This is a genomic window from Amycolatopsis sp. NPDC114504, assembly GCF_055633595.1.
The window spans coordinates 1632987-1686019 of record NZ_JBVKDU010000001.1 but is presented as its reverse complement, the minus strand read 5'-3'; the positions used below and the strand labels follow the sequence as shown (position 1 = coordinate 1686019).

Here is a 53033-nt window from a genome sequence, read left to right as displayed (position 1 = left end):
GGGGGTTTTTTGGGGGGAAGGGTTTTTGTTCTTGGGGGGTTCGCTCCCAGAACCTTCTCCCACCCCCCTGTGCCGGGTGGGGGGGGGAAAAGGGGGGGAAACCCTTTTTCCCCCCCCACGACCCGCGCTCCATCGCGAGGGGGAGGCGCGCGCCGGGGCCGCCTGCGAAGATCGACCGGTGCGCGTACTTCGCCCGTTGATGAGCAAGGCGACCTACCGCCGCTGGGTGTACCTCGTGCTCGGCGGGGCCATCAGCGTGCCCTACCTGCTCTTCTCCGCCGTCGCCGTGCCGTCGCTGCTGCCGTTCGTCACCACCGTCGAGCGCGCGACCCTCGTCGGCGGCCTGCTCACCCTGCTCGTGCTCGCCGCGACCGCCTTCCTGCCCGCCGTGCACGTTCTCGAGTCCACCGCCGTCCGTGAACTGCTCGACGACCCCGTGCCCGACGCCCCCGCGAAACCCCGGACCCGGCCCGGCCGGCGGCGGGCCGCGGGGATGTTCGTGCTGCACGTCGTCGCCGGGTTCGTCGTCAGCTTCTTCAGCCTCGCCGCGCCCGTCGCCATCGGTGTCTCGATCAGCGCCGTGTTCACCGGGCACCTCGTCCAGACCGCCGGGGGCGACGAGGTCACCGTGCCGACGGGCTGGCCTTCGGTGTGGCTGCCGGTCGTGTTCACCGTGGGCGTGGTCGTGCTGATCTACGCCGTCTGGGCGACCGGTGCCGTGCTGCGCCGGGTCGCGGGGCGGCTGCTCGGGATGACCGCCGCCGACCGGATCGCCCAGCTGGAGCGGCGGACCGGGCAGCTCGCCGAACGCAACCGCCTGGCCCGGGAGCTGCACGACTCGGTCGGCCACGCGCTGAGCGTCGTCACCATCCAGGCCGGTGCCGCCCGGCGGACCCTGCGCACCGACCCGGACTTCACCGAACGCGCGCTCGGCGCGATCGAGGAGTCCGCCCGCACGGCCCTCGACGACCTCGACCACGTCCTCGGGCTGCTGCGCGACGAAGCGGCCGGCCGGACGCCGCAGCCGGCGCTCACCGAGCTGGCGACCCTGCTCGAAACGACGCGGCTGGCCGGCACCGAGGTCGTCGCCGAGATCGGTGGTGACCTGGCCGCGGTGCCCGCGGTGGTGTCGCGCGAGGTGTACCGGATCCTGCAGGAATGCCTGACCAACGCGGTGCGCCACGCCGGTAGGGTCCCGGTGACGGTGGTCGTCGACGTCGCCGCGCACGGCCTGGTCGCCCGGGTCGCCAACCCGCTGGGGACGGGCTCCGGCACCGGCGGTGGCCGCGGCCTGCGCGGGATGACCGAGCGGGTCGGGGTGCTCGGCGGCGCACTGTCGGCCGGGCGGGTGGACGAGCGGTGGGAGGTCGTGGTGCGGGTGCCGTGGGGGAGCGGGCGATGAGCGCGGGGGTGCTGCTGGTCGACGACGAGCCACTGATCCGCGCCGGGCTGCGGGCGATCATCGACAGCGAGCCCGACCTGACCGTGCTCGGCGAGGCCGCGGACGGCGCCGAGGTGCCCGGGCTGGTGGCCCGGCTGCGCCCGGACGTCGTGCTGATGGACGTCCGGATGCCCGCGGTGGATGGGATCCGGGCCACCACGCACCTGATGTCCACGATGGACAGTCCGCCGAAGGTGATCGTGGTGACGACGTTCGAGAACGACGACTACGTGTACGACGCGCTGCTCGCGGGCGCCAGCGGCTTCCTGCTCAAGCGGGCGCGGCCGGAGGAGATCGTGGCGGCGATCCGGACGGTGGTGACGGGCGAGTCCCTGCTGTTCCCGGCGGCGATCCGCCGTCTCGCGGCCCACCACGCGCCGACCGGCGACGGCCTGGCGAGCGCGAGCCTGACCGAGCGGGAGCGCGAGGTCCTGCGGCTGATGGCGGGCGGACTGTCCAATGTGGAGATAGCGGGCGAGCTGTACCTGGGGATCCAGACCGTGAAGACGCACGTGGGCAACGTGCTGGCGAAGCTCGGGGCGCGGGACCGGACCCAGGCGGTGATCCGGGCGTACGACTCGGGCTTCGTCACCCCGGCCGGCTGAGCTACTGCTGACGCGGCTGGTACCCCGGCGGCGGCGGTTGCGGAAATCCCTGCGGCGGGGAAAAGCCCCGCGGCGGCTGGAATCCTGGCTGCTGCTGAAAGCCTTGCGGCGGGGGAAAGCCCTGCGGTTGCTGAACGCCCGGCGGCGGCGGAAAGCCCTGCTGCTGCTGGAATCCCGGCTGCTGCTGAAACCCTTGCTGCGGGAATCCCTGCTGCGGCGCGAAGCCGACCTGCTGCCCGGGGACGGACCCAGCCGGGACGGGCCCAGCCGGGCCGGATCCCTGGCCGGCGCGCCGCCGGATCGCGATGACCAGTCGCCAGCCGCATGCGCCCGCGATGGCCGTGCCGATCCCGAACGTGACCCAGCGGCCGCCGTTCTTGAAGGTGGCCGCGTCGTCGATCGATTCCTGGCGCTTCTCTTCGTAGGTCTCGCTGGTCGTCTGGCCGTACTGGGTCCGGTCGCAGGTCTGCCCCGGTCGCATCTCTTCGCTGCCGCACAGCACCTTGCCGCTCGGCTCCCCGGAACCGAACAGGCCGAGCGCCACCAACCCCAGTCCGCACAGCAGGCCGACGGACCACCAGACCACGCTTCTCACGGAATCCCCCTCTACGCCAAACGGGCTAACGGGGGTATCAGACCACAAAACGATCTGTGACGCACACGCTTCCGGCGTAACTCCGTGGCCAAAAAGGGCGCGCTCTAAGTGACGTTGTCCAGGAGCGCCTGGATGGCCGCCGCCATCGCCGCCGGGTCGCCGTCTCCGGGGCGCAGCACCAGGTCCGGCGACGACGGGCGCTCGTACGGCGCGTCGATCCCCGTGAACCCCCGGATCTCACCCGCCCGCGCCTTCGCGTACATCCCCTTCGGATCGCGGGCCTCGCACACCTCCAGCGGCGTGTCGACGAAGACCTCCACGAACGGCAGATCCCCGGAAATCTCCCGGGCCGAAGCGCGATCCGACGCGTACGGGCTGATCAGCGACGCGATCGCCACCACGCCCGCGTCCGCGAACAGGCGGGCCACCTCCGCCACCCGCCGCACGTTCTCGGCGCGGTCCGAAGGGCTGAAGCCGAGACCCTTGTTCAGCCCGTGGCGCAGGTTGTCGCCGTCCAGGAGGTAGGCCGGACGACCCGCCGCCACCAGACGGCGCTCCAGCTCCACCGCCACCGACGACTTGCCCGACGCCGACAGCCCGGTCAGCCACACCGTCGCGCCGCGGGTCGGGCGGTCCTCGCGGCGGACCGCCGCCGTGTGCCAGACGACCGGGGACAGCGGAGCGCCGGTGATCATGCCCGCCGCGACTGTGTCGCCCGTGTGCTCGTCCACCAGCAGGAACCCGCCCGTGGCGCGGTTGCGGCGGTACGGGTCGAACAGCAGCGGCGCGCGCGTGCGCAGCCGGATGCGGCCGATGTCGTTCAGGGACAACGACTCCGCGGCGTCCCGGTGCAGCGTCGTCACGTCGAGGCGGTACTCCAGCTTCTCCACCGAGCCGCGCGTCTCGGTCGTCGTGTGCCGGACGACGAACGAGCTGCCCGGCGTTAAGGACGACCGGGGGGAGAACCAGCACACCAGCGCGTCGACCTCGCGGGCCGACTCGGCCCGGTTGCCCGGGCGGCACAGCATCGCGCCGCGGCCCAGGTCGAGGTCGTCGGCCAGCTCGACGGTGACCGCCTGGCCGGTGAAGGCTTCCGAAAGCGGTTTCCCGCCGGGGTCCCACACCGCGCGCACCCGGGAGGTGAACCCCGACGGCAGCGCCACGACCTCGTCGCCCGGCTTGAACACGCCGCCGGCGATGGTGCCCGCGTAGCCGCGGAAGTCCGGCCGGCGGATCACGTACTGCACCGGGAACCGCGCGTCGATCAGGTTGCGGTCGGACGCGACGTGCACCTCCTCCAGCTGGTGCAGCAGCGAAGTGCCCTCGTACCAAGGCATGCTGGCACTGCGGTGGACGACGTTGTCGCCGTGCAATGCCGAGACCGGCACGAACGTCAGGTCGGCGACGTCCAGCTTCATCGCGAACCGCCGGAACTCCTCGCGGATCTCCTCGAACCGCTCCTGCGACCACCCGACGAGGTCCATCTTGTTGACGCACACCACGAGGTGCCCGATCCCGAGCAGCGACGCGAGGAACGCGTGCCGCCGCGACTGTTCGAGGACGCCCTTGCGCGCGTCGACGAGGACCAGCGCCAGGTCGGCCGTCGACGCGCCGGTCACCATGTTCCGCGTGTACTGCAGGTGCCCCGGCGTGTCCGCGATGATGAACTTCCGCTTGGGCGTGGCGAAGTAGCGGTGCGCGACGTCGATGGTGATGCCCTGCTCGCGCTCGGCGCGCAGGCCGTCGGTGAGCAGCGCGAGGTCCGGGTAGTCCTCGCCGCGCTCCCGGCTGGCGCGCTCGACGGCGGCGAGCTGGTCGGTGAAGATCGCCTTCGAGTCGAACAGCAGCCGCCCGATCAGCGTGGACTTGCCGTCGTCCACGCTGCCCGCCGTGGCGATCCGCAGCAGCTGCATCAGAAGTAGCCTTCCCTCTTGCGGTCTTCCATGCCTGCCTCGGAAATCCGGTCGTCGGCGCGCGTCGCCCCGCGTTCGGTGACGCGGGTGGCGGCCACCTCGGTGACCACTTCGGACGGTGTCGCCGCCGACGATTCGACGCAGCCGGTGCACGTCGCGTCGCCGACGGTCCGGAAGCGCACGGTCGTTTCGTACGGCGTCTCGCCGTCCACAAGGGACAGGAACCGGGTCGCCGCCAGCAGCATGCCGTCGCGCTGGACGACTTCGCGGCGATGCGCGTAGTACAGCGGCGGCAGCGCGATCCGCTCGTCGCGGATGTACTGCCAGATGTCGAGCTCGGTCCAGTTCGACAGCGGGAAGACGCGGATGTGCTCGCCGCGCCGGTGCCGCCCGTTGTAGAGGTTCCACAGCTCCGGGCGCTGCGCCCGCGGGTCCCACTGGCCGTGCTCGTCGCGGAAGCTGAACACGCGCTCCTTCGCGCGGGCCTTCTCCTCGTCGCGGCGGGCGCCGCCGAACACGGCGTCGAAGCCGCCTTCGCGGATCGCCCGCAGCAGCGTCACCGTCTGCAGCCGGTTGCGGCTGGCTCCCGGGCCGGTCTCCTCGACGACCCGGCCGGCGTCGAGGTCGTCCTGCACGCTCGCGACCTCCAGCCGGAGGTTCAAGGCGGCGACGGTCTCATCGCGGAACCGCAGCACCTCGTCGAAGTTGTGGCCCGTGTCGACGTGCAGCACGGGGAAGGGCAGCGGCGCCGGCCAGAACGCCTTCGCGGCGGCGTGGAGCATCACCACCGAGTCCTTGCCGCCGGAGAAGAGCAGGACGGGACGCTCGAACGTCGCCGCGACCTCGCGGAAGACGTGCACGGCCTCCGCTTCGAGCGCGGCCAGGTGCGAGAGCTCGTACGAGGTCACGGACACCGGAAAAAAGTAGAACATGTTCTTGTCATCGGTCAAGCGGTGCGCGATCCTGGGACGATGGACCTGGTCGTACTCGAAGAGATCCGCCGGCTGAAGTACCGCTACCTCCGCGCGGTCGACCTGAAGCAGTGGGACGAGGTGGCCGACACCTTCACCGCCGACGCCACGGCCGACTACGGGACCCGCGCGACCGGTGAGGACGGCAAGCATTTCGACGGCCGTGACGCCATCGTCGCGTTCCTCACCGAGAGCCTCGGAAACGGCATCATCACCGTCCATCACGCAGGTCAGCCGGAGATCGAGATCGACGGCGACACCGCGACCGGGCGGTGGTCGTTCACCGACAAGGTCATCGTGCCCGAGCACAAGGTGATCATCGAGGGTGCCGCGTTCTACGAGGACACCTACCGCCGCGAGGCCGACGGCGCCTGGCGGATGACGCGCATCGGGTACGTCAGGACGTACGAGTCGATGCTCTCCTGGGCGGACAACCCGGGCTTCCGGCTGCTCGCGAACCGCTGGGCCGTGCCGGCATGATCGAGAACGAGTTCTCGTTGACCGGGTCGTTCGCCGACGCGATCGCCGAAGCCGAGAAGCTGATCGCCGGAGCCCCGCCCGCGCAGACCGAGCAGGGTCTCCTGGAGGGCTACGACTACCTCGCCGGGAGTATCCGCGCGTCGCTGCAGATGGCCTGGGCCTACCAGCGCGACTTCCCGTACTTCACCGCGTCCACCGGGCCGTACACGAAGATGGGCCTCGACAACCCGGACACGCTGTACTTCAACGCGAACATCCGCGCCGACCGCGAATACGTCGTCACCGGCGTCCGCGGGACCACCGCCGACCTGAGCTTCCAGATCCTCAACGGCGACTACTCGCCGGTCGTGGTGCCCGACAGCCTCGCCGCGTTCGACGACCGCGCGATCGAAATCGGCGAAGACGGCCGGTTCGAGCTGCGCTTCGGCCCGGCTCGCGAAGACCAGGGGCCGAACTACTTCGTCCTCGGCGAGGGCTCGTCGATGCTCGTGGTGCGTGAGGTCCACAGCGACTGGGCGACCGAGAAGCGCGGCGAAATCCGCATCCGGTGCGTCGACACGGCGGGCCAGGCGCCGCCGGTGCCGGACCGCTCGGCGATGGCCAAGCGCTACGGCGTCGTCGGCAAGATGCTGCTGAGCCGGCTCAAGACGTTCCTCGCGTTCCCGAAGTGGTTCTACGACAACCTGCCGGTGAACACGATGACCGAGCCACGCTCGACGCCGGGCGGCCTGACCACGCAGTTCTCCTCGGCCGGGCACTACGAGCTGGGCGACGAAGAGGCGATGATCGTCACCGTGCCGCGCTGCGCGGACGCGCCGTACCAGGGCATCCAGCTGGGGAGCCTCTGGTACGTCTCGCTCGACTACATCAACCACCAGACGAGCCTCACCGCCGACCAGGCGCGCGTCGACCCGGACGGCAAGATCCGGTTCGTCATCAGCGAGCGCGACCCCGGCGTCGCGAACTGGCTGGAGCGCACCGGGCACGAGCGCGGCTACGTCCAGATCCGCTGGCAGCGGCTCGCGCGGGACCTCGGCCCGGACGACGGCCCGGTCGTCGAGGTCGTCAAGGTGGACGAGCTGCCGGACCGGCTGCCCCACTACGAAGAAGCGCGCGTGACGCCGGCCGAGTGGTCGGCGCGGATCGCGGCCCGGCAGGACGCCGTCGCCGCCAGGATGCTGGGGTGAGCGTGTCGGATCTGTTGCGGGGCAAGGTGGTCGTCGTCTCCGGCATCGGGCCGGGGCTCGGCCGGTCGATCGCCGTCCGGAGCGCGGAGGCGGGCGCCGACGTCGTGCTCGCCGCACGCACCGAGTCGCGCCTCACCGAGGTCGCCAAGGAGGTCACCGACCTCGGCCGGCGCGCCGTCGCGGTCCGCACCGACATCGACGACGAGGACTCCGCCGCGAACCTCGTGCGCGAAGCGGTCGAGGCGTTCGGCCGGGTGGACGCGGTGGTGCACAACGCCTTCGCCGTCCCGCCGCTCACCGATCTGGCCACTGTGGACCTCGACGCCGTCCGGGCCGGGTTCGAAACGGCCGGCATCTCGGTGCTGCGGCTGACGCGGCTGTTCCTGCCCGCGCTCAAGGAGAGCAAGGGCTCGCTGGTGATGATCAACTCCGCGGTGCTGCGGCACTCGCGGCGCACGTTCGGCGCGTACAAGATGGCGAAGTCGGCGCTGCTGTCGCTCTCGCAGAGCCTCGCCAGCGAACTCGGACCGGACGGGATCCGCGTCAACACCGTCGCACCGGGGTACATCTGGGCGCCGAACCTCAAGTGGTACTTCAACTACCTGGCCAAGGAACGCGGCATCACGCCGGAAGAGGTCTACGCCGAAACAGCGTCCACAATAGACCTGCGGAAGCTGCCGGAACCCGACGAGATCGCCGACGCCGTGGTGTTCCTCGCCTCGCCGATGGCGCGCGCGATCACCGGGCAGTGCCTCGACGTCAACGGCGGCGAGTACCACCACTAGGAGGATCCATGCTCCCCGGCCGCGAAGACGTCGGCACCGTCGAGGACCTGCACGCGTCGGCCACCAAGCTCACCGGGCTCGACGACTTCGGCGGCGACGAGTACGTCGACGGCCTGCGCGTGCTGCTGGAGTCGTACGAGGCCGACGAGGACCTCACGCCGTTCGGCAACAAGGTGCACCGGGCGATGCTGCGCGGCGCGCTCGTCGCCCGGTTGCTCAGCGAAGCGGGCTGGAAGCAGCACCCGGAGTCGGCTTCCGTGGCGATCGAGCGGCCGATCTTCGTGACCGGCCTGCCCCGCACCGGCACCACCGCGCTGCACCGGCTGCTCGCCGAGGACCCGGGGCACCAGGGTCTCGAAGTCTGGCTCGCCGAGGTCCCGCAGCCGCGGCCGCCGCGGGACACGTGGGCGGACAACCCGGTGTACCAAGGGATCCAGGCGGGCTACGAGCGGCACCACGTCGAGCACCCGGAGTTCATGGGCGTGCACCACATGTCCGCGGACCAGGTGGAGGAGTGCTGGCAGCTGCTGCGCCAGTCGATGCGCTCGCTGTCGTTCGAGTGCCTCGCGCACGTGCCGCGCTACTCGCGGTGGCTCGAGAAGCAGGATTGGACCGACGCGTATGCCCGCCACCGGCGGAATCTGCAGCTGATCGGGCTGCCGGACGCGGGCAAGCGGTGGGTCCTCAAGAACCCGAGCCACCTCTTCGCCCTGGACGCGCTGATGGCGGCGTACCCCGACGCGCTGGTGATCCAGACCCACCGCGCGCCGCGTACGATCATGGGCTCGATGTGCAGCCTCGCCGAGAAGGCCGCGGACGGCTGGTCGACGAAGTTCCGCGGCGAGGTGATCGGCAAGTCCCAGCTGGACCTGTGGGCGCGCGGCGCCGACGAGTTCCGCACGGCCCGGACCCGCTACGACCCGGCGCAGTTCTGCGACGTGCGGTACGAGGACTTCGTCGCCGACCCGATCGGCACGGTGTCCACTGTGTACGACCACTTCGGACTGACGCTCACCCCGGACGCGCGGGCGGCGATGACGGCCGTGCACGAGGAAAGTCGCACGGGGTCGGCGAAGCCGGTGCACAAGTACAGCTTGGCGGACTTCGGCCTGACGCCCGAGGAGGTCGACGAGCGCTTCGCGGGCTACGGCTCCTGAGTGCCGGGCATCGGCTCGGCCAGCTCCGCCCGCGAGGGTGCCGCCGGGAACGGGTCGGCGAAGTACTGCGTCTCGTGCGTCACGAGCCCGCCGGCGAACTCCATGATGCTCACGGTGCGGGTCGGCGCGCCGTCGTAGGTGATCACGCACTCGCTGGCCCAGAGGGCACCGCTGCCCTGGATGCGGCCGATCGTGAAGTGCCGTTCGGCCGGGTGCCCGCCGCGCTGAGCCTGGATCTTCGCGCGGCCGCGGAAGCGCTCTCCGGACTGTGGGTAGTCGAGGATCGCGTCGTCGGCGTAGATCGCGTGCTCGCGCTCGACGTCGCCTTGTTCCGAAGCGGTCCAGTGCTCGACGATCGCGGCGCGGATCTCGGCGTCCATGCCGGAACCCTACGCCGTGATCAGCTTGACGACGTCGTCCATCGAAGGGCCGGCGGCCATCTCGGCGGCCAGTTCCTTCGCGCGGTCGCGGTAGCGCGGCTGGTCCAGGACGGCGCGGACGTCCCGCCGGATGGTCCGCGGCGACGCCGAGGCGCGGGCGCGGCCGATCCCGGCGCCGGACCACCGGACGCGGGCGGCCACCTCGCGCTTGTCCTCGCTGGCCCCGACCACGACCAGCGGGACGCCGTGGCGGAGGGCGTGGTTGACGCCGCCGTACCCGCCGTTGCCGACCATCGCGGCGCAGCGGGGGAGCAGGTCGTCGTAGGGCAGGAAGTCGGCGACGCGGACGTTGGCCGGCAGGGGACCCGGACTCAGCTTGCCGCCGCACGTCGTCGCGACGACCAGCACGTCCTCGTCGGCGAGGGCGGCGATCGTGGGTTCGACGAGCCGGCCGAGGTCGTCGTTGGCGACGGTCCCCTGGGTGACGTGGACGATCGGGCGCGAGCCGTCGAGGTCGGCCCACCACGGCGGCAGCGGGTGTTCGCTCGCCGCGCTGACGGTCGTCGGCCCGATGAAGTGCAGCGGGGCGTTGGGGCGCGGGTATTCGAAGCCGGGGCAGGTCATCTGCAGGACGCCGTCGCTGTGCAGTGGCCAGTCCGTGAACAGCATGCCGGGGTCTTCGCCGAGTGCGGTGCGGGCTTGGTTCTGCGCCGGCCGGAGGACCCAGGGGGCGAGGATCTTCAGGATCGCGCTGTTCGGGCCGCTCGGCACCGGGGGCAGGAACGGCAGGAAGCCCAGCACGAGCACGCGCGGCCGGTGCTCGCGGCGTACCAGGGCAAGGCCTGCCATGAAGAGCGGATCGCACAGGACGACGTCGACGTCGAGGTCCAGGACGCTCAGCTGGGCCGGCATCGCGCGGACGAAGTTCGTCAGCTCGAAGCGGGCGAGCTTGAGTCCCTTCAGGCCGGCGCGGCCCGGGATGGAGCCGTCGAGGTCGGTCTCGTCGAAGTCGGCCTCCGGCGGGAGGACTTTTGTTGTGGTGCCGAGCTTTTCGAAGGTTTCCCGGTAGCGCGCGCCGGTGACGACGGTGACCTCGTGCCCGGCCGCGAGCAGGGCTTCGACGATCGGCTTGGTCGGGCCGACGTGGCCGCGAGCGGGGTGCACGCAGACGAGCACGCGGGTCATGGGTCCCCCTTGATTGACCGATACGCTGTACTATCCAATTGATGACGATACCGGAACCCGAGGGCGCGCGGCGCCGCTACGAGTCACCGGTGCGCGAGGCCCGCGCCCGTCGCACCCGGCAGCACGTGGTGAAGACGGCCGGGCGGCTGTTCGCCGAGCGCGGCTACGCGGGCACGAGCGTGCGGCAGATCGCCGCCGCGGCGGGCGTGAGCCTGGAGACCGTGACGCAGGCCGGGCGCAAGGCGGACCTGCTGCTCGCGGCGTTTCGTGACGGCTTCGCGGGCAACCCGGACGCGGTGAACCTGGACGCGCTGGTTGGCCCGGCTGGCCCGGTGGACCTAACGGACGCGGCGGACGCGCTGGCGGGCCCGGCGGACGCGCTGGCGGGCCTGGCGGACGCGCTGGCGGGCCCGGCTGACCTGCCGGACGCGGCGAACCCGGACGCGCTGGCCGGTCCGGCCGGCCAGGTGGACCTGCCGGATGCGGCGGACATGGCCGCGCTGGCCGGTCCGGCGGGCTCGGCTGACGCGCCGGACGCGGCGGACTTGGACGCGCCGGCGGGCCCGCCCGACCCGGCCGGCCTGCCCGACCCAGCCGACCCGGCCGGCTTGCCCGACCCAGCCGAGCCAGCTGGCCTGCCCGATCCAGCCGACCTGGCCGGCCCAGCCGGCCTGCCTGACTCGGCCGGCCTGCCCGATCCAGCCGGCCTGCCCGCCCCAGGCGACCCAGGCGACCTGGCTGGCCCGCTCGACCCCGCCGACCCAGTCGGGCCGGGCGGCCCAGCGGACCTGCCGGCGGTGGTCGCGCGGGTCGCCGCCGGCGTGCGCGGATCCCTGCCGATCTGGCGCGCCTTCACGACGGCGGCGATGGCCGACCCGGCGGTGGCCGCGGTTCGCGCGGAGCTGGCGGTGGCCCGCCGCGAAGAGATCACCGCTCGGCTGGCGGCGGCGGGAATGCCGGCTTCCGGCCGGCTGGCGGACGCGATCGGCCTGCTCACGTCCCACGAGGCGTACGACCACCTGACGACCGTGTGCGGCTGGCCGCACGACGACTACGTCGCATGGGCCGCGGCGTCGATCCAGGCTCAGCTGGTCGTGAGTGGGAACAGGGTCGGAACTAACCCGCGGCCGCCTGCAGACCGCGCGTGCCGATGCCGCGCAGCACTTCGATCCGGTCCGAACCCGGGCGGCTGAGCACCCAGCTCGACCCGGGCACCGCCTTCGCGCGCTTCTTCAACGGCGCCAGCAACCGGGAAACCTCCTGGTACGACCGGATCGAGCCGCTCGCGCAGACCAGCGTCGCCAGCGAAACCGTCACCGGCATGCCGTCGGCCGTCCAATGGCGGTCCAGCAGGGCGCCCGCCACCGTCGCGATCTCGTCGACGTCGCAAACCACCAGGAAGTCGTCGCCGCCGACGTGGCTGACCCGCATCCGGCGCAGCTGCCCGGTCAGCCCGGTGAGCGCGCCGCCCAGCTCGCGGATCAGGTCGTCGCCCGCGGCGAACCCGGCCGTGTCGTTGACCGCCTTGAACGCGTCGATGTCCAGCCACGCGGCCACGAACGGCTCGCCGATCGTGATCCGGCGGGCGACGTCGCGGGCCACCGTGTCGCTGCCCGGCAGCCGCGTCAGCGGGTTCAGCGCCGCCGCGGCCTCGACCTTCGCCTCGGCCACTCCGCGCACCACCTCGGTCACGAGCACCACGCCGAGGCAGCGGCCGACGTCGTCGACCACGACGACGTCGTCGCCGGTGCGGCCCCAGTCGGCGTCGGTGACCAGCTCGAGGAACTCCATCGCGCCCGCGCGGGCCTCGATCGTGTGCGGCGTGTCCGCGAGCCGGGCCGCCGGGCGCTTCGCGTGCAGCGCGTGCCCGTACGGGCCGGTGACCGCGACCAGGAACCGCGTCCGGTCGACCGACCAGCGCGGCCGGTTCAGCTCGTCGATCCCGATGACGCCGCTCGGCGCGTCCGCCGCCGCCAGCACTTCGCGGACCTCGTCGCAGGTCGCGGTTTCCGGCAGCGTCGTGGCCGGGCGGAGGAAGTCGCCGACGCACTGCGCCGGGCCTGCCGCGCGCGTCGTCCGGTCCCGCGTCAGCAGCGCCGGGGCGGGGCCCGCGGCGGTGGGCGGGGCCAGCAGGTTGCCCTGCGCGATCCGGACGCCGAGGCCGCGGACGGCGTCGAGCTGGGCGTCGGTCTCCACGCCGGTCGCGACGAGCCGGGTGTCGGTCCGGTTGGTGTAGTGCAGCAGCGCCTCGACGATGGCGGCCGACGCCGGGTCGTCCGGCAGCCCGCGCAGCACCGTGCGGTCGAGCTTGACCAGGTCGACCGGGGCCTCGACGAGCAGGCCGAGCGGCAGGTCGCCGCGGCCGAGGCCGTCGAGCGCGAGCCGGAAGCCGAGCTCGGTGAGCGTCCGCATCCCGGCGAGCGCGCGGTCGGCGGGCAGCGGCGCGAACGGCGGGCCGATCTCGAGGACGACGTCGCGGGTGCGGCGGCCCGCGTCGACGAGCTCCTTGAGGAGGTCGTCGTACATGGCCAGCGGCGCGGCGAGGGTGCGGGCGGAGAGGTTGAGGTGCAGGGGGAGGGACGACTCGTCCTGCCGGACGGCGGCGATCGCGAGCCCGAGGTCGACCTCGGCGAGGCGGCCGTCGCGGCGCGCCTGGGTGAGCAGTTCGGGGACGGTGCCCTGGCCCGGCCTGGCCAGCGCTTCGTGAGCCACGACGCCTCCGGTGTGGAGGCTGTACAGCGGCTGGAAAGCGAAGCGGACCGCGCGTGGCGACTTCACGCCCCGATCGTCGCCGGTCGGGCCGCGAAACGAAACCGATGTCGACTGATGTTCACCACCGATACCCGAATCGGAGTAACGCAGGGTGACATCTGCCACTAGTTCAGAGTTGACTTATATAAGTCGCTACTTGTAGTTTGGCCGGGTGCACGCGTTCGACGTCCTGGGTGATCCGGTCCGCCGCCGGATCCTCGAGCTGCTGGCCGACGGCGAGCGGGCGGCCGGCGCGGTGACCGAGGTGATCCGGACCGAGTTCGGCATCTCGCAGCCCGCGGTGTCCCAGCACCTGAAAGTGCTGCGCGAGAACGGTTTCGCCGTCGTCCGCCAGGACGGGACGCGGCGGCTGTACGCGGTCGGTCACGCACCGCTGCGGGACATCGATGACTGGCTCGACCGGTTCCGCCGGTACTGGACCCCGCCGCTGGACGCACTGGCCACCGAAATCGCCCGCGGCAAGCGCGCGCGGCGCCTCACCGAAGGAGAAGGTTCGTGATCGACGTCAGCCACCAGATCAGCGCCGTCCGCAGGACGCTCGGCGACCGGGTGCTCGAAGGCAAGGAAGCCCGCGTCCTGACCATCGGCCAGGTCTACGACACCGACGTCGACGACCTGTGGGACGCCTGCACGAACCCCGAGCGCATCCCGCGCTGGTTCCTGCCGATCAGCGGCGAGCTGAAGCTCGGCGGGAAGTACCAGTTCGAGGGCAACGCGGGCGGCACGGTCGAGCGCTGCGACCCGCCGAAGAGCTTCGCGGCGACGTGGGAGTACGGCGGCAACGTCAGCTGGGTCGAGGTCCGCCTCACGCCGGAGGGCGACGGCACCCGCTTCGAGCTGGAGCACGTCGCCCACGTCGACGACCGCTGGGACGAGTTCGGCCCGGGCGCGGTCGGCATCGGCTGGGACGGCGCCCTGGTCGGCCTGGTCCTGCACCTGGCCTCGGGCGAGGCGGTCGACCCGGAGGCGGCGATGGCCTGGATGATGTCGCCCGAGGGCATCCAGTTCATGACGGCGTCGAACGAAGCCTGGTACGAGGCGGACGTCGCCGCGGGCGCGGACCCGGCGACGGCGCGGGCGGCGGCGGACCGCACGCTGAAGGCGTACACGACCCCGCCGGAGGCCTGACCCGGGTCAGCGGTCGGTTTTCTTGACCGCCGTCAGGGTGATCACCGCGTCGGCCGGGACTTCGGTGCCGGGGGCCGGGTCCTGGCCCGTCTGGACCCAGTTGCGGTCGAGGACCAGCATGCGGCCCTGGCCCGTGCCGTCGACCTCGCGCAGGTTGTAGAGGCCGGCTTTCTGCATCGCGTCCTGGGCGTCCTGGTGGTTCATGCCCGAGACGTCCGGGACCTTGATCAGCGCGGCGGCGGTCGTGGCGGACGGCGCGGCGGTCGTTCCGGCGGCGGTCGTGGCCGAGGTGCCGGTCGACGCGGGGCTGCCGGCCGGCCCGGCGCCACAGGCGGCGAGCCCGGCACCGAGCACCAGGGCGGCGGCGAGGCGAATCGGGCGGTTCATGGCGGCTCCTCCGTTGATGGATACCCCCTCAATCGATCCGTGAACTCGCGATGTTGCCCATCGATCGGGTGAACCGGAATCCGCCGGATAGGGTCGGGCGCATGGATCAGGGCAGCGAGCAGACCGACCCGCGGGCGGTGCGGCGGGATCCCGCCGCGAGCGCCGGCGGGTTCACCGACCTGGCGACCAGCCCGTTCCGGATCGACCGCGACCGCATCGCCGCCTCGCCGTTCTTCGCCCGCCTCGGCGGGGTCACGCAGGTGGTCAGCGCCGGTGGGGCCGGGCTGCTGCACAACCGGCTCACCCACAGCCTGAAGGTCGCGCAGGTCGCCCGGGCCATCGCCGAGCGGATCACCGCCGGGGACGACGCCGGTCTCGTCGACAAGCTCGGCGGCTGCGACCTCGACGTCGCCGAGGCCGCCGCGCTCGCCCACGATCTCGGGCACCCGCCGTTCGGGCACCTCGGCGAGCAGACCCTCGACCGCATCGCCCGGCACCGCTTCGGCCTGGCCGACGGTTTCGAGGGCAACGCGCAGACCTTCCGCATCATCACCACGACCGACGTGCGCGGGCCGTCGGCGATCGGGCTCGACCTGACCACCGCGGTGCGCGCGGCCGTCCTGAAGTACCCGTGGCTGCGGCTGCACCACCCGGCGCCGCACCCGTCCGCGATGGCCGTGCCGCCGCGCGGGGCCGGCGAGCCCGACCAGTCGCCCGGCACCGGCGCGGCCAAGTTCTCCGCCTACGCCACCGAACTCGACGACTTCGAGCAGGCGCGCGCGGCGTTCGCGGGGCGCGTCGAAGGGTGGCAGCAGACCGTCGAAGCGTCCGTGATGGACACCGCCGACGACATCGCCTACGCCATCCACGACCTGCAGGACTTCCACCGCATCGGCGTCCTGCAGCACGCGCCGGTCGCGGCGGAGCTGGGGGAGTGGCTCGAGCACGCGGCGGAACTGGCCGCGCTGGACGACGAGACGCTGCACGCCGAGCTGCGCCGGCCGGGCCGGTCGCTCGAGCGCGTCCGCCGCCGGATGCACGTCAAGGACGCGTGGATCGTCGACGACGACGCGTTCGCCGCGGCGGTCGCCCGGGTCCGCGCCGAGCTGGTCGACGGCCTGCTGGCCGCGGAGTTCGACGGCTCGATCGAGGCGGAGCAGGCCACGGCGGCGTTTTCGGCGAACTGGACGGCGCGGCTGGTCGACGGCGTCTTCGTGCTGGCGTCCCCGTCCACCCGCACCGGCCACGTCTCGCTGCGCCCCGCCCAGTGGCACGAGGTCCAGGTGCTGAAGTTCGTGCACCGCCGGTTCGTGCTGCTGCGCCCCGACTTGGCGCTGCACCAGCGCGGGCAGGCCGGGGTGGTGTCGAGCCTGGTCGACGCGCTCGACGCGTGGCTGCTCGACCGCGACGAGGTTTCCCGGCTGCCGCGGCGGTTGCACGACCTGGTGGAGCTGGCGCACGCGGAGTACACGGGCCTGGCGCGCTCGGCGCCGGAGCTGCTCGTCGGCGCGACGGGGGAGCCGGTGTCCGGGCCGGACGCGGTGCGCGGGCTGGCGCGCGGCCGGGCGGTGGTGGACTTCGTGGCGTCGCTGACCGACAAGCAGGCGGTGACCCTCTTGGACGCCCTGTCCGGGCGGGCCGCCCAGCCGTGGTCGGACTCCTTCGTCCTCTGATCGAGGAGTTGTCCGGTTCTTGTCCGATCCGGCGATCCCGTGCAGTGGTACCGCTTGACGCGCTGGTCCGTTTCGTTCGTCCTGTAACGGTTGTGCGGTTCCGCTGAACGGCCTACGACTTACGGTCCATTCAGGAAATTCTCCATCCGATGTCACTCGAACGGCCGCTGCTCACAGGGAACTCACAGTACTTAGCTTGATCCTGCCGGTGATCACCGGCGATCGGTCAGCGTGAGTCGGGGCACGCGCCTGGAGATAATCGGAGGGCGCACGTGCGTCGTACCCGTTCCACGAGATCGAGATCCACTGTGCTCACAGCCGGGGCCGCGGCGCTGCTCGCCGCCCTCGGCCTCGTGTCGCCGCCCGCCGCGGGCGCCGCCACCGCATCCACACCGGACACCTTCAGCGAAGTCGCACAGCAGCAGATCGCCGCCCTGCAGGCGGTCAAGGCGGGCCGCACCGCCACCGAGTCCAAAGTGGACAGCAATCTGCTCGCCGCCGAGAAGGGCGTCACCAAGCAGCTCAACGCGCTGCAGTCGGGGGCTCAGGTTTCTTCGACCGGGACCGTCCTGGTCGACATCCGCGCGAGCAAGGTCTCCCCGGACCTCATCTCCTCGCTGACCAAGGCCGGCGCGGGCATCCGCGCGGTGTCCGACCGGTACGGCAGCGTCCGCGCCGAGGTCCCGCTGGCCAAGGTCGGCGAGATCGCCGCCCGCGGCGACGTCAAGCGCGTCGAGCAGGCCGACCAGGCCATGACCGCCCGCGAACTGGCCACCCCGGCGACGACGCCGGTCAAGACCGAGACCAAGCAGCAGAAGGCCGACCGGATCGCCGGCGAGCTGCAGAAGGCCGTCTCCGCCAAGTCCCAGCGCAGCGCCGCCGCGGCCGCCACGCTGACCAGTGAAGGCGACCGCGCCCACAACGCCGACATCGCGCGCCAGCAGTTCGGCGTCACCGGCGTCGGAGTCAAGGCGTGCGCGCTGTCGGACGGCGTCGACTCCCTGGCCGCCTCGCAGGCCAAGGGCGAGCTCCCGCCGAACGTCGACGTCATCGCCGGGCAGGAGGGCGACGGCGACGAGGGCACCGCGATGCTCGAGATCATCCACGACCTCGCGCCCAACGCCGCGCTCGGCTTCGCCTCGGCGTTCAACTCCGACGCCAGCTTCGCGGACAACATCCGCAAGCTGCGCTTCGAGTCGCACTGCGACGTCATCGTCGACGACGTCATCTACTTCAAGGAATCCCCGTTCCAGGACTGGATCATCGCCCAGGCCGTGAACGACGTGACCGCGGACGGCGCGCTGTACTTCTCGTCGGCGGGCAACGAGGGCAACGTCGCCGACGGCACCGCCGGGCACTGGGAAGGCGACTTCGTCGACTCCGGCAAGTCGGTCGGCAAGTTCGCCGGCGTCGCGCACAACTTCGCCGGCGCCGCGGGCAACCAGATCTACGAGCCCATTTCGGACGCCTCGTCGGCTCAGGTCCCGGTGACGCTGCACTGGTCCGACCCGCTCGGCGCGTCGGCGAACGACTACGACCTCTACCTGCTCAACTCCGCGGGGGCCGTGGTCAGCTTCAGCCAGAACGTCCAGGACGGCACCCAGGACCCGTTCGAGATCCTGCAGACGCCGATCTTCGGCGGCACCGGGCTGCGTCTGGCCGTCGTGAAGTTCTCGGGGCAGAACCGCTACCTGTCGCTGTCCGCGCTGCGCGGCCGGTTCAAGGACTCGGCGGACGGCCTGAAGGCCTACAACACCCCGGGTGTGACGGTCGGCCACTCGGCCGCGCGGGACGCCTTCAGCGTCGCGGCGACCCCGGCGGCCGCCGCGTTCGGCCGTCCCCTCGAGCCGGGCGACCCGGCCAACCCGACCGGCCCGTTCCCGGGCGCGTTCAGCGGCACGTCCAAGGCGGAGCGGTTCACCTCGGACGGCCCGCGGCGCATGTTCTACGAAGCCGACGGCACCCCGATCACCCCGGGCAACGTGTCTTCGACCGGTGGTGAGGTCCGGAACAAGCCGGAGATCACCGCGGCCGACGGCGTGAAGACCAGCGTCACCGGCTTCAGCCCGTTCTTCGGCACCTCGGCCGCCGCCCCGCACGCCGGAGCCATCGCGGCGCTGGTCCTTTCGGGCAACCCCGGCCTGCCGCCGTCGGACGTCCGCGAGGCACTGATCAACACCGCGATCGACATCGAAAAGCCGGGCAACGACAACTTCACCGGTGCCGGCGTCATCCTCGCGGACAAGGTGCTCGCCTACACCGGCGCCAGCCCGCAGCCCCTCGCGGTGGCGAAGCAGCCGACGGTCACCCCGGCCGACGGCGGCTCCGCGCTCGACCCGGGCGACACGGCCAAGGTGACGCTGCCGGTGACCAACGACGGTGACGGCACCGCCGTGTCCACCAGCGTCGTGCTCACCAGCCCGACCCCGGGTGTCACGGTGGCGCCGCGGTCCAAGTCCTACGGCACCATCAGCCCGGGACAGACCGGCGTCAACGACTTCACCATCACCGTCCCGGCGACGCAGCAGCTCGGCGCGCCGGTCGTCCTGAACGCCCGCGTCAGCTTCGCCGGTGCGCACTCGCCGACGACGCAGACGTTCTCGCTCCCGGTCGGCACCCCGTCGCCGGTCGCGCAGGACTTCGCCTACACCGGCGCGCCGGTGGCGATCCCGGACAACAGCCCGGTCGGCGCGTCGGTGACCATCCCGGTCACCGGGGTCGGCCGCGCGTCCAAGGTGGGCTTCTCGATCGACGGCAGCACCTGCAACACCGACACCGCCTCGACCACCGTCGGACTGGACCACACCTACGTCGGTGACCTGGTCGGCACGCTGACCGCGCCCTCCGGGGCGAAGGCGACGGTGTTCCAGCGCAACGGCGGCTCCGGCAAGAACCTGTGCAAGGTCGTCTTCGCCGACACCGCCGCGACCGCGTTCAGCACGGTGACTTCGGCCAACGCGCCGTTCACCGGCACGTGGCGGCCGACGCAGTCGCTGACCGGCGGCCTGACCGCCGCGGCGGTCGACGGCACGTGGACGTTCGCCGTGGTCGACGCGGCGGGCGGCGACGTCGGCTCGATCCGCTCGGTCGCCCTGCACATCAACGGGTTCGTGCAGCCCCCGGCGGCCGGCGCGCCGTCGAACGTGCGGGGATACACGAACAACGGGCCGGTGCACCCGCTGTGACGAAGCGCGTGAACTGAACAACCCGAACGGGGCCGTCGCGGCGACGCGGCGGCCCCGTACCGTTTCCCCCATGGCCAAGCCACGGCAGGTCGCCGGGGGCGGCCGCGCGGTCGAGGTGCCGCCCGATCGTCTCGCCGGCTGGTTCGACCGCTTCTCCGCCCGCCACGAAGGGACCGTGACGACGGAGGTCGCGGCGCGCGCGGTGCGGGTGCTGGCCGCCGACGGCGCGACGGCGACCGCGACCGTCCCTTTCGGACCGCTGCCGGCGCCGTCCGGGACGTTCGACGGCCTGGTCGTCGACGCGCTCCTGGCCCACGCGCTGGTGCCGCGCCGGATCGCGCTGGTGCTGGTGCGGCTGGGCGGCCACAGCGTCGGCATCGCGCGCGCGGGCCGGGTCGAGGTGTCGCGCACCGGCCGGAACCTCGTGCAGGGCCGCTCGGCCGCGGGCGGCTGGTCGCAGCAGCGCTTCGCCCGGCGTCGCGCGGGGCAGGCGCACCACGCGCTCCAGGACGCGGCCAAGGACGTCTTCGAGGTGCTCGTCCCGCGGCTGTCCGAAGTGGACGCCGTGGTGCTCGGCGGCGACCGCCGGGCGCTCGACGCGTTGCGCGAGGACCGCCGGCTGGCCCGGCTGTTCGCCCGTGCGGAGCCGCGCGTGCTGGAGGTCGGCGAGCCGAGCCGGGCCGTCCTCGAGGAAGCCGCCGTGCGCGCGCTGTCCGTGCAGGTCACGCTGCGCGACGGGTGAGACCGCACACGTCCGGAAAATCCGGTGGACCGCGGCCCGTACACTGGGTTCCGTGGATATCCAGCTGGAGTGACGCCGCGGCCCCCGGGCCGCTCGACGCTGTCCTCCGTTCACCCCCCTTCCACGGGAGTTTCCCTTGATCACGGCCACCGGCCTTGAGCTGCGCGCGGGTTCGCGCATCCTGCTCAACGGCGTCACCGTCCGCATCCAGTCCGGCGACCGCATCGGCCTCGTCGGCCGCAACGGCGCGGGCAAGACCACCTCGCTGAAGGTCCTCGCCGGCGAAGGCGAGCCGCACGCGGGCGAGGTCCGCCGCACCGGCGAGCTCGGCTACCTGCCGCAGGACCCGCGCGAAGGTGATCTTTCGGTCACCGCGAAGGACCGCGTGCTCTCCGCGCGCGGCCTCGACAAGCTGATGCGCGACATGGAGAAGGCGCAGGCCTCGATGGCCGAGCTCGTCGACGACGCCGCGCGCGACAAGGCCATCAACCGCTACGCCCGGCTCGAAGAGCGGTTCTCCTCGCTCGGCGGGTACGCCGCGGAGAGCGAAGCCGCGCGCATCTGCTCGAACCTCGGCCTGGCCGACCGGGTCCTGGCGCAGACGCTGCAGACGCTGTCCGGTGGGCAGCGCCGCCGCGTCGAGCTGGCGCGGATCCTGTTCGCCGCGGCCGAAGCGGGCGCGGGCGGCAAGTCCGAGACGATCCTGCTGCTCGACGAGCCGACCAACCACCTCGACGCCGACTCCATCAACTGGCTGCGCGGGTTCCTCAAGCAGCACGACGGCGGCCTGGTCGTGATCAGCCACGACGTCGAGCTGCTGGCCGACGTGGTCAACAAGGTGTGGTTCCTCGACGCCACCCGCGGCGAGCTCGACCTGTACAACATGGGCTGGCAGCGCTACCTCGACGCGCGCGCGACCGACGAGAAGCGCCGCCGCCGTGAGCGCGCCAACGCCGAGAAGAAGGCGTCGGCACTGCAGCAGCAGGCCGCGAAGCTCGGCGCGAAGGCGACGAAGGCCGTGGCGGCCAAGAACATGGCGCGCCGCGCCGAGCAGATGCTGTCCGCACTCGACGAGACCCGGGTGGCCGACAAGGTCGCCCGGATCAAGTTCCCCGAGCCCGCCCCGTGCGGCCGGACGCCGCTCACCGCCGAAGGCCTCTCGAAGTCGTACGGCTCACTGGAAATCTTCACCGGCGTCGATCTCGCGATCGACCGCGGTTCGAAGGTGGTCGTACTCGGGCTGAACGGTGCGGGAAAGACTACTTTGCTCCGGCTCCTCGGCGGAATGGAAACTCCGGACACCGGTGAGATCGTGCCGGGTCACGGAATGCGTTTGGGCTATTACGCACAGGAACACGAAACTCTTGATCATGATGCGTCGGTGTGGGAAAACATCCGACATCTCTCACCGGACACCGGTGCTCAGGAGTTGCGGAACCTGCTCGGCTCGTTCCTCTTCACCGGCGAACAACTCGACCAGCCCGCCGGCACGCTTTCCGGTGGCGAGAAGACCCGGCTCGCCCTCGCGAGCCTGGTCTCCAGTGCTGCCAACGTCTTGCTCCTCGACGAGCCGACGAACAACCTGGACCCGGCCAGCCGTGCCCAGGTCCTGGACGCATTGCGCAGCTTCGCCGGCGCCGTCGTCCTGGTCACGCACGACCCCGGCGCGGTCGAGGCGCTGGAGCCCGAGCGGGTCATCCTGCTGCCCGACGGCACCGAGGATCACTGGTCGGCCGACTATCTGGAACTCGTCCAGCTTGCGTGACTCTATGCGTCCATTCGGGTGCAAGATCGTTACGGCCAGGCACTGGAATGGCCCAATGTGATCGCAGTTTCGGCTGTTTTACGTCTGTCGTCTGGCATTCCGGCGCTCAGTGTTCGATCATTGCCCCGGCAGGGGTCGATATGTGGCCCAGAACACTCTCGGCGGGAAGGCGATCGACGTGGCTGATCTCAAGAAAGGCGCGCGGATCACCGGCAACACGCGCGACAAGCTGGCCGCTGACCTCAAGAAGAAATACGAGAAGGGCTCGAGCATCCGGGCGCTCGCGGAGTCGACGGGGCGTTCCTACGGGTTCGTCCACCGGGTCCTGTCGGAGTCCGGGGTCCAGCTGCGGGGGCGCGGCGGGGCCACGCGGGTCAAGAAGAAGTAGTCAGGAACTGCTGCGCGGGGGGCGCGCAGTGGAAGCTTCGGCCGCACGGAACGTCAGGTATGCCCCGAGCAGGACCAGCGGGTACACCAGATAACCGTACCGGGTGGCCGGGGTGAGCAGGATCAACGCGCCGAGTCCGACGGCGATGCGCAGGACTGCGCCGGAGCCGTTCGCGGGGGGCCGGCGCACCAGCCAGAGCACCATGGCCACGGCCGCGGCGCCGACGAGCGCGAACGCCGCCACCTGGCCCACCGGACCGGTTTCGGCGATGAGGTGGCCCGGCAACGGGCTCGCCGCGGGCGACCGCACAGCGCCCATTCCCAGGGGGAAGCGGAAGACGTGCTCCACGAACGCCGCCGGGTCCACGAGGTACACGGGCAGGTGCAGCGCCGCCGTGGCGGCCACCAGCGCTGACGCGAACCGCCCCACGGCGGGCCAGTCGAGCCCCTTCCCCCGGCGTACCAGCACGAACACCACCAGGACCGCGGCCGCGGGCGCGACGATGAGCTTCGCGCTGACGACCAACGCGAGCACCAGGCCCGACCAGGCGGCCCGCCCGGTGGCGGCCAGTGCGCACGCGAGCACCAGCAGCCCGACGATCGCCAGGTCCGGCCCGGCGACGGCCCAGGTGAGCGCGGTGAGCGGGCAGGCCAGCGCGAGCTGGGCGGCGCCGACCGGGACCTTCGGCCACTTCAGCAGTTTCAGCGTGCCCAGCACACACGCGCAGGCGGCCAGCGCGAACATCCAGCGGGCGTCGGTGAGCGCGTCGCCCAGCGGGGTGCCGCCGAACACCGCGCGCGGCAGGCCGAAGATCGCCATCACCGGGCCGTACGGCGTGTAGTCGTTGACCACCGGCGCCCGGCCGAGCGCGGTGACGTCGACGTACGGGGTTCCGTGGTGCAGCAGCAGATCCGCGGACCGCTCGATCACCCAGACCTCGGGCTGCGCGGCCCAGGAGAACGGCGTGATCAGCCAGTCCACACCGGTCAGTCGCCGGATCACCAGAAGCAGCAACGGAAGGATCATTGCCAACAGGGCGACCGCGGCGATCCCGCACCAGCGCGAGCCGAGCACGCCGCGTGGCGTCCGCCCGGTGCGCGCGGACAGCAGCAGCCAGCCGCTGTGCAGCGCGCCGAGGGCGTAGGCGACCGTCGCGAAGTTGCCCCAGACGCGGTAGCCGTAGAACTCGGACTTGAGCGCGGTGGGTAGGGCGAAGGCCAGGCAGGCGAGGTAAAAGCCGAGGTCCCAGCGCAGCGGGGCGCGCTCGAGCGTGGCCGCGGGGGCCGTGAAGAGCCGTGCCGCGCGCCGCCATGCGGGCGCCCGGCCCACCTCCGTTCCCACCCGGCCAGGCTACCGAGGGTTCAGTCGAGCTCTCGCAGGTGGGGGAGCAGGGCGGCGGCGGCTTCGGTGGCTTTGACAACGTCGTCGTGACCGGTCGGCATCAGGACCAGCTCGGTGAAGCCGGCCTCGACGTAGCTCCGCGCGAGCCGAAGGGCACTGTCCGCATCGGACGGCAGCCGGAACTGCGCGGCGCGGCGGACCGTCGCCGGGTCGCGGCCGACCGCCTCGCAGTGCTCGTCCAGCACGCGCGAAAGCCGTTGCAGCTCGGTGATTTCCGTGCCCGGTAGCGCCGCGTTCAGCCAGACGTCGGCGTGCTCGGCGACGACCCGCAGGCCGAGCTTCTCGCCGCTGCTGCCCAGCCACAGCGGCGGTTTCGGCTGACGGGGCTTCGGGTCGCTGCGCGCGGCGGTCAAGGTGTAGTGGCGGCCGCGGTAATCGGTTTCTTCCCGAGTCCACAGCAGACCGAGGATTTCGCAGGTCTCGGCGAGTCTTTCGACGCGTTCGACCGGTGACGGCGTCGGCGTACCCATCATCGCGTCGGTGAAGGCGTCGCCGCCCGCGCCGAGGCCGACGTCGAGCCGGCCGCCGGAGAGGTGGTCGACGGTCGCGGCGATCTTCGCGAACGTGCCCGGGTGGCGGTTCGTGTTGCCGGACACCAGACATCCGATGCGCACCCGCTGCGTCGCCTCGGCCATCGCTGCGAGGAGTGACCAGCCGTCGAAGACGTCGCCGGTGCGGTCCGGGCCCATCGGGGCGAGGTGGTCGAAGACCCAGCAGCCGTCGAAGCCGGCGTCGTCGGCGATGGCCCAGATCTCGCGGAGCGCGGTGATGCCGATGTGCTGCTGGGGTGGCTTGATCCCGACGGTCGTCATGGTGCTCTCCTGATTATCAGTGTGACAAATCATCAGTAAAACTGACGATCAGCGTAAGGGTAGAGTTCTCGCATGTCCAGCGATCTCGCCGTCCACCGCCGGCTCGGCTACTTGCTCAAGCACGCCCAGCTGCGGCTCGCCGAGCTGGCCGAGCCGCGGTACGCGCCGCTCGGGATCACCGGCCGTCAGCTCGCCTTGCTCACGCTGTTCGGCGACGGGCAGGCGCTGTCGCAGCAGGAGGGTGCGGCGCGCCTCGGCATCGACCGGACGACGATGGTCGCCCTGGTCGACGAGCTGGAGGACAAGGAGCTGGTCCGGCGCGAGGTCGCGCCGGGTGATCGCCGGAAGCGCCTGGTTACGCTGACCGCCGAGGGCGAGCGCGTTCGGGTGGCGGGCGAGGAAGTCACCCGGCAGGCGGAGGCCGCGCTGCTGGCGCCGCTCGGCGAAGGAGATGCGGAACGGCTGCGCGCCGCACTGCACCGCGTTGTTCGCGCGGAGTGAACGGCGGCGGGAAGCAAATGGACGACGGTGGCGTTGTCCAGGTCATATCCGGAGAAAACCTCAGCTATAGTAGAGGTTTTGACGCACTGGGGGTTCCTCATGGACAACACCTGGGCGCTGCTGAGCTCGGCGATGCGCGCCAACGACGTACCGAAGGGGCTGACCCGCGGCACGCTGAAACGCGTCGCGCGATTCGCCCGGCCGCACTGGCGGCGGCTGCTGGCCTTCCTCGTGCTGACCGTGATCTCGGCGGTCCTCGCGGTGTCGACGCCGGTCCTGGCGGGCAAGGTGGTCGACGCGATCGTCGGCGGTCGTGACCTGCCGCTGGTGGTCTGGCTCGCGGTCGTCATCGCGCTGCTCGCCGTCGCCGACGCCGGGTTCGGCCTCATCGAGCGCTGGCAGTCCGCGCGCATCGGCGAAGGCATCATCTACGACCTGCGCCGCGCGGTGTTCGAGCACGTGCAGCGGATGCCGATCGCGTTCTTCACGCGCACCCGCACCGGTGCGCTGGTCTCGCGGCTGAACAACGACGTCATCGGCGCGCAGCGGACGTTCACCGCGACGCTGTCCGGCCTGGTCACCAACACGATCCAGCTGGCGCTTTCGCTGGCCGTCATGCTGACGCTGTCGTGGCAGGTCACGCTGCTCGCGCTGGTGCTGCTGCCGATCTTCGTGCTGCCCGCGCGCCGGCTCGGCCGCCGGATGGCCGGGCTGCAGCGGGAAGCCGCGAACCTCAACGCCGGCATGACCACGCAGATGACCGAGCGGTTCTCCGCGCCGGGCGCCACTCTGGTGAAGCTCTTCGGCCGGCCGGTGCAGGAGGCGGACGACTTCGGCGTGCGCGCGGGGCGCGTGCGCGACATCGGCGTGCGGACCGCGATGCTGACCCGCTGGTTCATGACGAGCCTGACCCTGGTTTCGGCGCTGGCGCAGGCGCTCGTCTACGGCCTCGGCGGGTACCTCGCGCTGACCGGCAAGCTCGCGCCGGGCACCGTCGTCGCGCTGGCGCTGCTGCTGACCCGGCTCTACGCGCCGCTGACCGCGCTGGCCAACGTCCGCGTCGACGTCATGACGGCGCTGGTGTCGTTCGAGCGGGTCTTCGAGGTCCTCGACCTCAAGCCGATGATCGAAGAGAAGCCGGCGGCGCGGACGTTGCCCGCTTCTTCCGGGGTCGCCGTCGAGTTCTCCGATGTCCGCTTCGGTTACCCCGCCGCCGATCGGTACTCGCTGGCGTCGCTGGAGGACGTCGCGACGCTCGACCACCGTGGCGGGGACGAAGTCCTGCACGGGATCTCGTTCCGCGCCGAGCCGGGGCAGATGGTCGCGCTGGTCGGGTCGTCGGGGGCGGGGAAGTCGACGATCGCGTCGCTGCTGCCGCGGCTCTACGACGTCGACTCCGGCTCGGTGCGACTGTCCGATGTGGACGTCCGGGACCTGACTTTCGCTTCGCTGCGGGAGACCGTCGGCGTCGTGACGCAGGACGGGCACCTGTTCCACGAGACGATCCGCGCGAACCTGGCGTACGCGCGTCCGGGCGTCACCGACGACGAGATCTGGGCGGCGCTGGAGCGGGCCCGGCTCGGCGAGCTGGTGCACTCCCTGCCGGACGGCCTCGACACGACGGTGGGGGAGCGCGGCTACCGCCTCTCCGGCGGCGAGCGTCAGCGGCTGACGATCGCGCGGCTGCTGCTGGCGCAGCCCAAGGTCGTCATCCTGGACGAGGCGACCGCGCACCTGGACTCCGAGTCCGAGGCGGCGGTCGGCGAGGCACTGACCCACGCACTGGCCGGCCGCACGGCCCTGGTCATCGCCCACCGCCTCTCGACAGTCCGCGCCGCCGACCAGATCCTGGTCCTGGAACACGGCGAAATCGTCGAGCGCGGAACGCACGAAGAGCTCCTGGCCGCCAACGGCCGCTACGCAACCCTCCACGCAACCCAGTTCGCAGAAGAAGAACCCGCCGTCGCGTGATCAGCCGGGCATCACGTGTGACTGGAGGGGCATCACGCGTGATTGAGCGGGCATCACGCGTGATGCCTCTCTGATCACGCTTGATGCCCCTCCACGCACGTGTAGAGGGCTTGGACGAGGGCCATCTTGCGGGGGTCGTCGCGGATCAGGGGGCCCAGCTGGTTGAGGGTGTAGCCGAAGGCGAGGCCGTTCTCCGGGTCGGCGGCGCCGGTGGAGCCGCCCAGGCCGTCGTGGCCGAAGGCCGTGGGGTTGGGGCCGAAGCCGCGGGCGTCGCTGCCGAGGTAGAAGCCCAGGCCCCACTCGTTCGGGAGGCCGAGCACCGCGTCGATCTCCTTGCCCTGGCTTTCGCGCGCCCGAGCCAAAGCCGAGGACGACAGCAGGGTGCCGTCGACGAGCCCGTTGTAGATCGTGGCGATCGCGCGGGCCGTGCCGTGACCGTTCAACGCCGGCATGACGGCGTGGCGGAAGGCCGGTTCGTTCGCGTGGTGGCCGGCGAGCTGCGGGTTGGTCAACGCCGCCTGCGCGACCGGGCCGGCGCTCGCGAACGCCGTGGCCAGCGCGTTCGCCATCTCCTCGGTCATCACCGGGTCGACGAGGGTCGCGCAGCGGTCCAGGTCGGCGTCGGGACCCAGCCCGATCGAGAAGTCCGCGCCGAGCGGCCCGGCGACCTGCTCGGCGAAGAACTCGCGGATGCCCTGCCCGGCGATCCGCCGGACGACCTCGCCGACGAGCCAGCCGTACGCCAGCGCGTGGTACCCGCCCGCGGAACCGGGCTCGTACAACGGTTCCTGCGCCGCGAACAGCGACGTCATCAGGTCCCAGTCGTACAGCTCCTCGACGGCCACCGGCCGGTCGAGGCCGATCCCGGGGACGCCGGAGCGGTGCGTGAGCAGCCACCGCACCGGGATCTCGCCCTTGCCCGCGGCGGCGAACTCGGGCCAGTACTTCGCGACCGGCGCGTCGACGTCCAGCTCGCCGGCGTCGGCGAGCTTGTGCGCGCAGATCGCGGTCATGCCCTTGGTCGTCGACCAGACGTTGGCGAGGGTGTCCGGCCGCCACTCCCGCGCGCGGTCCGGCCCGGACCAGCCGCCCCACAGGTCCACGACGACCTCGCCGTGCCGGATGGCCGTGAACGCGGCACCCAGCTCGCCGCGCTCGCGGAAGTTCTCTTCGAAGGCCTCGCGCACCGGCTCGAACCCGGGAGCGCACTCGCCGTGCACCGTCGCCGTGGCACCGTCCATGGGATCTCCTCAGCTCGTCGTTGAGCACACCGACCAGTCGGTATGGAGACGCTAAAGCGGGCCGGGCACGCCCGTCAAGGCATGCCCGGCCGGTGCTTATTCACGGGAAAGGCGGCTACTTCAGCCGCGGCACGATCGCGCCGTACTTCGCCAGCAGCGCCTCGTTCGCCTGGTCGCCGCCCTCCACATTGGAGCTGCGCCACAGCGGGACGTCGAGCCCCTCGGCCGTCCCGCGGTCGTACACCTGCGCGAGGACCAGGTTCCACAGGAACGCGTTGACCACAGTGGACAGCGGCGCGGTGCGCGGCGCGTCCGGCGGGTAGCTCGCGTCGCCGGGGATGACCAGCGAGTCGAGCACGACGGTGCCCTGCTCCACCAGGGTGCTCGACGACCGCTTCGGCGCCGCCGCCACGCACGCCCGCGACGTGATCGCGATGACCGCCGCGCCGCGCTTCCGGGCCTCGATGCACAGCTCGACCGGGTACGGGTTCGACCCGGACGTGGAGAACACGACCAGCACGTCGTCCGGCCCCGGCGCGCGCTCGGCCAGCACCTCGGCGGCCAGGCCGGTGCGCCGCTCGGTCTTCGTGCTGCTCACCGCGCCGTGCAGCGGGAGCAGGTCCGGGTGGTACAGCGGGTAGACGCACGCCAGGCCGCCCGCCCGGTAGAACGTCTCGGCGACGGCCGCCAGCGAGTGCCCGGCGCCGGCGGTATAGACCAGTGCGTCGGCCCGGATCACCCCCAGCACCAGATCCGCCGCTTCGCGCACCGCCTCGGCGTTGGCCTGTTCGACGTCCGCCAGTTGCTTCGCGACGCTGCCCGAGATGTCCGTGGCGCTCACCACACCCACCCTTCCGTAGGGGACCGGGCGCCGAATCTACCGCGAAGATGGTGGTACGCGGTGGAATAGCCTGGTGGACGGGTGCGGTTGACCCGGATGCAGGGCGACAGGAGGACACGGGTGAGCGAGGCGGAACCGGCGCTGTCGGTGTGGCCGGCACGCGGGCGGACCGAGGCGGTCGTGCTCGTGCTCCACGGCGGCGCCGAGCACGGCACGGGCAGCGTGCCGCCCTGGAAGCTGGCCTACCTCCGGATGGTCCCGATCGCGCGCGCCCTGCACCGGGCCTGCCGCAAGGACGGCGTCGAGGTGCGGCTGCTGCGCAACCGCCGGTACGGCTGGAACGCCCCCGCCATGGACCCCCTCGACGACGCCCGCTGGGCCCTCGACCGCATCCACGCCGACCACCCGGGTCTCCCGGTCGTACTGGTCGGGCACTCGATGGGCGGCCGGGTGGCGCTGCGCGTGGCCGACGACCCGGCCGTGCGCGGGGTCTGCGCGCTGGCGCCGTGGACGCCGCGGGGTGAGCCGGTCGACGCCGTCGCCGGGCGTTCGGTGCTCATCGTGCACGGCACCCGCGACCGGATGACCAGTCCCGCGGAGTCGCACGCCTTCGCCGAACGCGCCGAGGGCGTCGCCGCCCGTGTCGCCCGCTTCGAGATCGCCAACGAGGGTCACGCGATGCTCCGCCGGTCGTCCGTCTGGACCCGGCTGACGATTGCTTTCACACTGGAAGTGCTCGCTGGGGACACTGCCGACGAACTGCGCGGCGCGTGGGCCGCGCCGGGGCCCGAACGGCTCCGAATACCCGTGTAGGACCGCCCCGGACAGGGCATCTTGCGAAGCGCGCCGCGGGGGTGCGGCGACTACGATCGATCACCGGCGCACCAGGCCGGGCGGAGGGAGAACCGTGACCACCTCGAGTGTTGACCGCGCTCAGAACATCCCCGACGAGTCCCGCTGGCCGGGCTTGGCCAGCCCGCCGCGTTCTCCGTTGCGCGCCCGGATCGCCGCCGCGCTGTTCCGCCGCGCGGTCCGTCCGCTCGACCTGCGGGTGACGTTCCCCGACGGCACCGTGCTCGGCGCCGGTGGTCCGGAATCACCCGAAATGCGTATTTTGCGCCCCGAGTCCTTCTTCCACCGCCTCGGTGCGGACGCCAAGATCGGCTTCGGCGAGTCCTACATGGCCGGCGACTGGACCGCGTCCGACCTGGCCGAGGTGCTGACGCCGTTCGCCGCGCGGATGGCCACCCTCGTGCCGCCGGTGCTGCAGAAGTTCCGGAAGATCGCCGAGCGCACGCAGCCGCCGGCCGAGGAGAACACCCTCGAGGGCGCGCGGGCCAACATCCACCGGCACTACGACCTGTCCAACGACCTGTTCGGGGCGTTCCTCGACGAGTCGATGATGTACTCCTCGGCGCTGTTCGGCCCCGGCGAGGACCTCACCGCCGCCCAGCACCGCAAGATCGACAGCGTGCTCGACTACGCCGGCGTCCGCGAAGGCAGCGAAGTCCTCGAAATCGGCACCGGATGGGGTGAACTCGCCATCCGCGCCGCGGCCCGCGGCGCCCACGTGACGTCACTGACCATTTCGGAGGAACAGCGCGCGCTGGCCACCGAGCGGATCGCCGCGGCCGGGTTCAGCGACCGCGTCGAGGTCAAGCTGTGCGACTACCGCGAGTCGAGCGGGCAGTTCGACGCCGTGGTCAGCGTCGAGATGATCGAGGCCGTCGGCGCGTCCTACTGGCCGACGTTCTACGCGACGATCGGCGAGCGGCTGCGCCCGGGCGGGCGGTTCGGGCTGCAGGCCATCACCATGGACCACGACCGGATGATGGCGGCCTCGCGCGCCTACACCTGGATCCACAAGTACATCTTCCCCGGCGGCATCATCCCGTCGGTGCGCTCCGTCGAGGACGGCCTCGCGGCGAACACCCGCCTCAAGCTGGCCGGGATGCGCGAGTTCGGCCAGGACTACGCGCACACGCTACGGTTGTGGCGCGAACGGTTCCTGCACCGCTGGGCCGACATCGCCGGGTTCGGGTTCGACGACGTCTTCCGCCGGATGTGGGAGTTCTACCTGGCCTATTCCGAGGCCGGGTTCCGCTCCGGGTACCTCAAGGTCCACCAGTTCGGCTACGAGGCGACCGGCAAGTAACCCCGCCGGACAACCCGACCCCGGTGCCGGACGTCCCTCTTACGAGGACGTGCGGTGTACTGACGGCGACACGTTTGTCCGGATCGGGATTGGGTGATGGTGATGACGTACCGTGGCGACGACGGCGGGCGCCGGATGCCGCCGCCCCGGCCCGACGGCCGATCCCGGGACCACCAGCGCGCGCAGATGATGCCGCTGCCCGGGCGCGGCCAGAGCCCGTACGACGAGCGCACCCGCCCGATGGGCACCCGCGAGGACGAGCGGCAGTACGCGCCGGCCCCGCCGCGGCAGGACCCGCCCCGGCGTCCGGTGGACGACGACTACCCGCCGTCCCGGCCGCCGCGCCGGCGCCGCTGGAGCTTCGGCAAGGTCCTGCTGACGCTGCTGCTGGTGTTCGTCGTCTTCGTCGCCGGCATCTGGGTCTACCTGGAGTTCTCCATCAAGCGCGTCGACGCGCTCGCCGACTACTCCGGCCGCCCGGTCGCCGCGTCCGGCACCAACTGGCTGATCGTCGGCTCGGACAGCCGCGAAGGCCTCACCGCGGAGGACGAGGAACGCCTGGCCACCGGCGACGTCGCGGCGGCGGGCGGCGGGCAGCGCACCGACACGATCATGGTCGCGCACATCCCCGACAACTCCACCAAGCCGACGCTGCTGTCGCTGCCGCGCGACTCGCAGGTGGCGATCCCCGGCCACGGCAAGAACAAGATCAACGCGGCGTTCTCGCTGGGCGGGCCGAAGCTGCTCGCGCAGACCGTCGAAGGCGCCACCGGGCTGCACATCGACCACTACGCCGAGATCGGCTTCGGCGGGTTCGCCAAGATCGTCGACGCGATCGGCGGCGTCGACATGTGCATCGACAAGGACATGAACGACACGGTCACCGGCATCAGCATCAAGGCGGGCTGCCAGTCGCTCGACGGCCGCGGCGCGCTCGGCTTCGTCCGGATGCGCCACAGCGACGCGACGCCGCGCTCGGACCTCGACCGCGTCGCCAACCAGCGGAAGTTCATCGGCGCGCTGGTCAGCCAGATCGCCAGCCCCGGCACGCTGCTCAACCCGTTCCACTTCTTCCCGCTGCTGGGCTCCGGGCCGGACGCGCTGACGATGGACTCGGGCGACCACGTGCACAACCTGGCCGGCCTGGCGATCGCGATGCGCGGGATCTCCTCGGGCGGCGTCGTGACGACGACGGTCCCGGTCACCAGCGGGTCCGCGGAGAACTGGGACAAGACCAAGTCGAAGCAGCTGTTCGACGCGCTGAAGAACGACACGGAGATCCCCGACAGCGCCATCACGAATTAAATCGGGAGCGCTTCAGCACTCGGCCGGGGCACCATGGAAGCCATGGAGACCCCGGCCGAGACTTTTTCCCGCGACGAGTTTTCGCTGACTCGCTGGTCCTTCTCCGATCGCGCCTGGCTGCCGACGGTGGTTACGGAATCCGGCGCGCACCTGGCCGACTGGGTGCCCTGGGCGACCGGCGGCTACACGGACGAGGACGCGGCGGCGTTCTTGCTCCTGACGCACGAAAACTGGGAAACCGGCCGGGCGTTCGAGTGGGCGATCCGGGTGGACGGCGCGCTCGCGGGCGCCGTCGGCGTGATGACCCGAGAGGGCGGAGCCGAGATCGGCTATTGGCTAGCGCGGGACTTCACCGGCCGCGGCCTGGTGACCCGCGCGGTCGCGCTGCTGGTTTCGGACGCCTTCCACCGCGGCGCGGGGTACGTCGAGATCCGGCACGACGAGGCGAACGTCCGCAGCGGAGCGGTTCCGGCCCGGCTCGGGTTTTCGGTGGTGCGCAAGGAACCCGGCGACGACGGGCCACCGGCGTGCGTCGGCGTCAAGCAGGTGTGGCGGAAGGAGAAGCCGTGAAAGAGACGTACACCGGGGACGGCTTCACCCTGACTCGCTGGCAGCTCACCGACGCCGTGGACCTCACCGCGACGATCGCCGGGACTCTCGACCACATCGGGGCCTGGCTGATCTGGGCCGCCGATGGCTACACCGCCGAAGACAGCGCCGAGTTCCTGGAACGGACCCGGAAGAACTGGGAGACCGGGGAAACGCACGACTTCGCCATCCGGGCCGGCGGGACGATCGCGGGCGGTGTCGGCACGATGGCGCGCGAGGGCGGTGTCGAGATCGGCTACTGGCTCGCGCGGGACTTCACCGGCCGCGGCCTGATCACCCGGGCCGTCGAGCTGCTGACCGCGGAAGCGTTCCGGCTCGGCGCGGGGTATGTCGAGATCAAGCACGACGAGCGCAATGTCCGAAGTGGAGCGGTACCCGCCCGGCTGGGCTTCACGAAGGTGCGCGAAGAGCCCGCCGAGAAGCCGCTAGCCCCGGCGTGCGCTGGGACGAACCAGGTGTGGCGTAAGGAGAAGCCGTGATACTGGGGTACGTCGGAAGTCATCCGTGGCCGTGCACGCGGTCCGCTTGGGGAAAATCGAGCACCAATCGGGCCGAGCGGCGCGGGCACCGCGCCGAAGCGCACGAGTACGGCGTCCGGCCGCGACGCCGGCACGACCGGCCGAGAGGCTGGCGGGTGGCCGGCGCGCAGCTGCGCCGGCCCCGGCCTTGGCCGCCCCGCCGCTGACCGCTCAGGAAACCTTGTTCCGCTCCCGCAGGACCTTGAGCGCCTGGTCGGCGTGGACCGTGAAGTTCAGCTCGCTCTTGATCTTCTCGAGCACCTTCCGGTCCTCGCCGATCACGAACGTGGCGCGCTTGGCGTGCAGCGGCAGCAGCTTCCGCCAGACGCCGAACTGCTTGGCGACCTCACCCTCCACATCGGACAGCAGCGGGTAGTCGAAGCCGTTGGCTTCCGAGAACTGCCGCTGCTTGGTGACGCCGTCCGGGCTGATGCCGATCCGGTGCGCGCCGATCTCGGCGAACTCGGCGGCGAGGTCGCGGAAGTGGCAGCTCTCCGCGGTGCAGCCGCCGGTCATCGCGGCCGGGTAGAAGAACAGCACCACCGGGCCGGTGGCCAGGAAGTCCGACAGCGTGCGGTCGGCGCCCTGGTCGTCGGGCAGCGTGAAATCGGGGGCGAGGTCTCCGGCTTCCATGGAGGTCCCTTCTCGTCGGCGGCAGAACCCATCCTGCCGGGTCTTCGGAGCCGCCGCGCACCCGGCTTGGTCACCCTCCGGATCAGCGGGCGGGGTGCCGGGCGATCAGCTCGTCGACCTCGTCTCCCGTGGCCGAGTCGCTCACGAACGGGCCGCGGGCCGCCAGGACGCCCAGCTGGCGCAGCCGGGCCGCCTGCTCGTGCGTCCGGACGCCCTCCGCGCCCACCCGTAGCTTCAGCTCGCGGGCCCGCGTCACCAGCTGCGTCAGGTGCCGCAGGGCCGGCTCCGGCGGCGAGTCCGAGTCCAGCGCGTCGACCACCGCGCCCGACAGGATCACGTGGTGCACCGGCAGCCGGCGCTGGGGGATCAGCTCCAGGTCGGCCGAGCCCGTGATCGTCAGGACCAGCTGGGTGCCCAGGTCGGACAGCACCGCGAACGAGTCCAGCACCTCACCGCGCGGGTCGAGGACCGATTCGCGGTCCGTGCACAGCCGGAGCGCGTTCGGCGGCAGCTCGTGCTTGTCGAGCTGCTCCTTCACCAGCATCACCAGGTCCGGGTCGATCGCGAGCCGCGTCGGCAGCTGGACGCACACGTCCGGGGCCGCCGCGCCGAAGCGCGACCGCCAGCGGGCCGTCGCCGCCAGGGACTCCGCCAGGAGCCAGCGGCCCAGCGGCACCGTCATGCCGGTCGTCTGGGCCAGCGGGTAGAACTCGTCCGAGCCGAGCTCGCCCTTCTCCGGGTGGTTCCAGCGCAGGCCCGCGTTGACCGCGGCGAGGCGGTCGGGGTCGGTGAGCTTCACCGTCGGCTGGTAGACGAGCGAGAACTCGCCGTTCTCCAGCGCCCCGGCGATCACCGCGCCCAGCTGGTAGCGGCCGCGGTCGCGGGCGTCCAGCTCGGGGTCGAACAGCATCCACTGCGCCTTGCCGGCCTCCTTGGCCCGGTGCAGCGCGATCTCCGCCGCCCGCAGCAGCTCCGCGCCGCCGTCTTCGACCGCCGCGCGCACGACGATGCCGGCGCTCGCGCTCACGCCGATGCCGTGCCCGCCGAGGTAGATCGGCTCGTTGAGGTCCTCCAGCGCCCGTTCGACGAGCCCGACGACCTCGGTGGCCGTCAGCCGGCCCCGCAGCAGCACCGCGAAGCCGTCGCCGGACAGCCGGGCGACGAACCCGTCGTGGTGGCCGGTGAACACCGCCGACAGCTTGCTGGCGACCCCGCGCAGCACCTGGTCGCCGACGCCGGCGCCGAGACCGTCGTTGACGACCTTGAAGCCGTCGACGTCGAGGTAGATCAGCGCGATGTCGTCGCGCGCGCCGGCCCCCAGGGTCGCTTCGAGCTTGGTGGTGAACGACGACGCGTTCGGCAGCCCGGTCAGGGGGTCGTGCACGTTCTGGTGCAGCAGCCGCTCCTGCAGCAGGTGCAGCTCGTTCGCGTCGGACACCATCAGCACCGGGTAGACCGAGCCCGGCCGGTCGCCGGGCAGCCGGGCGAGGGCGACGTCGGTCCAGAGCTGGCCGTCCTCGGTGTGGTCGAGCAGCATCCGCTCCTGGTAGCGCTCACGTCCGTTGCGCACCTGCTCAAGCCCGGCCTTGAGCCGCGAGACGTCGTGGTCGGTCGAGCCGAGGTCGGTGATGTGGCGGCCCCGCAACCGGTTCGGCGAGCAGCCGAGCAGCTGGCCGAGCGCGAGGTTGGCCTCCACGATCTCGCCGTCCGGGTCGGCCAGCGCGATCCCCATCGGCGACGCGGCGTAGAGCGCGGTGAACCGGTGCAGGGCGCCACCGTGACTCGAGCCGGCGTGGTCGACCGCGTCGTGCGCGATCTCCAGCAGCAGTGGTTCCAGCTCCTCCAGCGGGAGTGTTACTCCTTTGGTGTCGGCCAACGTCGCCGCCCACCGGCGCGCCACGTCCAGCAGTCCTGGCGCGGCACCGGACTCAGGCACACTCCACCTCTTCACGCACAGGTCAGGCCAGTTCAGGCACGGTGCCGGGGATCATGAAGCCACACTAGGTACCCCTCGCCCGCGACCGATGCCACGCCATCATGCGCGTAACGGGGTGTCTACCGGCTGAACGAGTGAACGAATCTCCACATGCGGTAACTTTTTGTCACACGGCGTATGCAGTGGTGGACAGACCTGGGCTGCGAGAGGGTCAGCGACGGCTCAGATGCACCGGAAGACCGTCCGCGGGCACCGGCAGGGACACGTAATCCCACTTCGCCGTGTAACTCTCCGGAACCGACCAGCGGTGGGCCCGCAGCATTTCGTGCATCAGCAACTTCACCTCGAGACCGCCGAAGTGGAGCCCGATGCACTTGTGCGCGCCGCCGCCGAACGGCATCCACGCCATCCGGTGGGACTTGTCCTCGCGGCGCGGCTCGGCGAACCGCTCGGGGTCGAACTCGAAGGGGTTCGTCCAGTGCTCCGGCGAGAAGTGGTTCACCGTCGGCGAAACGCCGCACAGCGTGCCCGCGGGGATGTAGTGGCCGAGCACCTCGGTGTCCTTGACGGTCTGCCGGGTCAGCGACGGCACCGGCGCGACCAGCCGCAGCGCCTCCTTCATGACGAGGTCGAGCGTCTTCAGCTCGTCGATGGCGTCGATGTCGAGGATGTCGTCGCCGAGGGCGAGGGACTCCTCGCGGGCGCGTTCCTGCCACTCCGGGTGCTTGGCGAGGTAGTACGCCATCGCGCTGCTGGTGATGGTGGTCGTGTCGTGCGCGGCCATCATCAGGAAGATCATGTGGTTGACGATGTCGGTGTCGGTGAAGCGGTCGCCGTCCTCGGTGGTGGCGTGGCAGAGCGCGGTGAAGAGGTCGTCACCGTCGGACTTCCGTTTCGCGGGCAGGTTTTCGCTGAAGTAGCGCTCGAGGACCTTCCGCCCGTGCAGCCCGGCCGACCAGCGCCCGCCGGGCACCGGGAAGCGCACCAGCGCGGTACCGGCGCGCACGGAGCTGACGAACGCGCGGTTGATCCGGTGGGAGTCGGCGCCGCTGCGCATGCCCATGAACACGCGCGTCGCGACGTCGAGGGTCAGCTGCTTGAGCGCCCAGTACAGCCGCGGGCGTTCGGCCGACCCCCAGCTCGCGACGCCTTCGCGCAGCGCCGGGCCCATTTCGCCGACGTAGCCGGTGAGCCGCGGGCGGGTGAAGGCCTCCTGCATGATCCGGCGGTGCAGGTGGTGCTCGCCGAAGTCCATCAGCATCAGGCCGCGCTCGAAGAACTTCTCGATGAAGAACTTCCAGCCTTCCTGCGAGAAGGCCTTGTCCTTGTTGACGAGCGCGATCTGCGTCGCCTCCGGCCCGGACAGCGCGACGATCCGCCGGCCGAAGCCACCGGTCCACGACACGGGGCCGTAGAGCTCGAAGCGGCGCAGCCCGAAGGCGGGGCCGAAGCGCATCATCTCGAGCATGTGCCCGACGACGGGCGGGCCTTCATCGCCGAGGACGGGCTTGAGCCCGCTGCCGGCGGGAGGAGTGGCGAGCTCCTTGACGGGCCACCGCGACTGCAGCCACCGTTCATCGACCCGATGGGGGAGGGGAAGCGCGGTCAGGGGCGGCACGCGTTCACGCAGTGCCTCGGCGGCTCGGCTCACGGTGCCCGGCAAAGTGACCATCTCCCCACTGAGATCGGCTGTCCCCCCACGATGCACCCTTGTTGACGATGTGACAACACCTGGGCGGCCGTCCTTTCGGGTGCTTCTCGGCGCACTGCAGTGCGGCCGAAGGTGAGGGCGCGGAGGCGGGTGCATGCCGCCGCTCGGCGGACGTGGGGGTGCCGGGTCGGCGTATCCGATGCGCGGCGGACCGGCGGGAGTGGTTGCGGCGAACGCCGCGCGGGTGCCGAACGGGGCGGCCGTGCGCTCGGCCGGCGTGCCCGACGGGGCGGCCGTCCGCTGGGTCGGCGTGCCCGACCGGGCGGCCGTGCGCTCGGTCGGCGGGCCGGCGGCGGCCGAGCGAGCGGCTTCGCTCAGCGCGCCGCCGTGCGGCGGAACTCGGTCGGGTTCGTGCCCCGGACCCGCTTGAACGCCGCGCTGAAGCCGAAAGCGTCCGAGTACCCCACCGCGCGGGCCACCTCCGCGACCGTCTTGTCCGCCCGCTCGGCCAGCAGGTCGGCGGCCAGCGCCATCCGGCGGTGGGTCAGGTACGTCAACGGCGGTTCGCCGACCAGCTCGGCGAACCGCTTGGCCAGCGTCGACCGGGACACCCCCGTGCGCCCGGCCAGCGTCCCGACCGTCCACGGCGCCGCCGGTTCGGCGTGCAGGAGGCGCAGCGCCTGGCCGACCACCGGGTCGCGCTGGGCGGTCCACCAGGCCGGGGGCTCGCCGCCCGGTCGCTCGAACCACTCGCGCAGCGTGCAGACCAGCATCCAGTCCAGCAGCCGGTCGAGCACCACCTGCTGGCCCGGCGCGTCCACGGCGACCTCGGCGGCGAGGTGGTCCAGCACCGCGTCACCGGTACCTCCGCCGGCGACGCGCAGGACGGCGGGCAGCGCGTCCAGCAGGCGGGCCCCGATCTCGCCGCGCACCGGGTAGGCGCCGACGATCAGCGTCGTCGCGCCGTCGCCGGGGTCGTGCCAGCCGCGCCGGTGGCGCGTTCCGCCCTGCTCGGGCGCCGCGCAGTCCTCGCCGCACGCGACCGGTTCGGCCGGCGTGCCGACCTCGTCGACGAAGCTGAAGGTCGCGGGCCCGCGCACGACGACCGTGTCGTAGGCGTTCAGCGGCTCGGGGTCCCCGGTTTCGGGCACGATCCAGCCGCCCCCGGTGAGGACGGTGCACAGGGTCAGCGGCGCGCCGTCCACGAAGCGCAGGGACCACGGCGCGGACAGGGCCGAGCTGCCGAAGAGCGAGCCGTGCGCCCGCAGATCACCGAAGGCGTCCACGTCCCCGAGATTAGACGATCACGCAGGCATTCTGGCTTCTCACCCATGGGATCGTCCGAGCCGGTCCGGTTCACTGGACGCCATGAACGCACTCACCTCCGACGACGCCGAGTTCCTCGGACGCCCGCTGCACGGGTTCCTGACCGTGGCCGGCGGCCAGCCGCGCCCGGTGTGGTTCGAGGCCACGGCCGACGGCATCGAGCTGTTCACGGAACCGGACGCGCCCAAGGTGCGACGCCTGCGCCGCGACCCCCGCGCGTCCCTCGTGGTCGCCGCGCCGGTGGGGGAGCGCGAACGGTGGGTTGCGGTCGCGGGCCGCGTCACGGTGGAACCCGATGGCGCACACGACCTCGCGTCCCGCTTGGCCGCGCGCTACTGGGACCTCGACGACCCGGCCCGCGCCGCCGACCTCGCGGCCATCCTGGCCACGGACCAGGTCCGTCTGGTCCTGCACCCGGAAACCGTGCACCGCTACGCCTACTGACCCGCCGTGGAGGGGTCCGGGAGCCCTCCACGACAGCGTCCGTCAGGCCAGCTCCGCGCGCACCTCCCGGGCCGCCGCCACCAGGTTGCGCAGCGCCGGCTCCACCTCCGCGTACCCGCGCGTCTTCAACCCGCAGTCCGGGTTCACCCACACCCGCGACGCCGGCACCGCCCCCACCGCCGTCCGCAGCAGCGAAGCCACCTCGGCCGGCGACGGCACCCGCGGCGAGTGGATGTCGTACACCCCCGGCCCGACGCCGCGGCCGAAACCGCCCGCGTCGAGGTCCGTCAGCACCTCCATCTTCGACCGCGCCGCCTCGATCGACGTGACGTCCGCGTCCAGCGCGTCGATCGCCGGCAGCACCTCGCCGAACTCCGAGTAGCACATGTGCGTGTGGATCTGCGTCGCGTCGGCGATGCCGGACGTCGCCAGCCGGAACGCCGACACCGCCCACTCGAAGTACTCCTGGTGCCGGGAACGCCACAGCGGCAGCAGTTCCCGCAGCGCCGGCTCGTCGACCTGGACGACGCGGATGCCCGCCGCCTCCAGGTCGTGCACCTCGTCGCGGATCGCCAGCGCCACCTGCCGGGCCGTCTCGCCGAGGGGCTGGTCGTCGCGGACGAACGACCACGCCAGGATCGTCACCGGGCCGGTCAGCATCCCCTTCACCGGTTTCGCGGTCAGGCTCTGGGCGTACCGCGCCCACGACACGGTCATCGGCGCCGGCCGCGAGACGTCGCCGTAGAGGATCGGCGGGCGGACGCAGCGGGAGCCGTACGACTGCACCCAGCCGTGCGCCGTCGCCGCGAACCCGGTCAGCTGCTCGGCGAAGTACTGGACCATGTCGTTGCGCTCCGGCTCGCCGTGCACGAGGACGTCGAGCCCGAGGTCCTCCTGCAGCCGGATGACCCGCTCGACCTCCGCGCGCATCGCGGCGTCGTAACCGGCGTCGTCGAGCGTGCCGGCGCGGTGCGCGGCCCGGGCGCGACGCACCTCCAGGGTCTGCGGGAACGACCCGATCGTCGTGGTCGGCAGCGGCGGCAGCCCGAGCGCGGCCTGGGCCGCCGCCCGCTGTTCGTAAGGCGCCCGGGCGACGTCCGGGAGCGCCGCGAGCCGGGCGCGGAGGACCTCGTCCGCCGGCGCCGGGTCCGGGATCGCGGGCCAGGTGACGTCCTCGCCCCGCAGCGCACGGCCGAGCGCGACGACCTCGTCGACCTTCTGCCGCGCGAACGCGAGCCGGCTGGTGACCGGCAGGTCTTCGCGTGTGACGTCGTAAGGAACGTGCAGCAGCGAGCACGACGTCGACACGCTGACGGACTTCGCGACGCCGAGCAGGGTCGCGGCCTTGCTCAGCGCGCGCCGCGGGTCGGTCCGCCAGACGTTGCGCCCGTCGACGACCCCGGCCAGTACCTCCTTGTCCCGCAACGCCGGTTCGGCCGCCACTGCGTCCACAAAGGACTCGTCGGTGACCAGGTCGACGGCCAGCGCGTCGATCGGCGACCGCGCCAGCACGCCGAGTCCCCGCCCCAGCCCGCCGAAGTACCCGGCCACCAGTAGCTTCGGCCGCGCGGTCGCCTTGCCGAGCCGGTGGTACGCGCGGATCAGCGCGTTCAGCTCGGCTTCGGTGCGGTCGGCGGCGAACGCGGGTTCGTCGAGCTGCGCCCACTCGACACCCTCGTCGTGCAGCCGCGCCAGCAGGTCGGCGTAGCGGGGGAGGAGCGTGTCGAGCAGGTCCAGCGGGTCGAAGCCGCCGGCGGCCTTGCTCAGCAGCAGGAACGTCACCGGTCCGACGAGCACCGGCCGCGTCTCGATCCCGAGGGCGCGGGCTTCCCGGTACTCGTCGAGGGGTTTGGTTCCGGCGAGGGTGAACTCGGTGTCCGGCCCCAGTTCGGGGACGATGTAGTGGTAGTTCGTGTCGAACCACTTCGTCATCTCCAGCGCCGGCGCGTCCTGCACGCCCCGCGCGGCGGCGAAGTAGGTGTCGAGCGGCGAAAGATCGGGTCGCACGGGTAGCGCGCCGAACAGCTCGGCGGTGTCGAGCACCTGGTCGTAGTGCGAGAACGTGTTCGACGGGATCGAGTCCAGCCCCGCGTCCCGCAGTTCGAGCCAGGTCCGCCGGCGCAGTTCGCGGCCGACGGCCAGCAGCGCGGCCTCGTCGATCTTGCCCGCCCAGTAGCGCTCGAGCGCGCGCTTCAGTTCGCGGTCCGGGCCGATCCGGGGGTAGCCCAGCACAGTGGTGCCGATGGTCACAAGCTCTCTCCTCGCGAGCTGGTCCGAAGAGTCCGGACGCGCGCGAAGGCGAGCGTTTCGGTCGTGCCCATCCCGCGAGGCCCGGACTCGCGCACGCCGTCGGCGCGCGCACCACGGGCAGGTCTTCGGACTCGTGGGCGTCACGCTCGCGCCTACCGGCCGTCGCTTCCCAAGCTCGCGCTCAGTGCTTCTTGACGGCTTTCGTTCCCACTCACCGCTGCGGGGCAGTCCCGGATTCGCACCGGGTTCCCTCTTTCCTCCCCGGGGCGAACCCCGGGGAACCTGTGGCGAACCCGAGTCTAGGTCACTTGTCCAGGTTGACGGCGAAGAAGTCGGTGAGCTTCCCGACAGCGGGATCGATGTACTCCCGCTTGTCGTAGAGGTCGACGTGGCTGGCGCCCGGGATCCAGTGGACCTCCGCGGGGCCGGTGGCGCGCCGGTGGGCTTCCAGGCCCATCCAGGCGGTGACGGCGTGCTCGCCGAGGATCTGCAGCATCGGGCGCGGGCCGATCAGCGGGACAGCGTGGAAGACGTCGCTCGCGGCCATCTTGTCGACGCTGTCCCAGGTGAGGAACTTCGCCGACCGCTCGTGGTGGCCGCGGGCGCCGCAGTAGTACTCCCAGCCCTCACGGCCGTGCTGACCGCCGAGGGCACCGGCTTCTTCGGCGGTCTCAGGGAACATGGTGAGCACGCCAGGGTCCTCACCGCGGGCGGCGGCCGTGCGGGCTTGGGCAGCGGCGTCGAGCAGGCCCTGGAAGACGGCCGGGTCCTGGGTGCCGTCGGCGCCGTAGCGGAACTGGCGGGCGGGTTCGGCGGTGCTCACGGTCGCGACGGCCTTGACGCGGTGATCGCCCGCGGCGGCGGCCAGCGAGTAGCCGCCGGAGGCGCAGATGCCCAGCAGTCCGATGCGGCCGGCGTCGACCTCGGGCCGGGCGGTGAGGAAGGAGACGGCGGCCTTGAAGTCCTCGATCCGCTGGGCGGGGTCCTCGAGACCGCGTGGCAGGCCGCCTGACTCGCCCTGGTGGGCGGCGTCGAAGGCGAGGGTGACGAAGCCCCGCTCGGCCATCAGCCGCGCGTAGGTGCCGGAGGTCTGTTCCTTGACGCCGGTGCCGGGGTGACCGACGACGAGCGCCGGAAGCAGCGCGTCGGCGCCGTCGGGAACGTAGAGGTGCGCGGCGATGTCGAGGCCGGCGCTGGGGAAGGTGACGGTGGTGGTGGTCATGCCTCCACCCTCGCCCCGGGAGGAAGCAGGGAAAAGCCGCGGGTTCCTGCCTGGGAAGGATCCTTCCCAGGCAGGAACCCGCGTTCGGGAGCTCAGTCCCAGTCGAGCGCGCCGCCCGACTGGTATTCGATGACGCGGGTCTCGAAGAAGTTCTTCTCCTTCTTCAGGTCCATCGCCTCGGACATCCACGGGAACGGGTTCTCGGTCTCGCCGAAGATCGGCTGGAGGCCGATCTGCTGCGCGCGCCGGTCGGTGATGAAGTGCATGTACTGCTCGCACAGCTGCGCCGACAGGCCGAGCATGCCGCGCGGCATGGTGTCGCGCGCGTACTTGACCTCGAGCTCGCACGCCTCCTTCAGCATCCCGCGGACCTCTTCCTGGAACTCGGGAGTCCACAGGTGCGGGTTCTCGATCTTGATCTGGTTGATGCAGTCGATGCCGAAGTTCAGGTGGATCGACTCGTCGCGCAGGATGTACTGGTACTGCTCGGCGATGCCGACCATCTTGTTCCGGCGGCCCAGCGACAGGATCTGCGCGAAACCGGTGTAGAACCACATGCCTTCGAAGATCACGTAGAACGCGACGAGGTCACGCAGGAACGCCGTGTCGGCCTCCGGCGTCCCGGTCTCGAAGTCCGGGTCCTCCAGGTGCTGCGTGTACTTCAGCGCCCACGCGTCCTTGTCCGAAATGGACGGAACTTCGCGGTACATGTTGAACAGCTCGCCCTCGACCAGGCCGAGGCTTTCGCAGATGTACTGGAAGGTGTGCGTGTGCACGGCTTCCTCGAACGCCTGGCGCAGCAGGTACTGGCGGCACTCGGGGTTGGTGATCTGCCGGTACACCGCGAGCACGATGTTGTTGGCCACCAAGGACTCCGCGGTCGCGAAGAAGCCCAGGTTGCGCTTCAACATCTGGCGCTCGTCCTCGGTGAGGCCGTCCTTCGACTTCCACAGCGCGATGTCGGCCTGCATGGCGACCTCGGTCGGCATCCAGTGGTTGTTGCACCCGGCCAGGTACTTCTCCCAGGCCCAGGTGTACTTCATCGGCAGCAGCTGGTTGACGTCGGCGCGCGCGTTGATCATGCGCTTGTCGTCGACGTTGATCCGGGCGGCCCCGACCTCGATCTCACCGAGGCCGGTGGCGCCGGTCGTCTCCACGTTGGTCATGTTCCAGGGTTCCTTACTGGCAGGCTTCGCAGTCGGGGTCGTCGATGCGGCAGGCGGCGCCGTCGGTGGCGACGAAGTCGACGTCGGGCGCGGGGGCCGGCGACGGCGCCGGGGCGGGCGTCGGCACGGGAGCCGGGGCCGGCGCGGCGGCCGGAGCGGCCGGGGCCGGGGTGGCCGAGACGGCGTTCAGCTTGCCGTCGGTGCCGCGCAGGGTGCTCTTCTCCACGTGCGTCGCGGACTGCGCCCGCAGGTAGTACGTGGTCTTGAGGCCCTTGTGCCACGCGTAGCGGTACAGCTCGTCGAGCTTGCGCCCGCTCGGCGCCGCGATGTACAGGTTCAGCGACTGCGCCTGGTCGATCCACTTCTGGCGCACCGAACCGGCGTCGACGATCCACTTCGACTCGATCTCGAACGCGGTCGCGTACAGCGCCTTCAGGTCGTCCGGGACGCGGTCGATCTGGCCGAGGCTGCCGTCGAAGTACTTGAGGTCGCTGACCATGACCTCGTCCCACAGGCCGCGGGCCTTGAGGCTCTTGACCAGGTGCGGGTTGACGACGGTGAAGTCGCCGGACATGTTCGACTTGACGAACAGGTTCTGGAACAGCGGCTCGATCGACTGCCCGACGCCGGAGATGTTGGAGATCGTCGCGGTCGGCGCGATGGCCATCACGTTGGAGTTGCGCATGCCGACGGTCTTGACGCGCTCGCGCAGCGGCGCCCAGTCCAAAGTGGACGAGGTGTCGACGTCGAGGCCGTCACCGCGGCGGGCGTCGATGAGCAGCTGCATCGAGTCGATCGGCAGGATGCCCTTGCTCCACAGCGAACCCTCGAACGTCTGGTACTGCCCGCGCTCCTCGGCGAGGTCGGTCGACGCCGAGATCGCGTAGTAGGAGACGTGCTCCATGGAGACGTCGGCGAACTTCACGGCGTCGTCGGAGGCGAACGGGACGCCGATCTCGAACAGCGCGTCCTGGAAGCCCATGATGCCCAGGCCGATCGGGCGGTGGCGCAGGTTGGAGCGGCGCGCCTCCGGGATCGTGTAGAAGTTGATGTCGATCACGTTGTCCAGCATGCGGACGGCCGTGCGCACGGTCTTCTCGAGGCGCTTGGTGTCGAGGCCCTCGGGGGTGACGTGCTTGAGCAGGTTCACCGAGCCGAGGTTGCAGACCGCGACCTCGTCGGTGGTGGTGTTCAGCGTGATCTCGGTGCACAGGTTGGACGAGTGCACGACGCCGACGTGCTGCTGCGGCGAGCGCAGGTTGCACGGGTCCTTGAACGTGATCCACGGGTGGCCGGTCTCGAACAGCATGGTCAGCATGCGGCGCCACAGGTCGACCGCGCGGAGCCGGCGGAACACCTTGATCTCGCCGCGGTCGGCCATCGCCTCGTACTCGCGGTAGCGGGCGGCGAACTCGTTGCCGTAGAGGTCGTGCAGGTCCGGCGTCTCGTTCGGCGAGAACAGCGTCCACTCGGCGTTGGCCTCGACGCGGCGGAGGAACTCGTCCGGCACCCAGTTCGCGGTGTTCATGTCGTGGGTGCGGCGGCGGTCGTCACCGGTGTTCTTGCGCAGGTCGAGGAACTCCTCGATGTCCACGTGCCACGTCTCGAGGTACGCGCAGGCCGCGCCCTTGCGCTTGCCGCCCTGGTTGACCGCGACGGCGGTGTCGTTGGCGATCTTGAGGAACGGGACGACGCCCTGCGACTGGCCGTTGGTGCCCTTGATGTGCGCGCCGAGGCCGCGGACCGGGGTCCAGTCGTTGCCGAGGCCGCCGGAGTACTTGGCCAGCAGGGCGTTGTTCTTGTAGGCCTGGAAGATCGAGTCCAGGTCGTCGTCCACCGTGGTCAGGAAGCAGGACGACAGCTGCGCGCGGGTGGTGCCCGAGTTGAACAGCGTCGGCGTCGAGGCCATGAAGTGGAACGTCGAGAGCAGCTCGTAGAACTCGATCGCGCGGGCTTCGCGGTCGTCCTCGCGGATCGCGAGACCCATGGCGACGCGCATGAAGAACGCCTGCGGCAGCTCGAAGCGGGTGCCGTCGTGGTGCTGGAAGTACCGGTCGTACAGGGTCTGCAGGCCGAGGAAGCCGAAGTCGAGGTCGCGCTCGGCGTGGATCGCGGCGGTGATCTTGTCCAGGTCGAAGGACAGCAGCTCGCCGTCGACCAGCTCCAGCTCGACCGCGCGGCGCAGGTAGGCGCGGAAGTAGGAGGGGTACTCGGTCGCCATCTCGTCCTGGCTGGCCAGCCGCGGCTTCTTCGCGAGGTAGCTCAGCGCCTCGCCGCGCAGCTTGTCCAGCAGCAGCCGGGCGGAGACGTAGGAGTAGTTGGGCTCCTGCTCGACCAGCACGCGGGCGGCCAGGACCTGGGCCAGCGCCAGCTCGTCGGCGCTGATGCCGTCGTAGAGGTTGCGCTTGGCCTCGGCGAGCACCGGCTCGGCCGTGACGTCCTCGAGGCCGGCGACGGCCTCGCCCACGACGTGGGAAACGCGGGCCCAGTCGAGCGGGCGCAGGACGCCGTCGGTGCCCTTGACGTTCAGCGCGACCTCGGTGGTGGCCGGCTTGACGGCCTCGCGGGCCTTGGTGCGCTCGTCGCGGTAGAGGACGTACGCGCGGGCGACCTTGTGGTGCTCGCCGCGCATCAGCGCGAGCTCGACGATGTCCTGGATCTGCTCGATGTGCAGGGCGGTCTCGGGGCCGGCGTGGCGCAGCAGGGTGGTCTCGACCTGCTGGGTCAGCTCCGCGACGACGTGGTGCACGCGGGAGGACGCGGCGGCGTCGCCGCCCTCGACCGCGAGGAACGCCTTCGTCAACGCGACCGAGATCTTCCCGGCGTCGAACGGCGACACGCTGCCGTCCCGCCGGATGACCCGGATCGCGGTGGGGGTATCGGCAGCGGACGGCCGCTGACCGGTTTCGACTGACATGCGTGTCTCCAAGTTTTCGGGCGCGTTCGATCGCCACACGGCGTCATGAGGCCGTGCGCTGCGGTTTCGTGAAAGCTGCCCGGCAGTACTCTGCAGCGGTCTCCCCGTCGCTGGGCCCTGCCGGTCACCAGAGACTACATGTAGGGGTCGATGCGCGCGCGGGACCCCAGATGGCGTGTCGCGAGGTCACCCTGGCGGGTTAAGTGATCACCGAGAGACGCACTTCGAGATGCGGATGTGCGGCCACGGCGGTAGGTTTCGCCCGCTCAAGCGCCGAAGCGGAGTTCCGACTTCGGGAGCTCCAGGCTCGTCAGCGGCCGCCGCCCCGCGAGGTAGCCGAGCGGGCCGTCCGGGTTGAAGCTCCAGTCGGTCGACGCCGGGCGCGGGCGGATCTTCGCGCCGACCGGGGTGCGCAGCAGGCCGTCGCGCTCCTGGACCACCTCGAACGACGTCGGCAGCCGCAGGGGGAGGGCCGGGCGGCGCTTGAAGGCCGCCGTGGCGATCCAGTCGTCGGAGGTCGCCGCCGTCGCCGTGAAGGTGCGGCCGCCGGTGAAGTTCAGCGTGGCCAGGTCCTTCGGGATCGCCCACAGCTCGCGGCCGCCCGCCAGGGACGCTTCGCTGTCGACCCAGATCTCCGTGATCGAGCAGGACACGCGCCGGGCCTTGATCGACACGGCGGCCAGTAGCTCGTGGTACGCCATCTGTCCGGGCGGGGTGTAGTCGATCCACGCCGTGAACACCGAGGCGTGGCCGGCCACCACCAGGGGCTCCGCGGGGACCGGCGGCAGATCCGCCACCGGCACGCGCCAGATCGACACCCGCGCGTCGGCGGTCAGGTTCCAGGGCTGCGGCGGGTAGCGGCTCATGCGTCCAACCAGGGGAGATAGGAAGGCAGGTCCTTGTCGACGCGCTGGCTCCACGACGGCGGCCGCTTCTGCAGGAAGGACATGACTCCTTCGACGGCGTCCGGGTTCGTGCCGAGGCCGCCGATCAGGCGGGAGTCGAGCTCGTGCACCGGGAACGGCGAATCGGCGCTCGCCATCCGGTAGAGCAGCTGGCGGGTGACCGCGACCGACACCGGCGCGGTGTTCGCGATGATCTCGCGGGCCAGCGCGTACGCCTCGTCGAGCACGGTCCCGGTCGGGACCACCTTGTGCACCAGGCCTTTTTCGAGGGCCTCGGCGGCGGGGAAGACCCGGCCGCTGATCATCCAGTCCAGCGCGGTGCCCATGCCGACGAGCCGGGGGAGGAACCACGCCGACGCGCCTTCGGGGTAGATCCCGCGCCGAGTGAAGACGAAGCCGAACCGGGAGTCCTCGGAGGCGAGGCGGTAGTCGCAGGGGAGCGTGATGGTGCTCCCCGCGCCGACCGCCGCGCCGTGCAGGGCCGCGATCACCGGCTTGTTCATCGTGAAGATCCGCTTCGAGCACCGGCCGGCGGGCTCCTGCCACGCCGCGTCCGGGCCGGTCGCCGGGTCGAAATCGAAGCCGCCCTGGGACAGGTCCGCGCCGACGCAGAAGTCCTTGCCCGCCCCGGTCAGCACGACCACGCGGACGTCCTCGTCACGGTCGGCCCGGTCCATCGCCTCGCCGAGCTCGTCGGCCATCCGGATCGTGTAGCCGTTGCGCGCCTCGGGGCGGTTCAACGTCACCGTGGCGATCCGCTCCGCGACGGCGTAGGTGGTCTCGGCCATGGTGAGGAACGTATTGCAGTCCGCCACTACTGGCAAGATGTCAATAGTGGGTCCGCAGCGTCCGGGGCGAAACAATCAGGCGTGCTTGATTTTTCCGGCGGCCGGTGCAACCCTGGGCGCCAGGACGCAAGGAGGCGGCGGATGGCGGATCTCGGCGTGATCCTCGGGGATCTCGACGCGGAATCACGGGCGATCGACGACGTGGTGGCGGACCTGCCCGCGTCGGACTGGGCGCGGGCCACGCCCGCCGAGGGGTGGACTATCGCGCACCAGATCGCCCACCTGGCCTGGACCGACCGCAAGGCCTTCATCGCCGCGGCCCACCCGGAGGACTGGCAGGCCGAGGTCGAAGAGCTCCTCAAAGTCGGCGAGACCTACGTCGACGACGGTGCCGCGGCCGGGGCCGAGCGCCCGCCGCGGGAGATCCTCGAAGACTGGCGAGACGGCCGCGCTCAGCTCGCCGCGGCGCTCGCCGCCGTGCCGGATGGGCAGAAGCTGCCCTGGTACGGCCCGCCGATGAGCGCGGCCTCCATGGTCACCGCGCGGCTGATGGAGACCTGGGCCCACGGCCAGGACATCTTCGACGCCCTCGGCGTGACGCGCGAGCCGACCGCGCGGCTGTGGCACATCGCCCGCTTCGGCACCCGCACCCGCGACTTCGCCTACCTGCTCAACTCGCTCGCGCCGCCGGCCGGGGAGTTCCGCGTCGAGCTGACCGCGCCCGACGGCTCCACCTGGGCGTTCGGGCCCGAGGACGCCGAGCAGAAGCTCACCGGCAGCGCCGTCGACTTCTGTCTCGTCGTCACCCAGCGGCGGCACCCGGCCGACACGGACCTGGTCGCGCACGGCGCCGAAGTCGAAGAATGGCTGACCATCGCGCAGGCCTTCGCCGGTCCGCCGGGCGAAGGCCGCAAGCCGGGGCAGTTCTCATGACGTACCGCATCGGCAACGCATCGGGCTTCTACGGTGACCGCTTCTCCGCCGTCCGCGAGATGCTCACCGGCGGCCCCCTCGACGTCCTGACCGGCGACTACCTGGCCGAGCTGACCATGCTCATCCTCGGCCGCGACCGGATGAAGGACGCGAACCGCGGCTACGCCAAGACGTTCCTCCGTCAGATGGAGGAAAACCTCGGGCTGGCAAGGGAAAAGGGCGTCAAGATCGTCGCCAACGCGGGTGGGCTCAACCCCGCCGGCCTCGCCGACGCCCTGCGCGAGCTGGCCACGAAGCTCGGCCTCGACGTCAAGATCGCGCACGTCGAAGGCGACGACCTGGTCGCGCGCGCCGACGAGCTGAGCCTCGGGAAACCGTTGACCGCCAACGCCTACCTCGGCGCCTGGGGCATCGTGGAGTGTCTCAACGCCGGTGCGGACGTCGTCGTCACCGGCCGCGTCACCGACGCCTCGGTGATCGTCGGCCCGGCCGCCGCGCACTACGGCTGGGCCCGCGACGACTTCGACGCCCTCGCCGGTGCGGTCGCCGCCGGGCACGTCATCGAGTGCGGTGCCCAGGCCACCGGCGGGAACTACGCCTTCTTCACCGAGCATTCGCTGGGCGTGCCGGGCTTCCCGATCGCCGAGATCGAGGCCGATGGTTCCAGCGTCATCACCAAGCACCCGGGCACCGGGGGAGTGGTCAACGCCGGCACGGTCACCGCGCAGCTGCTGTACGAGATCACCGGCGCGCGCTACGCCGGGCCGGACGTCACGACCCGGTTCGACACGCTGTCGCTCGCCGAGGACGGGCCCGATCGCGTCCGCATCTCCGGTGTCCGCGGGGAAGCTCCGCCGCCGACGCTGAAGGTCGCGCTGAACACGCTCGGCGGGTTCCGCAACGAGACGACGTTCGTCCTCACCGGACTCGACATCGAGGCGAAAGCCGCGCTGGTGAAGGAACAGCTCGAAGGCGCGCTCAAGGAGCGCCCGCCCGCCGATGTCAAGTGGACACTGGCCCGCACCGACCACGCGGACGCCGACACCGAGCAGACCGCGAGCGCGCTGCTGCACGTCGCCGTCAAGGACGCCGACCCGAAGGTCGCCGGGCGCGCGTTCACTGGTGCCGCCGTCGAGCTGGCGCTGGCCAGCTACCCCGGGTTCCACGTCACCGCGCCGCCGTCCGACGCCTCGCCGTACGGCGTCTACACCGCGGCCTATGTGGACGCCGGGCGGGTCCCGCACGTGGCTGTCCTGCCGGACGGCATGCGGGTCGACATAGCGCCTTCGACGTCCACTCTGGACTTGTCCGAAGTGGACGAGCCCGCGCTGCCCGAGCCGCTCGACCACGGCCCGGTGCGCCGGGTGCCCCTGGGCACGATCGCCGGCGCCCGCAGTGGTGACAAGGGCGGCAACGCCAACCTCGGCGTCTGGGTCCGGTCCGAAGAGGCGTGGCGGTGGCTGGTGCACCGGCTGACCGTCGCCGAGTTCAAGCTGCTGCTGCCCGAAACCGCCGGCCTGCCGGTGACGCGCTACCTGCTGCCGAACCTGCGGGCGATGAACTTCGTCGTCGAAGGCATTCTCGGCGAGGGCGTCGCGTCGCAGGCGCGGTTCGACCCGCAGGCCAAGGCCCTCGGCGAATGGCTGCGGTCCCGTGCGATCGACATCCCCGAGGTGCTCCTGTGACCGATCCGTTCCGGACGCCCGAACGGGCCGAGCTGCGCGAGACCGTGCGGAAGTTCGTCGAGCAGGAGGTCCTGCCGCACCTCGACGACTGGGAGCGGGCCGGCGAACTGCCGCGCGACCTGCACCGCAAGGCCGGCGATCTGGGCCTGCTCGGCGTCGGCTTCCCCGAAGAGGTCGGCGGCGGAGACGGCAACTACCTCGACGCTTTGGTGATCGCCGAGGAGATGCACTACGCCGGAGGGTCCGGCGGGCTGTTCGCGTCGCTGTTCACCTGCGGCATCGCTGTCCCGCACATCGCCGAGGCGAACGATCCGGTCCAGATCGAGCGCTGGGTGCGGCCGACCCTCGCCGGGGACAAGATCGGCTCGCTGGCCGTCACCGAGCCGGACGGCGGTTCGGACGTCGCCGGGATCCGCACCACCGCCGTGCGCGAAGGCGACGAGTACGTCATCAACGGCGCCAAGACGTTCATCACCTCCGGCTGCCGCGCGGACTTCGTCACGACGGTCGTGCGCACCGGCGGCGACGGCGCCCACGGGCTCTCGCTGATCGTCGTCGAACGCGGGACGCCCGGTTTCACCGTCTCCCGCAAGCTCGAGAAGATGGGCTGGCTCTGCTCCGACACCGCCGAACTGTCCTACGTGGACGTCCGGGTGCCGGCGGAGAACCTCGTCGGCGCCGAGAACAGCGGGTTCGCGCAGGTGGCCACCCAGTTCGTCACCGAGCGGCTTTCGCTGGCCGTGCAGGCCTATTCGCACGCGCAGCGCGCCCTCGACCTGACGCTGGACTGGTGCCGGCTGCGCGAGACGTTCGGCCGGCCGCTCATCTCGCGGCAGGTCGTGCAGCACAAGCTCACCGAGATGGCCCGCAAGGTCGACGTCGCCCGCACCTACGCCCGGCAGGCCGCGATCCGGCACGTCTCGGGCGAGGAGGTCATCGCCGAGGCCTGTTTCGCCAAGAACACCGCCGTCGAGGCCGCCGAGTGGGTGGTCAACGAGGCGGTCCAGCTGCACGGCGGGCTCGGCTACATGCGCGAGTCCGAAGTGGAGCGCCACTACCGCGACGTCCGGATCCTCGGCATCGG

Annotated in this window: 46 protein-coding genes and 1 riboswitch (1 of these 47 only partly in view); of the genes, 25 read left to right on the top strand and 21 right to left on the bottom strand. The window is 71.4% G+C overall.

Features of this window, described 5'->3' with window-relative positions:
• Positions 1–178 precede the first annotated feature (178 nt).
• On the top strand, positions 179–1402 hold the full coding sequence (locus tag ACZ7PG_RS07800; protein WP_470238318.1) for a sensor histidine kinase: 1224 nt from the start codon (positions 179–181) through the stop codon (positions 1400–1402).
• A complete protein-coding gene (locus tag ACZ7PG_RS07795) occupies positions 1399–2046 on the top strand; it encodes a response regulator (protein WP_470238317.1) in 648 nt (215 codons plus the stop codon). Before ACZ7PG_RS07800 ends, ACZ7PG_RS07795 begins: the two co-directional genes overlap by 4 nt.
• A gap of 1 nt (position 2047) precedes the next feature.
• Here ACZ7PG_RS07795 and ACZ7PG_RS07790 read toward each other — a convergent pair whose 3' ends face one another.
• The 3 genes from ACZ7PG_RS07790 to cysD form a co-directional block, all read right to left on the bottom strand.
• A complete protein-coding gene (locus ACZ7PG_RS07790) occupies positions 2048–2641 on the bottom strand; it encodes a hypothetical protein (protein WP_470238316.1) in 594 nt (197 codons plus the stop codon).
• A gap of 104 nt (positions 2642–2745) precedes the next feature.
• Positions 2746–4554, bottom strand: a complete 1809-nt coding sequence (cysC, locus tag ACZ7PG_RS07785; protein ID WP_470238315.1) for an adenylyl-sulfate kinase — start codon at positions 4552–4554, stop codon at positions 2746–2748.
• Entirely contained in the window at positions 4554–5486 is a 933-nt protein-coding gene (cysD, locus tag ACZ7PG_RS07780; RefSeq protein WP_470239006.1) for a sulfate adenylyltransferase subunit CysD, read from the bottom strand. Before cysD ends, cysC begins: the two co-directional genes overlap by 1 nt.
• Positions 5487–5525: 39 nt before the next feature.
• Here cysD and ACZ7PG_RS07775 point away from each other — a divergent pair, with 39 nt between their 5' ends.
• The 4 genes from ACZ7PG_RS07775 to ACZ7PG_RS07760 are packed head-to-tail and all read left to right on the top strand — an operon-like array spanning position 5526 to position 9134.
• Positions 5526–6005: a nuclear transport factor 2 family protein gene (locus ACZ7PG_RS07775; protein ID WP_470238314.1), complete on the top strand. Its 480-nt coding sequence runs from the start codon at positions 5526–5528 to the stop codon at positions 6003–6005.
• On the top strand, positions 6002–7192 hold the full coding sequence (locus ACZ7PG_RS07770; RefSeq protein WP_470238313.1) for a hypothetical protein: 1191 nt from the start codon (positions 6002–6004) through the stop codon (positions 7190–7192). Before ACZ7PG_RS07775 ends, ACZ7PG_RS07770 begins: the two co-directional genes overlap by 4 nt.
• Positions 7189–7977 (top strand): SDR family oxidoreductase, encoded by a 789-nt coding sequence (locus tag ACZ7PG_RS07765; RefSeq protein ID WP_470238312.1) that lies wholly within the window; start codon positions 7189–7191, stop codon positions 7975–7977. Before ACZ7PG_RS07770 ends, ACZ7PG_RS07765 begins: the two co-directional genes overlap by 4 nt.
• A gap of 8 nt (positions 7978–7985) precedes the next feature.
• A complete protein-coding gene (locus tag ACZ7PG_RS07760) occupies positions 7986–9134 on the top strand; it encodes a sulfotransferase family protein (protein ID WP_470238311.1) in 1149 nt (382 codons plus the stop codon).
• Here the strand turns inward: ACZ7PG_RS07760 and ACZ7PG_RS07755 are convergent.
• Both ACZ7PG_RS07755 and ACZ7PG_RS07750 read right to left on the bottom strand, forming a co-directional pair.
• Complete coding sequence (locus ACZ7PG_RS07755) at positions 9122–9514, bottom strand: nuclear transport factor 2 family protein (protein ID WP_470238310.1); 393 nt, start codon at positions 9512–9514, stop codon at positions 9122–9124. The two genes, ACZ7PG_RS07760 and ACZ7PG_RS07755, sit on opposite strands and share 13 nt — an antisense overlap.
• 9 nt (positions 9515–9523) lie before the next feature.
• On the bottom strand, positions 9524–10699 hold the full coding sequence (locus tag ACZ7PG_RS07750) for a glycosyltransferase (RefSeq protein WP_470238309.1): 1176 nt from the start codon (positions 10697–10699) through the stop codon (positions 9524–9526).
• A 41-nt stretch (positions 10700–10740) separates the two neighbouring features.
• On the opposite strand from ACZ7PG_RS07750, the gene ACZ7PG_RS07745 reads away from it, so the two are divergent.
• Positions 10741–11892 carry a TetR/AcrR family transcriptional regulator gene (locus tag ACZ7PG_RS07745; RefSeq protein ID WP_470238308.1) on the top strand — a complete coding sequence of 384 codons (1152 nt, stop codon included), beginning with the start codon at positions 10741–10743 and terminating at the stop codon, positions 11890–11892.
• Here the strand turns inward: ACZ7PG_RS07745 and ACZ7PG_RS07740 are convergent.
• Complete coding sequence (locus ACZ7PG_RS07740) at positions 11816–13477, bottom strand: GGDEF domain-containing protein (protein WP_470238307.1); 1662 nt, start codon at positions 13475–13477, stop codon at positions 11816–11818. The genes ACZ7PG_RS07745 and ACZ7PG_RS07740 overlap by 77 nt on opposite strands.
• A 145-nt stretch (positions 13478–13622) precedes the next feature.
• Between ACZ7PG_RS07740 and ACZ7PG_RS07735 the strand changes: the two genes are divergently transcribed.
• Both ACZ7PG_RS07735 and ACZ7PG_RS07730 read left to right on the top strand, forming a co-directional pair.
• Positions 13623–13970 carry an ArsR/SmtB family transcription factor gene (locus tag ACZ7PG_RS07735; RefSeq protein ID WP_470238306.1) on the top strand — a complete coding sequence of 116 codons (348 nt, stop codon included), beginning with the start codon at positions 13623–13625 and terminating at the stop codon, positions 13968–13970.
• Positions 13967–14599 carry an SRPBCC family protein gene (locus tag ACZ7PG_RS07730; RefSeq protein WP_470238305.1) on the top strand — a complete coding sequence of 211 codons (633 nt, stop codon included), beginning with the start codon at positions 13967–13969 and terminating at the stop codon, positions 14597–14599. Before ACZ7PG_RS07735 ends, ACZ7PG_RS07730 begins: the two co-directional genes overlap by 4 nt.
• Before the next feature lie 6 nt (positions 14600–14605).
• Here ACZ7PG_RS07730 and ACZ7PG_RS07725 read toward each other — a convergent pair whose 3' ends face one another.
• Positions 14606–14986 carry a PASTA domain-containing protein gene (locus ACZ7PG_RS07725; RefSeq protein WP_470238304.1) on the bottom strand — a complete coding sequence of 127 codons (381 nt, stop codon included), beginning with the start codon at positions 14984–14986 and terminating at the stop codon, positions 14606–14608.
• 101 nt (positions 14987–15087) lie between these two features.
• On the opposite strand from ACZ7PG_RS07725, the gene ACZ7PG_RS07720 reads away from it, so the two are divergent.
• The 5 genes from ACZ7PG_RS07720 to ACZ7PG_RS07700 all read left to right on the top strand — a co-directional run bounded on the left by ACZ7PG_RS07720 (position 15088) and on the right by ACZ7PG_RS07700 (position 22739).
• Positions 15088–16659, top strand: a complete 1572-nt coding sequence (locus ACZ7PG_RS07720; RefSeq protein WP_470238303.1) for a deoxyguanosinetriphosphate triphosphohydrolase family protein — start codon at positions 15088–15090, stop codon at positions 16657–16659.
• A gap of 308 nt (positions 16660–16967) precedes the next feature.
• Positions 16968–19844 carry a S8 family serine peptidase gene (locus tag ACZ7PG_RS07715; protein WP_470238302.1) on the top strand — a complete coding sequence of 959 codons (2877 nt, stop codon included), beginning with the start codon at positions 16968–16970 and terminating at the stop codon, positions 19842–19844.
• 70 nt (positions 19845–19914) lie between these two features.
• Positions 19915–20586 carry an acVLRF1 family peptidyl-tRNA hydrolase gene (locus tag ACZ7PG_RS07710; protein WP_470238301.1) on the top strand — a complete coding sequence of 224 codons (672 nt, stop codon included), beginning with the start codon at positions 19915–19917 and terminating at the stop codon, positions 20584–20586.
• Positions 20587–20722: 136 nt separating this feature from the next.
• Entirely contained in the window at positions 20723–22351 is a 1629-nt protein-coding gene (locus ACZ7PG_RS07705) for an ABC-F family ATP-binding cassette domain-containing protein (protein WP_470238300.1), read from the top strand.
• Positions 22352–22529: 178 nt separating this feature from the next.
• Positions 22530–22739, top strand: coding sequence for a helix-turn-helix domain-containing protein (locus ACZ7PG_RS07700; protein WP_003071237.1), 210 nt, complete (start codon positions 22530–22532; stop codon positions 22737–22739).
• On the opposite strand, the gene ACZ7PG_RS07695 is transcribed toward ACZ7PG_RS07700, so the two are convergent.
• Complete coding sequence (locus tag ACZ7PG_RS07695; protein WP_470239005.1) at positions 22740–23993, bottom strand: glycosyltransferase 87 family protein; 1254 nt, start codon at positions 23991–23993, stop codon at positions 22740–22742.
• 107 nt (positions 23994–24100) lie between these two features.
• Positions 24101–24952 carry an LLM class flavin-dependent oxidoreductase gene (locus ACZ7PG_RS07690; RefSeq protein ID WP_470238299.1) on the bottom strand — a complete coding sequence of 284 codons (852 nt, stop codon included), beginning with the start codon at positions 24950–24952 and terminating at the stop codon, positions 24101–24103.
• A gap of 72 nt (positions 24953–25024) precedes the next feature.
• Between ACZ7PG_RS07690 and ACZ7PG_RS07685 the strand changes: the two genes are divergently transcribed.
• Both ACZ7PG_RS07685 and ACZ7PG_RS07680 read left to right on the top strand, forming a co-directional pair.
• The gene (locus ACZ7PG_RS07685; protein ID WP_470238298.1) at positions 25025–25453 is read left to right on the top strand and encodes a MarR family winged helix-turn-helix transcriptional regulator; all 429 of its coding nucleotides are present in this window, start codon (positions 25025–25027) and stop codon (positions 25451–25453) included.
• A gap of 99 nt (positions 25454–25552) precedes the next feature.
• Positions 25553–27424: an ABC transporter ATP-binding protein gene (locus ACZ7PG_RS07680; protein ID WP_470239004.1), complete on the top strand. Its 1872-nt coding sequence runs from the start codon at positions 25553–25555 to the stop codon at positions 27422–27424.
• Positions 27425–27498: 74 nt separating this feature from the next.
• Here the strand turns inward: ACZ7PG_RS07680 and ACZ7PG_RS07675 are convergent, their stop codons facing one another.
• Complete coding sequence (locus ACZ7PG_RS07675; protein ID WP_470238297.1) at positions 27499–28665, bottom strand: serine hydrolase domain-containing protein; 1167 nt, start codon at positions 28663–28665, stop codon at positions 27499–27501.
• Between the two features lie 115 nt (positions 28666–28780).
• Entirely contained in the window at positions 28781–29509 is a 729-nt protein-coding gene (locus ACZ7PG_RS07670) for an SIS domain-containing protein (protein WP_470238296.1), read from the bottom strand.
• Positions 29510–29626: 117 nt separating this feature from the next.
• On the opposite strand from ACZ7PG_RS07670, the gene ACZ7PG_RS07665 reads away from it, so the two are divergent.
• From ACZ7PG_RS07665 to ACZ7PG_RS07645, 5 genes are all read left to right on the top strand, one after another.
• On the top strand, positions 29627–30319 hold the full coding sequence (locus ACZ7PG_RS07665; protein ID WP_470238295.1) for an alpha/beta hydrolase: 693 nt from the start codon (positions 29627–29629) through the stop codon (positions 30317–30319).
• 94 nt (positions 30320–30413) lie between these two features.
• Positions 30414–31661, top strand: coding sequence for a class I SAM-dependent methyltransferase (locus ACZ7PG_RS07660; protein ID WP_470238294.1), 1248 nt, complete (start codon positions 30414–30416; stop codon positions 31659–31661).
• 96 nt (positions 31662–31757) lie between these two features.
• Positions 31758–32966, top strand: coding sequence for an LCP family protein (locus ACZ7PG_RS07655; protein WP_470238293.1), 1209 nt, complete (start codon positions 31758–31760; stop codon positions 32964–32966).
• A gap of 42 nt (positions 32967–33008) precedes the next feature.
• Positions 33009–33536 (top strand): GNAT family N-acetyltransferase, encoded by a 528-nt coding sequence (locus tag ACZ7PG_RS07650; RefSeq protein WP_470238292.1) that lies wholly within the window; start codon positions 33009–33011, stop codon positions 33534–33536.
• Entirely contained in the window at positions 33533–34054 is a 522-nt protein-coding gene (locus tag ACZ7PG_RS07645; RefSeq protein ID WP_470238291.1) for a GNAT family N-acetyltransferase, read from the top strand. The genes ACZ7PG_RS07650 and ACZ7PG_RS07645 overlap by 4 nt, the downstream gene beginning before the upstream one ends.
• Before the next feature lie 210 nt (positions 34055–34264).
• On the opposite strand, the gene ACZ7PG_RS07640 is transcribed toward ACZ7PG_RS07645, so the two are convergent.
• The 4 genes from ACZ7PG_RS07640 to ACZ7PG_RS07625 all read right to left on the bottom strand — a co-directional run bounded on the left by ACZ7PG_RS07640 (position 34265) and on the right by ACZ7PG_RS07625 (position 39599).
• On the bottom strand, positions 34265–34726 hold the full coding sequence (locus tag ACZ7PG_RS07640; RefSeq protein ID WP_470238290.1) for a peroxiredoxin: 462 nt from the start codon (positions 34724–34726) through the stop codon (positions 34265–34267).
• 82 nt (positions 34727–34808) lie between these two features.
• Positions 34809–36626, bottom strand: coding sequence for a putative bifunctional diguanylate cyclase/phosphodiesterase (locus ACZ7PG_RS07635; RefSeq protein ID WP_470239003.1), 1818 nt, complete (start codon positions 36624–36626; stop codon positions 34809–34811).
• A 247-nt stretch (positions 36627–36873) separates the two neighbouring features.
• Positions 36874–38334, bottom strand: coding sequence for a cytochrome P450 (locus tag ACZ7PG_RS07630; protein WP_470238289.1), 1461 nt, complete (start codon positions 38332–38334; stop codon positions 36874–36876).
• A gap of 353 nt (positions 38335–38687) precedes the next feature.
• Positions 38688–39599, bottom strand: coding sequence for an AraC family transcriptional regulator (locus ACZ7PG_RS07625; RefSeq protein WP_470238288.1), 912 nt, complete (start codon positions 39597–39599; stop codon positions 38688–38690).
• A gap of 82 nt (positions 39600–39681) precedes the next feature.
• Here ACZ7PG_RS07625 and ACZ7PG_RS07620 point away from each other — a divergent pair, with 82 nt between their 5' ends.
• Entirely contained in the window at positions 39682–40083 is a 402-nt protein-coding gene (locus tag ACZ7PG_RS07620) for a pyridoxamine 5'-phosphate oxidase family protein (protein ID WP_470238287.1), read from the top strand.
• Positions 40084–40125: 42 nt separating this feature from the next.
• On the opposite strand, the gene metE is transcribed toward ACZ7PG_RS07620, so the two are convergent.
• The 6 genes from metE to ACZ7PG_RS07590 all read right to left on the bottom strand — a co-directional run bounded on the left by metE (position 40126) and on the right by ACZ7PG_RS07590 (position 49331).
• Positions 40126–42333, bottom strand: coding sequence for a 5-methyltetrahydropteroyltriglutamate--homocysteine S-methyltransferase (metE, locus tag ACZ7PG_RS07615; protein ID WP_470238286.1), 2208 nt, complete (start codon positions 42331–42333; stop codon positions 40126–40128).
• Positions 42334–42432: 99 nt separating this feature from the next.
• Positions 42433–42634, bottom strand: a riboswitch (cobalamin riboswitch).
• Positions 42635–42637: 3 nt separating this feature from the next.
• The gene (locus ACZ7PG_RS07610) at positions 42638–43555 is read right to left on the bottom strand and encodes an alpha/beta hydrolase (protein WP_470238285.1); all 918 of its coding nucleotides are present in this window, start codon (positions 43553–43555) and stop codon (positions 42638–42640) included.
• Positions 43556–43647: 92 nt separating this feature from the next.
• Entirely contained in the window at positions 43648–44721 is a 1074-nt protein-coding gene (locus tag ACZ7PG_RS07605; protein WP_470238284.1) for a ribonucleotide-diphosphate reductase subunit beta, read from the bottom strand.
• A gap of 13 nt (positions 44722–44734) precedes the next feature.
• Complete coding sequence (locus ACZ7PG_RS07600; RefSeq protein ID WP_470238283.1) at positions 44735–47638, bottom strand: ribonucleoside-diphosphate reductase subunit alpha; 2904 nt, start codon at positions 47636–47638, stop codon at positions 44735–44737.
• Between the two features lie 266 nt (positions 47639–47904).
• Positions 47905–48504 (bottom strand): acetoacetate decarboxylase family protein, encoded by a 600-nt coding sequence (locus ACZ7PG_RS07595; protein ID WP_470238282.1) that lies wholly within the window; start codon positions 48502–48504, stop codon positions 47905–47907.
• Positions 48501–49331, bottom strand: coding sequence for an enoyl-CoA hydratase-related protein (locus ACZ7PG_RS07590; RefSeq protein WP_470238281.1), 831 nt, complete (start codon positions 49329–49331; stop codon positions 48501–48503). The genes ACZ7PG_RS07595 and ACZ7PG_RS07590 overlap by 4 nt, the downstream gene beginning before the upstream one ends.
• 141 nt (positions 49332–49472) lie before the next feature.
• Between ACZ7PG_RS07590 and ACZ7PG_RS07585 the strand changes: the two genes are divergently transcribed.
• The 3 genes in view from ACZ7PG_RS07585 to ACZ7PG_RS07575 are tightly spaced (each overlapping or abutting the next) and all read left to right on the top strand, a layout consistent with a single transcriptional unit that may run on beyond the window.
• Positions 49473–50264, top strand: coding sequence for a TIGR03084 family metal-binding protein (locus ACZ7PG_RS07585; protein ID WP_470238280.1), 792 nt, complete (start codon positions 49473–49475; stop codon positions 50262–50264).
• A complete protein-coding gene (locus ACZ7PG_RS07580; RefSeq protein WP_470238279.1) occupies positions 50261–51949 on the top strand; it encodes an acyclic terpene utilization AtuA family protein in 1689 nt (562 codons plus the stop codon). Before ACZ7PG_RS07585 ends, ACZ7PG_RS07580 begins: the two co-directional genes overlap by 4 nt.
• Positions 51946–53033 carry the 5' portion of an acyl-CoA dehydrogenase family protein gene (locus ACZ7PG_RS07575; protein ID WP_470238278.1) on the top strand. 61 nt of this gene lie beyond the right edge of the window, so 1088 of the gene's 1149 nt are visible here — the first part of the coding sequence; it begins with the start codon at positions 51946–51948; its stop codon lies off the right edge, out of view. Before ACZ7PG_RS07580 ends, ACZ7PG_RS07575 begins: the two co-directional genes overlap by 4 nt.

Coding starts and splice junctions, on each gene's coding strand:
- ACZ7PG_RS07795 (WP_470238317.1), top strand. CDS start 1,399: ATGAGCGCGGGGGTGCTGCTGGTCGACGACGAGCCACTGATCCGCGCC.
- cysC (WP_470238315.1), bottom strand. CDS start 4,554: ATGCAGCTGCTGCGGATCGCCACGGCGGGCAGCGTGGACGACGGCAAG.
- cysD (WP_470239006.1), bottom strand. CDS start 5,486: ATGTTCTACTTTTTTCCGGTGTCCGTGACCTCGTACGAGCTCTCGCAC.
- ACZ7PG_RS07775 (WP_470238314.1), top strand. CDS start 5,526: ATGGACCTGGTCGTACTCGAAGAGATCCGCCGGCTGAAGTACCGCTAC.
- ACZ7PG_RS07770 (WP_470238313.1), top strand. CDS start 6,002: ATGATCGAGAACGAGTTCTCGTTGACCGGGTCGTTCGCCGACGCGATC.
- ACZ7PG_RS07760 (WP_470238311.1), top strand. CDS start 7,986: ATGCTCCCCGGCCGCGAAGACGTCGGCACCGTCGAGGACCTGCACGCG.
- ACZ7PG_RS07755 (WP_470238310.1), bottom strand. CDS start 9,514: ATGGACGCCGAGATCCGCGCCGCGATCGTCGAGCACTGGACCGCTTCG.
- ACZ7PG_RS07750 (WP_470238309.1), bottom strand. CDS start 10,699: ATGACCCGCGTGCTCGTCTGCGTGCACCCCGCTCGCGGCCACGTCGGC.
- ACZ7PG_RS07745 (WP_470238308.1), top strand. CDS start 10,741: ATGACGATACCGGAACCCGAGGGCGCGCGGCGCCGCTACGAGTCACCG.
- ACZ7PG_RS07725 (WP_470238304.1), bottom strand. CDS start 14,986: ATGAACCGCCCGATTCGCCTCGCCGCCGCCCTGGTGCTCGGTGCCGGG.
- ACZ7PG_RS07720 (WP_470238303.1), top strand. CDS start 15,088: ATGGATCAGGGCAGCGAGCAGACCGACCCGCGGGCGGTGCGGCGGGAT.
- ACZ7PG_RS07710 (WP_470238301.1), top strand. CDS start 19,915: ATGGCCAAGCCACGGCAGGTCGCCGGGGGCGGCCGCGCGGTCGAGGTG.
- ACZ7PG_RS07690 (WP_470238299.1), bottom strand. CDS start 24,952: ATGACGACCGTCGGGATCAAGCCACCCCAGCAGCACATCGGCATCACC.
- ACZ7PG_RS07685 (WP_470238298.1), top strand. CDS start 25,025: ATGTCCAGCGATCTCGCCGTCCACCGCCGGCTCGGCTACTTGCTCAAG.
- ACZ7PG_RS07680 (WP_470239004.1), top strand. CDS start 25,553: ATGGACAACACCTGGGCGCTGCTGAGCTCGGCGATGCGCGCCAACGAC.
- ACZ7PG_RS07675 (WP_470238297.1), bottom strand. CDS start 28,665: ATGGACGGTGCCACGGCGACGGTGCACGGCGAGTGCGCTCCCGGGTTC.
- ACZ7PG_RS07655 (WP_470238293.1), top strand. CDS start 31,758: ATGGTGATGACGTACCGTGGCGACGACGGCGGGCGCCGGATGCCGCCG.
- ACZ7PG_RS07650 (WP_470238292.1), top strand. CDS start 33,009: ATGGAGACCCCGGCCGAGACTTTTTCCCGCGACGAGTTTTCGCTGACT.
- ACZ7PG_RS07640 (WP_470238290.1), bottom strand. CDS start 34,726: ATGGAAGCCGGAGACCTCGCCCCCGATTTCACGCTGCCCGACGACCAG.
- ACZ7PG_RS07630 (WP_470238289.1), bottom strand. CDS start 38,334: ATGGTCACTTTGCCGGGCACCGTGAGCCGAGCCGCCGAGGCACTGCGT.
- ACZ7PG_RS07620 (WP_470238287.1), top strand. CDS start 39,682: ATGAACGCACTCACCTCCGACGACGCCGAGTTCCTCGGACGCCCGCTG.
- ACZ7PG_RS07610 (WP_470238285.1), bottom strand. CDS start 43,555: ATGACCACCACCACCGTCACCTTCCCCAGCGCCGGCCTCGACATCGCC.
- ACZ7PG_RS07605 (WP_470238284.1), bottom strand. CDS start 44,721: ATGACCAACGTGGAGACGACCGGCGCCACCGGCCTCGGTGAGATCGAG.
- ACZ7PG_RS07600 (WP_470238283.1), bottom strand. CDS start 47,638: ATGTCAGTCGAAACCGGTCAGCGGCCGTCCGCTGCCGATACCCCCACC.
- ACZ7PG_RS07595 (WP_470238282.1), bottom strand. CDS start 48,504: ATGAGCCGCTACCCGCCGCAGCCCTGGAACCTGACCGCCGACGCGCGG.
- ACZ7PG_RS07590 (WP_470238281.1), bottom strand. CDS start 49,331: ATGGCCGAGACCACCTACGCCGTCGCGGAGCGGATCGCCACGGTGACG.
- ACZ7PG_RS07585 (WP_470238280.1), top strand. CDS start 49,473: ATGGCGGATCTCGGCGTGATCCTCGGGGATCTCGACGCGGAATCACGG.
- ACZ7PG_RS07580 (WP_470238279.1), top strand. CDS start 50,261: ATGACGTACCGCATCGGCAACGCATCGGGCTTCTACGGTGACCGCTTC.